Raw genomic sequence first — 57671 nt, 5'->3', positions numbered from 1 at the left:
GCAGATTTAAGCGGATGCAAGAAAATTGAAAAACTAGCAATTCAAGAAGCTATAGGTTACAGAAAAATGGACAAGTTTTTTAAATAGTCCTTCATAATAAATTTAAAGGTATGTTAAGTATGAGAGAGTTGTTTTTGGATGCTTTTAAGCATGAGAAATTAGAAAAACCACCGATATGGATAATGCGTCAAGCTGGTAGATATTTACCAGAATATCGTGCAGTAAGATCAAAGTTTGAGAACTTTATGGATATGTGTCGCAATGCAGATGCTTGTTGTGAGGTGGCACTACACCCGCTAGAAAGATATGATCTTGATGCTGCAATTGTATTTTCAGATATTTTAACTATTCCTGAAGCAATGGGTATGGATCTGAAATTTATCAAGGGTGTTGGTCCTGTATTTTCAGATCCTATTGAGTCAGAAAAGGATTTAAATAGGTTAAAGTCAGCAGAAGATAGTGTTGGTGATTTGGAGTATGTTTATAATGCGGTTAGAACTACGAAGGCTGCTATAAATGTACCCCTTATAGGCTTTACTGGAAGTCCATGGACACTTGCTGCATATATGGTTGAGGGATCTGGCTCAAAACAATTCAGTAAACTAAGAAAAATGATGTATGCAAATCCTCAATTGATGCACGCACTTCTTCAAAGGTTAGCTGACATAACAGTGATTTATCTACTTGAGCAAGTCAAAGCTGGTGCTAGTTCTTTAATGATTTTCGATACTTGGGGAGGAATTCTACCTTTAGAGCAGTATAAGGAATTTTCATTAAAGTATATGGAGTATATTGCTAAAAATGTTAAGCAGAAATCTAATGTTCCTGTGGTTTTCTTCACAAAGGGTGGCTCAAACTTTTTTGATGAGTTTAAAGATAAGTCATGTGATGGGGTCGGCGTTGATTGGAGTGTAACTCTAGATCAAGCACGCCATAGAATAGGTGTAGGTAAAGTTCTGCAAGGCAATTTTGATCCGGCATTTTTGTATGGCACATCTGATAGTATCAGAAGCACGGTTAAGAAAAGTATGGAGTTTATCCAGTCAGATAAGCTGAATAATTATATTGTAAATTTAGGTCATGGGATATATCCTGATATTGACCCTGACAATGTAAAAGTTATGATAGATGCTATAAGAGAGTTTAGTATTTAAAAAAGAGATTATTATAAGGCTTGACATCTACTGAAATGTTGTTATTATATATTCTCATAGACGCGGGGTGGAGCAGCTTGGTAGCTCGTCGGGCTCATAACCCGAAGGTCGTAGGTTCAAATCCTGCCCCCGCTACCAAAAGTTTTTATTTTATAAAGGCCCTTCAAGGGCCTTTTTGCTATCTAGAGGGTATGCAAAATCTAAGGGGTGAAAATGTTACTAGATGATTTGTATGAAATAGTAGAACCCATCACAGCTGATTTAGGCTATATTTTATGGGGAATAGAGGTTGTAGGTACTGGTAAGCTTACAATACGTATCTTTATTGATCATGAGAATGGTGTTTCAGTTGATGACTGTCAGGTTGTAAGTAAAGAGGTAAGTGCAATTTTTGATGTGGAAGATCCTATCTCAGATAAGTATGTTCTAGAAGTATCTTCTCCGGGTATGAATCGCCAAATTTTTAATATTATTCAAGCACAAGCTTTGATAGGATTTAATGTTAAGGCAGTTACTTTAACACCAGTTGAGTCTCAAACAAAATTTAAAGGTGTGCTTGAGAGAGTTGAAGGCAATGATGTTACTCTAAAGCTTGATGATGGTAAAGAAGTCAGTTTTGATTTTGATGAGCTTAAGAAGTTTAGAGTTTCGCCAGATTTTAGTTAGATAGAGGGATTAGGTATGAGCAAAGAATTATTGTTAGTATTAGAGACTGTAGCAAATGAAAAAGATATTTCAAAAGATCTTTTGTTCGAGGCTATGGAAGAAGCATTGGCTATTATAACTAAAAAAGAGCTTGATGAGCACATGAATATCGAAGTTAAAATCGATAGGGTTACAGGAGATTTCAAAGCAGATCGAGTTTGGCATATCGTCTCTGAAGATGAAGATTTGATTGATTATTCAAAAGAACTTTATGAAGACGTTGCACAAGAAAAGGGCTATGATGTTAAAGCTGGTGACGTAATACGTGAGTCTGTCGAGGTTAAAGAATATGGGCGTATTGCTGCTACTATGGCAAAACAGATTTTAATGAAAAAAATCAAAAATTTTGAAAGAGAGAAAACAGCTAAATTTTATCAAAGTAAAATTGGTGATATTGTTTACGGAGAGGTTAAAAGAGCAACCTATGAGATCCTTGTTATCGATCTTGGTAATAACGCTGAAGGTATCCTACCTAAAAAAGACTTGATTTCGAGAGAAAGATTCCGTGTTGGTGATAAGATTAGAGCATGTGTTGAGAATGTCGAGGTTGATGAGTTTGGCAAACCAAGCACAGTTATGCTTAGTCGTGCTAGCAATATGATGCTTAAGGCATTGTTTAAGCTTGAGGTTCCTGAAGTAGAAGAAGAGCTGATAAACGTAGTAAATGTTGTTCGTGAACCAGGTTTTAGATCAAAGGTAACAGTTAAAAGTAATGATCAGAGAATAGATCCATGTGGTGCTTGTGTTGGTGTTAGAGGATCTAGAATACACTCTATTATGAGTGAGCTAAATGGTGAAAAGGTAGATGTTATTCTATGGGATGAGGATATGGTTCAATATGCAATCAACTCTTTGTCACCAGTTGACTCTGAAGATATCTTGGAAGTAAATGTTGATGAAGAAACTAGCTCAATGGATATCGTAGTTAAGCAAGAAAGCCTATCAAAAGCTATTGGTAAGAATGGGGTTAATGTTAGATTGGCGAGCGCTCTTATTGGTTGGAAGATAAATGTTTTATCTGATACTGAGCAAGAAGAGAAACAAATGACGATAGTTGAAAAGTTTGTGGATGCATTGGATATTGATCATGACTTTGCACTAGTGTTAATCGAAGAAGGTATCGAAACATTGGAAGATTTAGCGTATCTTGATAGAGATGAGTTGCTAGAGATTGAAGGTTTTGATGAAGAGATAGTAGATGAACTTCAAGAGAGAGCAAAAGCTGTAATATTATCTCAGGCGTTGGGTGGTAAGAAGCCTGCTGAAGACTTGCTTAATATGCAAGGTATGGATGCGGAGCTGGCTAATAAGTTAGCTCAAAATAATGTAGTAACAATGGAAAATCTAGCAGAGCTATCTGTAGATGAGTTGCTTGATATTGTTGCTATTGATGAAAAACAAGCAACAGATTTGATAATGCAAGCAAGAGCCCCTTGGTTTGAATAGGAAGTACGAATCAAAATAGTACAAAGGAGAGGGAAATGGCAGAAATTACAGTTGGGCAGTTGGCACAACAAACAAATAAAGATGTAAGCACTTTGCTGAATCAGCTTAAATCTTTTGGTATTGAAAAGAATAGTGAAAAAGATACTTTAAGTCCAGAAGAGATGAAGACTCTTTTAGAGAAGATTAATAGTACAAAGAATTCAGTTGCTAGGAAGAAAGTGACTTCACTTAAGCTTGATGGTAAACATAAGATAAATGTATCAGTTAAGAAAAAGAGACGAGTTGCAAAGAAGGTAGAAGAACAACCTGCTATAAAAGTAGAGAAGTCTAATACTGAAGAGTCTAAGCCAATAGTTGATAGTAAAGAAAATCAAGTAGCTGATAGTGTGAATGCTCAAGAGCAACATGTTAATGCTGAACAGCAAAAGCAGGAAAAACCTGTCTCAAAACCTGTCTCAAAACCTGTCTCAAAACCTGTTGTCAAAGATAGTGGCTTTAAAATCACATCAATGCCTGAAGTTAAGGTACAAGAAGCTAAGTCTCAAGACGATGAAAAGTCTGCCGCTGCTAAACAAGCTAAGAAAAAAGCTACAAAGAAAGTTTTCTCTGAACCTGCTAATAGTAATACTAAGTACAAGAGGGAAGAGGAAGAGAGAAAATCAAAGGCTAAAAAAGCTGGTGGTAAAGGCTTCAAAAAGGCTAATCCAAGACAATTGTCACAGCTTGCAGGTGATATGGATTCATTTGATGAGTTCGGCAGTAAAAAAGGTAAACTAAAAGCTCCTAAAGTTAAAAAACAAGAGTTTACAAAACCTGTTGAAAATACAGTGAAGACAGTTGAAATACATGAAGGTATTACAGTTAGTGATTTAGCTAATAAAATGGCTGTAAAAGGTGCTGAAATTGTTAAAGTATTGTTTAATATGGGTGTGATGGCTACGATTAATCAGTCATTAGATCAGGAGACAGCTGTTCTGATTGTTGAAGAAATGGGTCATAAGTATACATTACATAATGAAAATGCTCTTGAAGAAGCCGTTACTACAGTTGATAGAAGTTTGCATAAAAAGATTTCTCGTGCACCAGTTGTGACTATTATGGGTCATGTGGATCACGGTAAGACCTCATTGTTGGACTATATACGTAAAGCAAGGGTTGTAGCAGGAGAAGCAGGTGGTATAACACAGCATATTGGTGCATACTCTGTTGAAACGAGTAAAGGATCGATTACATTCTTAGATACTCCGGGACATGAGGCATTTACATCAATGCGTGCTCGTGGTGCTAAAAGTACAGATATTGTGATTCTAGTTGTTGCCGCAGATGATGGGGTTATGCCTCAAACTGAAGAGGCTATTCAGCATGCTAAAGCAGCAGGTGTTCCAATTGTTGTAGCTGTAAATAAGATTGATAAACCAGAAGCTGATCCAGATAGGGTTATTGGTGAGTTAGCTCAGCGTAATGTGATTCCAGAATCTTGGGGGGGAGACGTTATGTTTGCTAATGTTTCCGCTAAAACTGGTGAGGGTGTTGCTGAACTATTAGATGCTGTATTATTACAATCAGAAGTTCTGGAATTAGAGGCGTTTGCTGAGGGCTTGGCTGAAGGTGTTGTTATTGAATCTCGCTTAGAGAAAGGGCGTGGTCCAGTCGCGACTGTACTGGTTCAAAATGGTAGTCTTAAGCAAGGCGATAATATTTTGTGTGGTACTGAGTACGGTAGAGTCAGAGCTATGCATGATGATCTAGGTAAGAAGATTAAAACAGCAGGTCCAGCTACTCCTGTAGAAATACTTGGTCTGTCTGGTGTTCCAGCAGCTGGTGATGATGTAGTCGTTATTGATAATGAGAAGAAGGCTAAAGAGCTTGCAGCACAAAGATCTCAAAGACAGAAAGAAGCTAAAATAGCTCAAGAGCAAGCACTTAAGTTGTCCAATATGTTTAGCAATATGGGCAAAGAAGGTGAACAACAAACTCTTAAAATTATTCTTAAAGGTGATGTGCAGGGTTCAGTTGAAGCAATTAGAGAGTCTTTACTTAAACTTTCGACAGATGAGGTTAAGGTTGATATTATCGCAAGTGGAATTGGAGCTATTACTTCTTCTGATGTGACACTAGCAGTTGCGTCTATGGCTGTGATTGTTGGTTTCAATGTGCGTGCTGATGGTGCTGCGAAAAAGCTTGCTGAAACAGATGGTGTAGAGCTTCGTTATTATAATATTATCTATGATTTGATAGATGATGTTAAAAAAGCAATGACTGGTCTTCTATCTCCAGAAATGAAAGAACAAATTATTGGTATTGCGGAAGTTAGGGAGGTCTATAGATCTTCTAAATTTGGTTCAATTGCTGGTTGTATGGTAGTTGAAGGTACTGTTAAACGTACAAATCCTATTCGTGTCTTGAGAGATAACGTGGTTATTTATGAAGGTAGCCTTGAGTCACTTAAGAGATTTAAGGATGATGCTAATGAAGTTAAAAAAGGTATGGAGTGCGGTATCGGTGTCAAGAATTATAATGACGTCCGTGAAGGTGACCAGATAGAAGTATTTGAAGTTATTGAGGTTGCTAAGGAGTTATAGTTATGGCTGCAGAAGGTAGAGTGCAACGAGTGGCGAGTGAGTTACAAAAAGTAATATCTTTACTATTGCGTACAAAAATTAAAGATCCCAAGCTTGCTACTGCAACTATTACAGAGATAGAGCTTTCTAAGGATTTATCTTATGCAAAGGTATACTATACCTGCTTAGACATTCAGGAAGCTCAATATATATCTAAAGCTTTTGATAAGTCAAAGGGTTTTTTTAGATCATCTATAGCTAAATCACTAAATCTTAGAATAGTTCCAAATCTTAAGTTTATTTATGATAAATCTCTTGATTACGGAATGGAGATGGAAGGAAAAATCCAACAAGCATTAGATGCTGATTCAAAGATAATTAAACAAGATGATAAGTCATTACAAGAAAACTATAAAGATAGTGTTACAGAAACTAAAGTTGAAAAATTAAGGTAGGTAGCTTATGAGCAAACTTACTATTATCCGTGGCTTTAATGATATTCTTCCTTCCGATAGCTTTAAGTGGCAATTTCTAGAGTCAAAAATAAAATCAATTCTTGGTAAATATAATTATGATGAAGTTAGACTACCTGTCTTAGAGAAAAGTGAGCTATTTCATAGAAGTGTCGGAGAAACTTCAGATATAGTTTCAAAAGAAACATATGATTTTGTAGATAGAAGTGGAGAAAGTCTAACGCTCAGACCTGAAGGTACGGCCGGTTGTGTGCGTATGGTAATTGAGAATAGTTTGGCTAATAGGGGGCAAACACAAAAGCTTTGGTATTCTGGGCCTATGTTTCGCTATGAGAGACCTCAAAAAGGTCGGTATAGACAATTTTATCAACTTGGTGTTGAAGCTTATGGTTATGATAATATTGCGATAGACTTAGAAATTCTTACTATTAGCTGGAACTTATTTAGAGAGCTGGGTATTTCTGGATGTGTAAAGTTGGAGTTAAATAGTCTGGGATCTAGTTCTGATAGACAAGAATATACTAAAGCACTGTTAGAGTATCTAAAACCATATCATGCTCAACTAGATGAAGATTCTATCAAGAGGTTGGATAAGAATCCTTTGAGAATACTCGACTCTAAGAATGAGCAAACTCAACAGATATTGCTGAATGCTCCTAAGCTTATTGATTTTATTGATGAAGATTCATTGGTGAGATTTGAGCAGACATGTGAGTATCTTGATAACTTAGGAGTTAACTATCGAGTTAATCAGAACCTAGTCAGAGGTCTAGATTATTATAGCGGATTGGTTTTTGAATGGACTACAGATCAGTTGGGTGCTCAAGCAGCAGTATGCGCTGGTGGTCGTTATGATAATTTAGTAGAAAACTTAGGCGGTCAAAAAACTGGTGCTATCGGCTTTGCTATTGGTCTAGAACGATTAATACTTTTACTTGAAAGTGAAGGTAAGCTTCCTCTAAATAATGATGCTTGCGATGTTTTTTTCGTGCTAGATAGTAGTCAGTTGCATAGATCGTTGCTGACGGTTGAGAGTATACGCCAAGAGTTACCTATGCTAAAGGTAGGTATGGATTTGAAATTCGGTAGCTTTAAGTCGCAGTTTAAGAAGGCAGATAAGTCTGGTGCTAAAATTGCTGTGATAATTGGTCAGGATGAACTGTTGCAACAAGCTGTTGGTGTGAAATATTTACAACAAGATAAGCCGCAAGAGCAAATTCATTTGAATGAATTAATAAATTTTCTAGAAAAAATAGTTATATGAAGTTACATAATATAAAAGGTTATGCTTGGATAGTTGTGGGTCTGAGCTCATTTTTACTGATTGATAAATACATAATGAATGTATCTCCTAGTCTTATAGCAAATGAGCTGATGACTAGTTTTTCGATAAATGCTACAGAAATGAGTGCTATGGTATCGCTATTTTTGTGGTCAGTAGTATTTTGTCAGTTTTTTGTAGCCGGCCCAATTATAGACAAGTTAGGGTTTAGAAAAGTCAGTTTTTTTTCACTGATTCTTTCTGCAATTGGACTAATATTATTTGTTCTTTCGGCAGATATTCATAGTTTTGCGCTTGGCTGTGTTTCTCGATTAATGATTGGAATAGGAGCATCTTTTGCTACTGTTGGTTATATTAAAGCAGCAGCAGTTTGGTTCGATCCACGTAAATTCGCCTTTGTTTGTAGTTTTTTGATGACTGCTGCAATGCTGGGAGCTTTGCTAGGACAAGTTCCACTTGTTTATCTTATTGAAATTACAGGGTCATGGCATAGGGCCTTAATTGGTTATGCATGCTTTAGTATAGTTATGGCTTTGCTATATCTTGCCTTGGTAAGAGACTATAACCCTGAAGCATCATTTGCTAATGATACTAGAGGGAATACAGGAACTCTCGCTGGTATAAAAAAGGTACTTATGAACAAGAATAATTGGTACCTTACACTATATACGGGATTAACATTTACAACGATAGATGTTTTTGGTGGTATTTGGGGTAATAACTACTTCAGGGAGTTATATGGAATTCCTGCTAAAGAAGCTTCATTTATTGTATCTATGATGTTTCTTGGACTTGCTATAGGCTCTCCTGTTATTGGTAAGCTTTCTGAGAAATTTGATAGTAGAGTTAAGATTATGGTCATTTTCCATATAATTGCAACAATTTGTTTGGCTTTGGTTTTACAATTTAAGCTCACTCCCGGAATTTCAGGAGCATTATTGTTTGTATTTGGATTTTGCCTGGGGGTATATATGCTAGCTTTTGCCATAGGTAATCGCATAAACCCAATAGTTGTGGCCGCTACTGTAGCTGCTTTAATTAACACAGGTGAGCCATTACTAGGTGCGTTATTCGATCCTCTTATAGGGCATCTACTTGATCTGACATGGACTGGTCAATATATAGATATTCATAATCAAATTACAAATGTTGCTACGGAAGGCGCTCATAGGTATTTTCATATAAGTGCTTATCATAATGCTTTTTTGATTTTGGTTTTTAGCATGTTTGTGTCTTTTTTCCTATTAGTTTTAGTTAAAGATAAAGAAGTCAAATAATGAAATTAGAGAACGCTTATCTCCAAAAAGTTCGAGAACTTAATCTAAAAGTGGATTCTTTGCAGCTTGAGGCTATAAAGAATTTGCAGGAAATAATGAATCAGATATCAGTAGATAAGAAAAAGAAGTTCGGTTTTCTCAAGAGGTCATTATATTCTCATATCAAAGGACTTTATATGTGGGGAGGTGTAGGTAGAGGTAAAACCTTCATCATGGATATTTTTTTTGATAATTTACCTATTAAGCAAAAAAGAAGACAGCACTTCTCTCATTTTATGAAGGAGATTCATTCAGAATTAAGGAAATATCAAGGTTATAAGAACCCCATATCGAAGGTTGCATATGATATGGCTAAGGATATGCGAATTATTTGTTTTGATGAGTTCTTTGTAGAAGATATTGCTGATGCTATGATTTTGGGAAGTGTTTTCACAGAATTGTTTAAGCTTGGTGTAATACTTGTAGCCACCTCGAATATTGAGCCTGAAAATTTATATAAGAGAGGTTTGCAAAGAGAGCTATTTTTACCAGCTATAGATATTCTTATTAAAAATGTTAATGTTTTGAATTTAGATTCAGGTGTTGATTATAGGTTTCGTTTGCCTACGGAATACTTAAATTACCTTTACCCATATAACGAGCAAAATCGTAAAAACTTTTTTGATAAGTTTTTCCTTAGAAATGAGCACTTTGATAAAGATCTAAGTATAGATGTTTTGGGTAGAAGAATTGCTGCGCTACTTATAAGCCATAAGGATATTTGTTTTGACTTTAAGGTTATTTGTGGTGATGGTAGAAGCTCTTATGATTATATTGATATTTGTAGTAAGTATGAACAAGTTTTTATTTATAATCTGACTGGTTTTGATCAGTATAATGAGGATATGGCGCGACGTTTTATTGCCCTTATTGATGAGTTTTATGATCAAAATAAAAAAGTTGTTATATTGGCGAATAATGATTTTACTCAGCTTTATAAAGGTGAGCGTTTAAGATTCGAGTTTCAAAGAACGATAAGTAGGCTGAACGATATGCAGAATAATAATTTTGGTATCTCAAATGAATAAGGTTCAGCTTATTAAAGTTGCTGAAGATATTGTAGAGCAAAGGATTGATAATTTTTTAATAGGTAGATATTCTCGCTTGCCAAAACCGCTTATTTACCGATGGATTCGCAAGGGTGAATTACGTGTAAATAAAAAAAGAGTTAAGCAGACAACTCGTGTAAGTGCGGGGGATATCGTTAGGATACCGCCATTCAATTTAGATGAAAAAGTAGAAAATATAAAGGTTCCTAGGTCACATTTAGATTTTTTAGAACAACGAATTTTATATGAGACAGATGATTATATTATTGTAAATAAACCATCTGGTATGGCTGTTCATGGTGGGTCCGGTGTCAATTCTGGCTTAGTAGAAAGGTTGAGACAGTTGCGCCCCAAAGCAAGACGTTTAGATTTGGTGCATAGACTCGATAAAGAAACTTCTGGTTGTGTACTGTTGGCTAAAAAACATAGCTCACTAGTATATTTCTTTGATATCTTCAAAGAACGTAAAGTGAAAAAAATTTATTATGCTTTAGTTCATGGCTATTGGGATAAAAAGATTTTAATGATTGACCTACCTTTGAGTCGTAGAGAGACAAAAGATGGTCAAAGAATAGTCAAAGTTGATAAACGAGAAGGTAAAAAAGCCCTTACAAGAATATTATCGGTGCAAAAAGTTGGCGATTATAGTCTTTTAGAGATTAAGTTGGAAACCGGCCGTACTCATCAGATCAGGGTTCATACTAAAGCTATGGGACATCCTATTGTAGCTGACAAAAAATATGGCTACATAGATAAAGATAAAAAACTACTAGCAAGGGGTGTGGATAAATTGTTACTTCATGCTGGAAAGCTAGAGTTTTATGATGAGAAACAACAGAAGCTTGTAACAGTCGAGGCTAAATTAGATTCAAGATTTGACATGTTGCTTAAGTAAGATACCTTTTAGTCTTTACTATCTTTTATTAATAATAGGACTATCAAGGATGCTGCCATACTTATCACAAGAGTTGTAAAAGCAAAATGGTATGAACTTAAATCAAAATATTTAATATCATCTGGACTTGTGTGTTGTGAAATAACCTCTCCTGCTTTGTTTAGGTATTTTCCAGTCCACGACCAGTCTAGGAAATAGCCAATTAAAGGGTCAAAGATAGCTCCTAATATTGGTTCCCCTGTATTGATGAATGCCGCTACTGTGGCTGTGATAACGATAGGGTTTATACGATTTCCTATTGCAAACGACAGCATGTATATGCCTAGGCATAAGCCAAATACGAAAAGTAGTATTGCTGATAGCGTTGCACTAGTTTTGGTTAGTAGTACAAAGCTTAAGGCGATAGACCCTATAATGTGAAAGAAAATCATGACCCCTTTTCGGCTATCAAGAATTTCAGATAGCTTTCCTATGATTGGAGATCCTATTGCCATACCTATGAATATCATTGATATGATACTAGCAGCTTCTTCACGAGATATGTGGTAGGCTTCTCTAAAATAAGCATTGCCCCAAAATCCAGCAAATGCATCAACAGCTGTAAAGCTTAGTCCTACATAAAAAGTTAAAAGCCAGTTATTTTTATTTTTGACAACTTCTTTTAGTGCATCTAATGTTTTTAATTGATTACTTGGTGAGCTAGCTTCAGGCTGTTTTGGGTTAAAGTCACGTACAACTATATAGTAAAGAACACCGATAAATAAACTAGCAACAGCGAATAGAAGCATAGCCATTTTCCAGTCGCCACATAGTGTTATTAGGTATGCTAGAGGTGCTTGTGCGCAGAGTGCGCCAATCATTGCTGCAGTTGCTAAAAAACTAGCAGCGAATGCAAATTTACGGGGTTCAAACCAAACGGAAACAGCTTTTAAGTAAGATATGGTGGCAAATGAAACTCCTAGCCCTGTAATAATTCTAGCAATATATGCCATGCTTAAGCTACCTAGATTTGAGGCTACAACAAAAAGTATGACCCCTATTGCAGAGATAGTTATTGATATTGGGCTTATTAGTCTAAATCCAAATTTGTCTATAATTGGGCCAGCAAGAAATAGCTGACAGATAATTATCGACCAAAAAAAAGCTGAGCCTAACGCCCCTGTTTGAGTGGCGTTGGTATGAAAGCTGGACATCATATCATCAGTAATTAGGCTTGGAAATACTTGCATAATATATTTGTCAAAGAGCAAGAAAGAACTAAGTACAATTATTATCCATGCATATCCGCGAATGTTGTGAATTTTTTGTTCCATACCGTGTCTATTTTAGGTAGTTTAAGGATATAATTTTAAGTTCCAGTAATATATAAATCAAGCCTAAAGCTTTTCTTTGTTAAATATATGCTTTTTTGATATCATAGCTTTAATATTTTTTATTAACAGTGATAGTTGAGTTGTGTTGTCAAATATTAGGATAAATGAGAAAAGATTTATTTTAATTCAGTTTTGTTTGGGTATCGTTGGATATCTTGTGATTTTGTCAATATATGGATATGTATACGCTAATTCTTTTGCGTTTGGTGCTGCAACAATGTTTTTAGCCAATTTTGTTTTTTTCTTCAGATTGTTTGTTGAAAAGCAGTTCAGTCCAGGAGTTGAGATAGTCATTTTTTATATGAGCGAGCTTCTAAAATTGGGCATTGTAGCATTGATTACAATACTGTTGGCAGTTTATGTCAAACCCAAATTATTTTCTTACATTTTTGGATTACTTTTGTTACAATTGGTCGTATGTTTTGTGCCTATCTTGTTTAGAAGGGTAAGATAAGCACGTTTTAGGGTTGTTAAATACAAAAAATATTTAAAAATTATTGGTGGATATGTAATGGCAAATACAGAGGCAGGTTCTCAAGTAGCTACTGAGTACGTTCAGCATCACTTACATCATTGGCAAATAAGCCTTGGCGAAGGTTCTTTCTGGCAGTTAAATGTCGACTCTTTGCTAGTTAGTGGGGTTTTGGGGGTTGTATTCATCTTAGCTATGTTTATGGCGGCAAGAAAAGCTAATGCAGGAGTTCCAGGAAGGTTTCAAAATATGATTGAAGCAGTATGGGAATGGATGGATGGTATGGTTGCTGAAAACTATCATCACAAAAGAGATTTTGTTACGCCACTGGCCTTAACAATCTTTATCTGGGTTGTTCTTATGAATTTGATGGATTTACTCCCTGTTGATCTTTTTGGTTGGATTATTAGCTTCTTCACAAGTAGTCATGATGTGTATTTTAGGGTGGTGCCTACAGCAGATCCTAACGTTACTTTTGCGATGTCTATCGCGGTATTTTTCTTGGTGGTTTTTTATAATCTTAAAGCTAAAGGATTTGGTTTGCTGAAAGAGATTTTAAGTTCTCCTTTCGGGATATGGTTATTCCCTTTAAATATATTCTTTAGGCTTGTAGATGAGATAGTTAAGCCAGTTTCGCTGTCGCTACGTTTATTTGGTAATATTTTTGCAGGAGAGTTAATATTTATCTTGATTGCACTGTTACCGTGGTGGTTCCAGTGGACGCTTGGTGGAATATGGGCTATTTTCCATATATTGATAGTTTTAATACAAGCATTTGTATTTATGATGCTAACTGTGGTTTACCTAAATATGGCGCAGGAAGCTCACTAAGTTTAAATCAACCTAAATAAAATTAAATAAAAACAGGAGAAATAAGAAATGGATATGTCTTTACAGGTTTTAGGTAACTTAAATGGTTTGACTGCTATAGCGGTTGCTTTACTAATCTCTTTACCAGCATTAGGTACTGCGATAGGTTTTGGTGTGTTGGGTGGTAAGTATCTAGAGGGCGTGGCTCGTCAGCCAGAGCTAGGTGGTATGCTACTTGGTCGTATGTTTATTGTTGCTGCTTTCGTAGATGCATTCGCTGCTATCTCAATCGCTATTGGTTTCTTAGTGTTGTATGCTAACCCATTAGCTATCCCTGGCTTAGCAGAAGCTGCTCAAAAAGTTGTTGGTGCATAGTAAAAGAATATAAAATCATAAATTTGTTATCTAAAGGATAAGTAGATGGATATTAATATAACTCTAATTGGGCAGATGATAACATTTGCAATCTTCGTTGGCTTTACAATGAAGTTTGTATGGCCTCCACTGCGCAAGGCTTTAGATGAGCGTAGAGAAAAGATTGCTGAAGGTTTGGCATCTGCTGATAGAGCATCTAGAGAGTTAGAAGTTGCCAAAAGACAGTCTGCTGAAGTATTGCGTGAAGCTAAAGCAAAAGCTACTGAAATAGTTGAGAATGCTTATGTTAGAGCTCATAAAGTAGATGAACAAGCTAAAGAAGAGGCTATTGCAGCAGCTGATAAAATCAAAAGCATGGCTATGGCTGAAATCGAGCAAGAAAAAATCAAAGCTAAAGAAGAACTTAAACATGAAGTTGTTAGCTTGGCTATGGCGGCTGCTAGTAAGATTATATCAGCAAATGTTGATGAGCAATCTAGTAAAAAGATTCTGAAAGACTTCGTAGAGAAAGTATAACTTTTGGGTATAAAAGGTAGGTACATGACAAATCTAAGTGTAATTGCTAAACCATATGCAAAGGCTGCGTTTGAGTTTGCAAATGAGTATAATCTTCTGCAAGAATGGTCAAAGCATCTTCAGTCTTTTTCTGAATTAGTACAAGATGATTCTGTCGCAGCTATTATTGCTAATCCTGAAATTTCTCAGGATGAGATTGTAAGCGCTGTAAAAGGCCAGTTAGATGTGAAGTTTTATAACTTTGTTGCACTAATAGCAGAAAATAAAAAGTTATCTATACTGCCTGAAATAGCATTCCAGTTTGAAACTATCAAAAACACACATAATAATATAAAAGTAGCAGATGTTACCTTGGCTTATAAAGCTGATAAGAGCACGCTTACTAAGCTAAAAGCTAAACTTGAAGAGAAGTTTAACTGCACTATTGAAATGAATGTGAGTGTTGACCCTGTTATAGTGGGTGGAACAGTAATTAAGGTTGGTGATACAGTAATAGATGATTCTGTATCAGGTCGTATAGAGACATTAAAAAGTATTTTGTTATCATAAATTATAGGAAGTGAGCTTATGCAATTAAGTCCATCAGAAATAAGTGGTTTAATAAAGAAAAGAATTGAAAAGTTTGACAATTCAGTTGAACTTAAATCAGAAGGTACTATTGTCAGTGTTGCTGATGGTATTGTTACTATTTATGGTTTGGATGATGTAACTGCTGGTGAGATGATTAAGCTACCAGGAGACGTATATGGTTTAGCGCTAAACCTAAATACTGACTCAGTTGGGGCTGTTGTCTTAGGTGAGTATGAACATATTAGAGAAGGCGATAAAGCATATTGTACAGGTAGAATATTAGAGGTGCCTGTTGGAGAAGCTCTTTTAGGTAGAGTGGTTGACGCTTTGGGTAACTCTATCGATGGTAAGGGTGAGATTGAAACTGATCACTCTTCACCAATTGAAAAAATTGCACCTGGTGTGATTTGGAGAAAATCAGTAGATCAGGCATTACAGACTGGCGTTAAGTCAATTGACTCGATGGTTCCAATCGGTAGAGGCCAAAGAGAGTTAATTATCGGTGATAGACAGATTGGTAAAACTGCCATTGCTATCGACGCGATTATCAACCAAAAAGGTACTGGTGTAAAGTGTATTTATGTGGCGATTGGCCAAAAAGCATCATCGATTGCAAATATTGTTAGACAGCTTGAGGAGCATGGGGCTATGGAGCATACAATTATTGTAGCTGCTACAGCTTCTGATTCTGCTGCATTGCAATATATTGCACCTTATGCTGGGTGTTCTATGGGTGAATACTTTAGAGATCGTGGTGAAGACGCTTTGGTTGTGTACGATGATTTGACTAAGCAGGCATGGGCCTATAGACAGATTTCTTTGCTTCTAAGAAGACCGCCTGGACGTGAGGCGTATCCTGGTGATGTGTTCTATCTTCACTCAAGGCTTCTAGAAAGAGCGGCTAGGGTAAATGAAGAGTATGTGGAAAAATTCACAAACGGTGAAGTAAAAGGTAAAACTGGTTCTTTAACTGCATTACCTATTATTGAAACACAAGCTGGTGATATTTCTGCATTTGTACCTACAAACGTAATTTCAATTACAGACGGTCAGATATTTTTAGAGACAGACTTATTTAACTCTGGATTAAGACCAGCAATCAACCCAGGTAACTCGGTATCTCGTGTTGGTGGTGCTGCGCAAACAAAGATTATTAAAAAGCTTGGTGGCGGTATCCGTTTAGCACTAGCTCAGTTTAGAGAATTAGAAGCATTCTCACAGTTTGCATCAGATCTTGATGAAGCAACTAGAGCACAGCTTAACAGAGGTCAAAGAGTAACTGAATTACTTAAACAGAAGCAATTTTCAACATTATCAATTGCATTGATGGCGCTATCTTTGTATGCGGCTGATAATGGTTATCTAGATAGTCTAGAAGTTTCTGAAGTGATTCCATTTGAATCTGCGCTACATGCTCTTGCAGAAAGTAATTATGCAGAAGTGGTTGCAGAAATTAATGAGACAGGCAAATATGATGCTGAGATAGCTGACAAGTTAAAAACAATTGTTGAAGATTGTAAAGCAAATCAAGCTTGGTAATAGGAGTATAGACTATGTCTAACGCTAGAGAAATAAAATCCAAGGTATCGAGTGTTAAAAATACACAAAAGATCACTGGTGCTATGGAATTAGTTGCGGCTAGTAAGATGAGAGGAGCTATTGTTAAGATGAACAATGTTCGCCCTTATGTTGAAAGTGCAAATACTATTATCAAAAATGTTACATCTGCAAGTATAGATTATCCGAACCCTTATCTATTCGATAGAGAAGTTAAGAGGGTTGGCTATATAGTTACATCTACTGATAGAGGCCTATGTGGTGGGCTTAATATTAACTTGTTTAAGCATGTTCTTAAAAATATCAAAAAGAATGTTGAAGATAGAGTTGAGATTGATGTCTGCGTAATTGGTTCAAAAGCAGCAAGCTTTTTTGCAAAGCTAAAAGATGTAAATGTAGTGGCTACAGCTCATTATAACGATAAAGATAAAGAAGGCAGTATTAGGGCTATTAGCGGAGCTGTTAAAGTGATGTTAGACAAGTTTACTGCTGGTGAGATAGATAGACTATATATGAGTAGTAACGAGTTTGTTAGTACAATTAAGCAAAAGCCAAGATTGCAGACGCTATTACCTATACAAGATATCTTCACAGAAGAAGAGCTAAAAGAAAACAAAAAAAATGCTTCTAAAGGTCATTGGGACTATATCTATGAGAGGGATATAGAAGAAGTATTAAATGCTCTGTGTATTAGGTATATCGAAGCTCAAGTTAGAGGCGCAATATTGGAAAATGCAGCATGTGAGCAAGCAGCTCGTATGATGGCTATGAAAAATGCAACTGATAATGCTAGTGATATTATTGATCAGTTAAAATTAGATTACAACAAGGTAAGACAAGCTATGATTACCCAAGAGCTTGCGGAAATTTGTTCAGGTGCGGCAGCAGTTTAGGAGAGGTAAATGAGTACAGGTAAAATTATTCAAGTAATTGGTGCTGTTATTGATGTAGAGTTTTCTCGAGATAACACTCCAAAAGTATATGATGCTTTAAATGTAAATGAAACAGGTTTAGTGCTAGAAGTACAACAACAGATTGGTGATGGCGTAGTACGTACTATCGCTATGGGTTCTAGTGATGGTTTAAGACGCGGAATGGTTGTGGAAAACACAAATGCTCCAATCTCTGTGCCAGTAGGTCAAGGTACTTTAGGTCGTATTATGAACGTATTAGGTGAGCCTATCGATGAGGCTGGACCTGTTCAATACACAGAGACAAGATCTATACACCAAGCTCCTCCTGCTTATGATGAGCTTGCACTAAGTACTGAAATATTAGAAACAGGTATCAAAGTAGTTGATCTTATTTGTCCATTTGCAAAAGGTGGTAAAGTAGGCCTCTTCGGTGGTGCTGGTGTTGGTAAGACAGTTACAATGATGGAGCTTATCAACAACATTGCTAAAGAGCATAGTGGATATTCTGTATTTGCTGGTGTTGGTGAAAGAACTCGTGAAGGTAACGACTTCTACTATGAAATGAAAGACTCTAATGTATTAGATAAAGTTGCCTTGGTATATGGTCAGATGAATGAGCCACCAGGAAACAGATTAAGAGTGGCTCTTAGTGGTCTAACAATTGCTGAAGGTTTCCGTGACGAGAAGCGCGATGTCTTGATGTTTATTGATAACATTTATAGATATACTCTTGCCGGCACAGAAGTATCAGCACTACTAGGACGTATGCCATCAGCAGTTGGTTACCAGCCAACACTTGCTGCTGAGATGGGTGCTTTACAAGAGCGTATTACATCTACTAAGACAGGTTCTATTACATCAGTTCAGGCTGTATATGTACCTGCAGATGACTTAACGGATCCATCACCAGCTACGACGTTCTCACACTTAGATGCGACTATTGTATTATCGCGTCAAATTGCAGAGTTAGGTATTTATCCAGCTGTAGATCCACTAGACTCAACTTCTAGACAGTTAGATCCACTAGTAGTTGGACAGGAGCATTATGAAACTGCTCGTGCTGTACAGAAAGTACTTCAAAGGTATAAAGAGCTGAAAGATATCATTGCTATTCTTGGTATGGATGAATTATCTGACGAAGATAAGAAAACAGTTGATAGAGCTCGTAAGATTCAAAGATTCTTATCCCAGCCATTCCATGTTGCTGAAGTATTTACTGGTAACCCTGGTAAGTTTGTGTCACTTAAAGATACTGTAGCGAGTTTTAAAGCTATAGTTAATGGTGAGTATGACCACTTACCTGAGCAAGCTTTCTATATGGTTGGTTCAATTCAAGAAGCAATTGAGAAGGCAAAAACTCTATAATAGGGTGTAGATATGACAAAAAAATACCTAAAAGTTGATGTTGTTAGTCCTCAAGGTTCAGTATTTAAAGGTGAGGCTGATATTGTAAGTCTTCGCGGATCTGCTGGAGAGATGGGTATAGCGTATGGACATACTGAACTTTTATCTACTCTCCCTGCGGGTGTTGTAAATATAAGAAAAGATGAACATACTGATGTGCTATATGTTTCAGGTGGCATTGTTGAAGTTACTCCTACTCGCGTTACAATTATGGTTGACGATATGGAAAGGGCTGAAAATTTAAATCAAGCAGAAGCAGAGAAAGCTAGGAAGCGAGCACAAGAAGCTCTTAAGAAGCCAGATGCTTCTAAGCTTGATATTGAAGCTGCGACAAAAAGGCTTCAAGAGGCTGATGCTCGTCTTAAGGCGCTTAATTCTTCTAAAGGATTATATTACTCAAAAGACGACTAAAAAGTTCTACTAGTTATCTAATTTTCTTCTACATCTTGTTCCATTTTAGTCAAGGTATTAAATCAGTTGTTTGATTTATATGATAATAAGTGTAATTAAAAAATGACTATTGTTAACATATTTATATAGAATTATTTATAATTATGTAATTAGTATTTATATTTATATAGTAATGAAAAGATTTTTTACTCTGGTTGTATTTTGCTTTTTGACTATACCTTTTTATGTAGCTGCAGAGTCTGTTGCAGGAACACAAAGAAATATTTCTAAAGCGAATCTGCTTCCAGATAGAATCATAGCAGGATTTTTGGATGTTAGAACGCCTGGCTCTACCTCTAGAGTCGATATTCAGAAGGTAAAGAGTGATGGGTATAATGTTGTTGTTATTGCTTATGGTGAGGTATATGGTACTGACATAGGTCTTTATACTTCTAGTCCCACATCGATACAGACTATCATAGATAAAGTTAGACAAGCTAAAAAATCTGGAATGAAAGTGTTACTAGCAGTGGGAGGTGTTCCAAATACATTTCATCCTGGCGTAAGTAAAACAGATATTGAGCCAAAAGTTTTTGGTAAAAAAATGACAGAAGCTCAAATTAACACTTTAGCAAATAATATTGTTAATTTTTTACATAAAAATAATATTGATGGAATTGTTTATAGTTTTAGAAAGTTTACTTCAGCAGATTTTATTAATCAGCTTTCTCTTGATATAAAGAAACTGGATTCAAAAATTGTAATTGTTGCAGAGCCTCAAGTAAATGACTATAAGCTAGTGACAACGGGTAAGAGTAATGACTATGACAAAGTCATCCAGAGTGGATATATAGATTATTTATTTATTCAAGAGTATGACTCATATCCTGAATATGAACCTGGCTTTATAGCTGGTAGCTATTCAAGAATTGTCAATGACCTGCATATCCCAATTCATACTAAAATTTTGATAGGTGAGCCAACAAATGCAGTTTCAGGAGGCACAAATACAGTATATCATCCTGAAGGAAATGCTACTTTGTCATTAACAACTGAGCAGGCTGTTAAACTCATGTTGCCCCAGTTTGAGAAGCTTAAGTTTAAACCAAGGTTCGCAGGCGTAACAGGCTGGTCTCTAAATACTGACTATGCCGCTGATTTATATGGAGATTCTGAGCATAGTTCAGGAGCATTTGCTAAGAGTCTTAGAGAGTGTATTTATAATAATGCTTGTGCACAAGTCGATAAAACAATAAAAGGTCCAGTTATCGCAGGAATTTTACCCTTATGGGCTAAAAGTAGCTCTTATGATACTGTTGGTAAGCAGATTAATACAACCCCTGTAGATATAGCTATGCCAAAAACTAAAGAGTATTGTGAGCAAAACCCCGAAGTATGTAAGTATAATGTGATAATAGCAGCATATGCAACATATATACACGGGAAAGGGTTTGAGCTTTCATTTGGTGAAAAAAATAGGAGCTCAGATAGATTGTATAGCCCAGAAGAGCTTAAAGAGTTTATTGGCTATATGGAGTCAAAAGGAAAGCATGTTATTGTTTCAATTGGCGGGGAATCTTCTCATATTGATTGGCAAGCTGTGAATTTTGATAATTTAGCTAGTGTTGTTAAAGAGTATGGTTTTGATGGTGTAAACTTCAATTTACCACATTCAGCTATTCCAAAGAATGACAAAACAGTTGAAATTGCAGCTATGAAAATAAGTAGCTTAATATCAAGTCTTAGGAAAAATAATAAGCAGTTTTGGTTAACTTTCTCACCTGAGTGGGAATATATTGTTGCGCCATTAGCAAAAAATGGTGAAGATAACTTGTATAGAGAAAGTGGTTATGTTGAGTTATTAGATGCTATTGGTATGGATAAAATAAATTACCTGTTTGTAAGTACTTTCTCAGGGAAGCCATCTGAGGGAATTATAGGGTTTGATAAAAATGTTAATAATGATTATGTTAAGATTTCACCAATTGATGGTTATGATAAGTTTATAGCTTCGCTTGCTTGGGCACTGACGACTCAAGATGGTTTTAAAGTAAATAAGCCTAAATATAGTAAGGTAGATAAACCTATTGTTATATCTCCCGAAAAGCTTGTTTTTGTTATTCCTGCTACACAGGGTGCTGTTCATGGAGGAAGGATATATGTGTTATCAGAATCTAAAATAAATCAAGCAGTCACGTTGATGAAAGAAAATAAGGCATCATTTGCAGGATTCGCTATTTGGAGTATGGATTTTGATGCAAGTAATATTAAATTAGAAGATTTGAGTGATGATTATAAACATAAGCCTTGGAGTACTACTAATATAATAGCCAGTATTAAATTGCCAGCAGTACTTTCGAATATTTATATGGATAGTCAGGCTGATAGTGTAAATAAACGCTCTATACAGCCACAAAAGTATATTGGAGATACACATATTATTAGGTATCCATATAACATCGGAACTTATGATGCTGATACTATAGTAAGTTTTGCGGGTAAGATGTATAAATGTAAGTCTATGCTAGAAATTAAGCTTTGTAATGATGATGCTTATATTCCTAATGGTTTATATGGCGATCTTGCATGGCAAGAGCTTAAGTCGAATAATACTAAAAAGTCTTCAAAAAACAAGAAATATAAATTAAAAGCAGGTGAGGTAGCTAATTATCCAAAGGGAATGGGAAGTTATAAGGTTGGGCAAATAGTGCTAGCTGAAGGAAGAGAGTTTGAATGTCAGAAAGAAAGATACTGTAATGACTTATCCTATAGTCCCATGAATAAGAAAGGATTTTTGGCATGGAGCAATATTACAAATGATATCACTCATGTTGCAGCAGATAGACAGGAGATTAAACCTAGTGGTGCTGAGTATATTTATCCATATAGTATTGAAGACTATAAGGGAGGCACCGTAGTTGCTGTAGGTAATGATTTATATAGATGTAATATCGGTCCTGAGTCAAGCTTGTGTACCATGAGTGCATATAAGCCAACGGGTAAATATGGCATAGATGCTTGGACAAAGATAAGTGATAGATGATTAGATTGATTCTATAAGCTCTTTCAATTCGCCAGATTCATTCATTTCCATGATTATATCGCATCCACCCACTAATTCACCTTTTACCCATAGTTGAGGAAAGGTTGGCCAGTCTGCATATTTTGGTAGAATAGCTCTGATGTCAGGATTTTCTAAGATATTGACAAAAGCGAATGGTTTTCCGCATGATCTAACAGCTGTGGCAGCATGAGCAGAGAAGCCACATTGAGGAAGGTTTGGAGAGCCTTTCATGTATAGTATAATGTCATTTTCTTTAAGTTGTTTTTCTATTCTATCAACAACTTTTTGCTCTTCAGGTGTATACATATTTATTTCCTTTTTATTTGATTAAACAACTAAGCTTAGAAATTTTATCTAAAAAATGATAGCATATTATACTAAACGGGTATAGTACTAAGATGCTATAATAATTAACTTCAATTAGTTCGAGGAGAATGATTAAATGAAATTTGAATTACCAAAACTACCTTATGCACTAGATGCACTAGAGCCTACTATTTCAAAAGAAACGATTGAGTATCACTACGGTAAGCATCATCAAACGTACGTGACAAACCTAAACAATTTGGTTGAAGGTACAGAACATGCTGGTAAAAATTTGGAAGAAATAGTAAAAACTTCTTCCGGTGGTATATTTAATAATGCTGCTCAAGTATATAATCACACATTTTACTGGAACTGTCTAACACCTAATAAGACTGAGGCATCTAGTCAATTGAAAGCAGCTATAATTGAGACTTTTGGGTCAATAGATGGTTTTAAAGAGCAGTTTTCAAAAGCTGCAGTGACTACATTTGGATCTGGTTGGGCATGGCTAGTTAAAAATACTGATGGTAAACTTGAAATTGTGACTACTAGTAATGCAGGTTGTCCTTTAACAGAGAGTAAAAAGCCATTACTAACATTTGATGTTTGGGAGCATGCATACTATATCGATTACCGCAATGCTAGACCTAAGTATGTTGAGTCTCTGTGGGATATTGTAAATTGGGAGTTTGTTTCTGAGCAGTTTTCAAAATAGGCTGTTATAGATGATTAAGAATAATCTACCACTTTTCTCTTTTATAGCAGGTGTGCTTTCTATAGTTCTTGTTTTGGTGGTAATTATATTATTCCCAAGTCTTCAGATAACTGCTATTACAAAAAATGTTGTGTTAGCGATTCTTTTGCTACCATGGATAGTTTTTATTATTTCTTTATTGTTTTTCAGAAAAGATAAGTGAGTTAACCTATTCAATATTTGCCATTAATTTGATTCTGTTTCTGAAGATGTAAATGATTGTAGATATTAGTATGCCGATTATGAAACTAGCAATGAAGAGTCCTTCCCAGTTATAGTGGCTTTGAACATATCCGGCAAATGGTCCTACAAGAACTCTTCCTAGTGAGTCAATCGAACTAAGTACGGCAAATTGGGTTGCTGAAAACTTTATATTTACAAGGCTCATTATCATTGCAACAAGTATTGCTGTGCCCATTGCTCCACAAAAGTATTCGACAGCAACAGAGCTTACCATTAAGTAGTAGTTCTTACCAACGATTGCGAGTAGTACGTACATTAGATTTGCTGACGCCATAATAATGCTAAAGAAAAGAAAACTTTTAAAAATTCCTATCTTGTTAGCGATTAATCCACCGGTAATAAGTCCTATTAGTGTGGCTGCTAATGAGAAGGCTTTGTATGAAACAGCTATCGTGGTTTTATCAAAGCCTAAGTCGGCGAAAAAGACCGTATTAAGTGAGAACGCAATCGCATCTGCAAGCTTATAACCAATTATTATTAACAGTATTATGATTGCTGTTTTAATTCCTTGTCGTTTAAAGAATTCGATAAAGGGTTCTGTAAAGGCTTCTTTAAAGTTTTTTGGAGCAATAGTTGATGCGGATTCTCTCAAGAATATGCAATATAGTGGGCAAATTATAAAAAATGCAAGTATTGTTACTAAAGCTAAGCTCCAACCATTAGATATAAGGTTCTGAGTTGAAACTATATCAATATTGGTAAATAAGGTACTTGTACCGTAGTATTCGGTAAGTTTGGGAGTGCATATTTTTATAGGTTCGGCACCTCCGCTATAGTAGTCAGCAAATATTAATACTAATGAGCCTGTAACAAGCATGGCGATGCGGTAACCCATTACTGCTATAGCGTTACCTAAAGCTTTCTCTCTTTCGTTTAGGACTTCTGTTTGGTATGCGTTGATAGCAATATCTTGTGTTGCAGATGTAAAGCATATCATAAAGCCAATGAATGCAATCAAAAGAGGTTGATTTGCAGGGGATAATTGGCTCATGAACGCGATTAGTATTATTAGAGTTACTTGTGTTGTAAGTATCCATCCTTTGCGCCTACCTATGTTTAAGATATTGATTTTATCAAGAAATGGGGCCCATAAATATTTGAAAGTATATGGTATAGCTATTAGTGTTAGGAAGCTTATATTTTGAATGTTGATGCCACTATCTCGATACCAAAGTAGTAAGGATGATGCTGTAAGCATCAAAGGCAATCCTGATGCATAGCCAAGGATTAGCATTGTAAGCATTTTAGGCTGTTTAAATGGTGCGACTAACTTTTCACCAAATGTTGGAGAGCTATTCATTATACATAAGGTAGAAATTTACTGATAAAGGAATCGTAGTTTAATTGGATAGAAAAGTAAATAAAATAAGAATGTAGTTTTGATTAAATTAAAGATCTCTACTAGTTGCACCAGTGTATAACTGTCTTGGACGCCCAATTTTTTGTGCAGGATCATTAACCATTTCGATCCATTGAGATATCCAGCCAGAAGTTCTTGCAAGAGCAAATATCGCTGTAAACATGCTTTCTGGGATACCCATAGCTTTTAAGATAATTCCTGAGTAGAAATCTACATTCGGGAAAAGTTTTCTATCGATAAAATAGCTATCTTGTAGGGCAATTTCTTCTAATTTTTTAGCTATGGCAAGAAGCGGGTTGTCACTGTTACCTAGCTTAGCTAGAATTTCTTCGCAGTTAGCTTTCATAGCTGTGGCTCTCGGATCAGTGTTTTTGTATACTCTATGCCCGAAGCCCATTAGCCTAAATGGATCATTTTTATCTTTCGCTTTCTCGATGAATTTGTCGATATTATCAACGCTACCAATTTTTGATAGCATCTTTAATACAGCTTCATTAGCACCGCCATGAGCAGGACCCCATAGAGCAGTAATACCAGCAATGATAGCAGCATAAGGAGAGTTACCAGTTGAACCAGAAAGTCTAACGGTTGATGTTGAAGCGTTTTGTTCATGATCAGCATGAAGCATGAAGATAGTATCCATAGCCTTAACATGTAGCTCGTCAGGTTTAAAGTTTTCATCTTCACCAAACATCATATAGATAAAGTTTTCTGCGTAGCCATACTCTTTCTTAGGTTCTAAGAACTTTTTGCCTTGGTTATGTCTGTAAGCCATTGCTGCAATAGTAGCAATTTTAGCAACAATATTTTTAGCAACATCGTCTTGAGCTTCTATTTGACCATTGTGTATATGCTCAGCAGCTAATACATTAACACCAGCAATTAACCCAGACATTGGGTGTGTATGCTGTGGCATAGACGATATAGCAGCTTTGACATGCTCACATACTGGCATTTTTGAAATGATTTCGCTTCTAAAATCGTTGATTTGAGTATCATTGCCAAGCTCTCCATATATTAAAGCATAGCAAAGACTTCTGTAGTTTGATTTTTGTGTCCATTCTTCTATTGGATAGCCCCTGTGAAGAAGAACACCTTTGCCACCGTCGATATATGTGATTGTAGACTCACACGCAGCAGTTGACATAAATCCAGGATCGTAAGTAAAGACACCATGCTTTACCAGAGATGATACATCGATGCAGTCATTACCAAGGCTAGGAGTGTAGACTGGTAATTCTATTTCAATATTTTTTTCTGCATACTTAAGAGTTGCATATTTACTCATTAATAGGCCTCCAAGTGAGTTGATCAAAAAATACAATGCAAGTGGTTTGCAATAAAAAGATACCTTTTAAAAATATGCTTATTAGGTATCGTTACAGGGGAATAATAAGCTAAAGATTTCTCTTTTGCAAATAAAAAAAATATAAGCCTAAAGTGTTCTCGCTATATGTGATAATGTTTTGTAGCTTGTGTTGTTGTAATTTAAACTAAATAAGGATTAAAAAACTGTTTAAGTATTTGAATTTGTTTTAGTAAAAATATATTATTTAAGGGTTGTGGTATGACATTGGTTTACATCCAATTTACTGATATACATATAAAAATTGCTTCGGAGGAATGTCGAGCATGAAAAGAATTACAAATGTTGATTTAATGTCAATTAAATCTTATAAGTTTCCTATCACCGCCATTAGTTCTATACTACACCGTATCTCTGGTGTGGTGTTGATTTTTGCAATCCCTTTGGCAGTGGTTGGTATGAACTATACTCTAGCGGGTCCTGATGGCTACCAGCAAACAGTTGCTATATTAACCAAAGGTTGGTGTAGCGTGTTTTTTTGGCTTTTTTTGTCATCTATTACATATCATGTTTACGCAGGTGTTAGACACATGATCATGGATTTGGGCTTTGGTGAAAGTATGAAGGTTGCTAAATTTACTTCGCTATTAGTTATTGTATTAGGTGTTTTATCGGCTATTTTATGGGGGTGCTACTTATGGCTGTAATTTCATTAACTTCATCGGGTATTAAAGACTTTTTTGTACAAAGAGTTACTGCAGTAATTATTGCGGCTTATTTTGGTTATCTTATCGTTGAGGCTTTATGTTTGTCCTACTCAGGAACTCTTAATTACGATAGCTGGAGAGGTTTGTTTACTGATGGTATGTTCTTCAGAGTTGCTACATTGATGGCTTATTTGGCAATGTTTTTTCATGCTTGGGTAGGTATTTGGATTATCTGTGGTGACTACATTAAGTGTGCTTGGGCATCAGCTCTTGTTATGCTGAGTTTTGTTTTAGTTTATGTATTCTGCTTTTTTTGGTTGTTTGCAGTTTTATTTTTTTACTAAGAGGTTATTTTTATGAGTATAGCTACGCAAGAATTTGACGCTATTGTAATAGGAGCAGGTGGTGCTGGTATGAGAGCATCTTTCCAGCTTTCGCAGTCAGGTTTTAAAACAGCTGTTGTTTCTAAAGTTTTCCCTACTAGATCGCACACGGTTGCGGCTCAGGGTGGTATCGCAGCAGCTTTGGGGAATATAGATTTTGATGATGATCTTCCTTCAGATGATTGGAAGTGGCACATGTATGATACTGTTAAGGGTTCTGATTATATTGGTGATCAGGACGCTATAGAGTATATGTGTGAGCATGCTCCACAATCAATTATTGAGCTAGAGCATATGGGTATGCCTTTCTCAAGACTCAAAAATGGTAAGATATATCAGCGAGCATTTGGTGGTATGTCAAGAAACTATGACCCAGCTAATCAAGCTGAGAGAACCTGTGCGGCAGCCGATAGAACAGGTCATGCTCTTTTACATACTTTATACCAAGGTAATTTGGCTCATAAAACAGATTTTTATACAGAGTGGTTTGCTGTTGATTTAGTTAAAGCTGATGATGGAAGTGTCGCAGGTGTCATAGCTTTAAGTATCGAAACAGGAGAAACTGTTTTCTTAAAGGCTAAGATCACAATTTTGGCTACTGGTGGAGCTGGACGTATATATGAGTCTAGTACTAACGCTTATATTAATACTGGCGATGGTATGGGTCTGGCACTAAGAGCTGACCTTCCTCTTCAGGATATGGAGTTTTGGCAGTTTCATCCAACTGGTATTGCAGGAGCTGGAGTTCTTGTTACTGAAGGATGCCGTGGCGAAGGTGGTGTGTTGCGTAATAAAGATGGTGAAAGATTCATGGAGAGATATGCTCCAAATGCTAAGGATCTTGCTTGTCGTGATGTTGTATCTCGTGCGTCGCAGCAAGAAATTATGGAGGGTCGAGGCGATACTTTCTCCGGTACAAGCTGTGTTTGGTTAGACTTAACACACTTGGGTGAAGATGTCATTGATGAAAGGCTTCCTACAGTTAGAGAATTGGGTAGAACTTTTGCTGGAATTGATCCTGTAGAAAAACCGATACCTGTTGTACCTACTTGTCATTATCAGATGGGAGGTATACCAACTAATAAGCATGGCCAAGTGATTACTCAAGTTGATGGTGAAGATAAAGTTATTGGCGGCTTATATGCTGTTGGAGAATGTGCTTCTGTATCAGTTCATGGTGCTAATAGGCTTGGTAGTAACTCATTGTTAGATTTGGTAGTATTTGGTAGAGCTGCGGGTATGCACGCTGAACAAAGCCTTAAAGAAGGTATGCCTATGAAAGAAGTTTCGCAAGAGAATGTTGAGAAAGCAACTGCTAGAATCACAAAGTGGGATACTTCTGAGCAGAGAGGTTGTCAAGAAAAGATCGCGGTACTTAGAAAAGAGTTGCAACAAACAATGCAGCAGTATTTTTCTGTGTTTAGACAGGAAAGCACAATGAAAGAAGGTCTCGATAAGCTATTTAAGATTAGAGAAAGGCTGGATAATGCAGTTCTTGAAGATAATTCTAGAGTTTTCAATATGATGAGAATAGAAGCGCTAGAGCTAGATAACCTAGTATTAACTGCGATAGCAACTGCGAAGTTGGCTCTTGAAAGAAAAGAGTCTAGAGGGGCGCACTCAAGAGTAGACTATCCTGATAGAGATGATAAAAACTGGATGAAGCATACGCTATATTTCTTAGATGGTGATAAAACATCACAGCGTGATGTGAATATGTCACCTACTAAGGTTAAAGCTTTCCAACCAGCAGAACGTAAGTATTAATTACGAGGATTTAGTGTAATGGACGTAAGATTTAAAATTTATAGATATAATCCAGAAGTAGATAAAAAGCCATATTATGATGAATATACTATTACGGTAGAAAATGAGGGTGTTAAAGTTTTAACAGCTCTTGAGCTCATTAAGGAGCAAGACCCTACATTAGCTATGAGAAGATCTTGTAGAGAAGGTGTTTGTGGTTCTGATGGTATGAATATTAATGGTAAAAATCGCTTGGCTTGTATTACTTCAGTTGGCGAGTTGAAGCAGCCAATCAAGGTTAATCCTTTGCCGGGTTTACCTGTGGTTAGAGATTTGATTGTTGATATGAAGCAGTTTTATAAAAACTATGAAAAAGTAAAACCATATCTTATTAATGATGAAGAGCCACCAGTTAAGGAAAGATTACAATCTCCTGAAGATAGAGCTAAGCTTGATGGTCTTTATGAGTGTATTTTATGTGCATGTTGTACTACTTCATGCCCATCATTCTGGTGGAATCCAGATAAGTTTATAGGTCCGTCAGGCTTATTGCAGGCATATAGGTTTATCGCAGACTCAAGAGATACAGCTACAGAGCAGAGATTAGATGATTTGAAAGATCCTTTTAGTCTCTTTAGATGTAGAACAATTATGAACTGTGTATCTGTGTGTCCTAAAGGTCTTAATCCTACAGAAGCAATTGGTAAGATTAGGTCAGCACTACTAAGTAAAAATGTGTAAAATTTAAAACCTGTTATTTAGGTATTTATATGAAAAAACAACAACCGGATTTTAGTCAATGGTTGGAAACAACCCAGCTCTTCGGAGGTAATCTAGAGTATCTTGAATCAATATATGATGACTATGTAATGGGCAACTATGAGGATATTGATCCAAAATGGTTGTCCTTTTTTGATTCTATAGCTAGCTCAACTGATACTGTACATCGTGATTTGGTAGATGAGTTTAAGTTTCTGGCTAAAAATAAAGCTACATCCACAGCTATCGTTAATGGCGAAGGAGATGTTGGGCTAAAGGCTAAGGCTCTTGTCAAAGCCTATCGTTCACATGGCTATAAATCAGCAAATATTGATCCATTAGGACTAATGAAATACCAGAGAGATTCTGATTTGGAATTGTCTGCTCATGGACTTTCTGAAAAAGACTTGTCTGAAAAGGTTAATCTTGGTGATTTTACTGATAATAAAGCTATTAGTCTGAAAGAAGTGGTAGAAAAAGCTAAATCAATTTATGAGTCTAGTGTCGGCTATGAGTATAGATACATAGGAAATAAAGAAGAAAAATTATGGCTTCAAGACAAGATTGAAAAAAACTTGTCTACGTCTCAATCAGATAAGAAATGGATTTTACAGCAGTTAGTCGCAGCTGAAGGGTTAGAGAAATATTTAGCTCTAAGGTATGTTGGTCAGAAGAGATTTGGCTTAGAGGGTGGTGAATCCCTAATCCCTTCACTTCAGCATGTTATTGAAAAAGCAGTTTCTAGACACTCAACAAGATTCATTCAGCTAGGTATGGCTCATAGAGGACGTTTAAATGTTCTTGTAAATGTGATGGGTAAAAATCCTAAGGATTTGTTTGAAGAGTTTGAAGGTAAGCAAAGTGAAAAAAGTTTATCTGGTGACGTTAAGTACCATATGGGATACTCGAATTATAGGTGTGTTGATGGTAAAGAGGCAAAAATTGCACTAGCATTTAACCCCTCACATCTTGAAACTGTTGACCCTGTGGTTGAAGGTGCAGCTAAAGCTATACAAGATAAGCTAGATGGTAATGTTCATAACAAGGTTTTACCTATATTGATACATGGTGATTCGGCTTTCTGTGGACAAGGTATTGTTATGGAAACTTTTGGTTTTTCACTCACAGAAGCATATGGAACTGGTGGTACGGTTCATCTTGTGGTTAACAACCAGGTTGGGTTTACAACTAGTAGTACATTTGGTGTAAATAGAAGTAGTAATTATTCTACTGATATTGCTAAGATGGTTGATGCACCAATATTTCATGTAAACTGTGATGATCCTGAGGCTGTTCTTAAGGTTGCTGATATAGCTCTTGAGTATCGTATGAAATTCAATAAGGATGTGGTTATTGATTTGGTTTGTTATCGTAGGAATGGACATAATGAAACTGATGAGCCATCAGGAACTCAGCCACAAATGTACGAGGTAATTAAGAAGCTTCCTACAACATTAAAGTTATATAGTGAAAAACTTATCAACGAAGGTGCTATTGATGCAGGCCTTCTTGCACAGTTGAATGCTAATTATCGTAGTAAGCTTGATAATGGTAAAGTTACGATAGATATTCTTGATAGAAAAACAGTGAAAGACAAACTTAATGTTTGTGATTGGCTTCCTTATATAGGTAAGCAAGAAACTAAATATAGCTATAACGCAATAGCAGAAGAAGGTCTTAAAGAGCTAGCATTAAGAATGAGTGAAGTGCCTGAAGAAGTTAAGGCGCAGATGCAAGTTAAAAAGGCATTAACAGATAGAGTGAAGATGGCAAACGGAGAGCTTCCTTTAAATTGGGGATTTGCAGAATCTCTTGCTTATGCAACACTACTTGATGAAGGTTATTCAGTAAGAATATCTGGAGAAGATAGTGGTAGGGGTACTTTCTCTCATCGACATGCTGTTGTTAAAAACATGAACACTAGTTCTCAGCTAAAAGAATATGTACCACTGAAGCATATTAATGAAAATGTTAGGTTTGATATTATTGATTCTACACTTTCAGAGTATGGAGTGTTAGGCTTTGAATATGGTTATAGTTGCTATAGTCCCGACTCTCTAGTAATTTGGGAGGCGCAGTTTGGTGACTTCGTAAATACTGCTCAGGTTGTAATAGATCAATTCTTAGTGGCAGCAGAAGAAAAATGGGGTATTTTGTCTGGCTTGACATTATTTTTGCCTCATGGTCAAGAAGGTGCTGGTGCTGAGCACTCTTCAGCGCGTTTAGAACGATTCTTGAGTTCATGTGCCAATAAAAATATGCAAGTGTGTACACCTACAACACCAGCACAAATTTATCATTTATTAAGACGTCAAGTGATTAGACCGCTTAGAAAGCCATTGATCGTAATGACACCTAAGAGTTTATTAAGAAATCCTATGGCTGTGTCTACACTAGAAGAGCTTTCAAAAGGTAAGTTTGAGCCTATTATAGATGATGCAAATGCTAGTGAAAATAAAGTTAAGAAATTAATACTTTGTAATGGTAAAGTTTATTATGATTTGATTGCTAAAAAGCAAGATACTCATAAGGATATTGCTGTAGTAAGACTCGAAGAGCTATATCCATTCCCACAAGAGGAATTAGCAAATATCTTTGCAAAATATAAGCAAGTTGACAAAGTTGTATGGTTGCAAGAAGAACCGCAGAATAAAGGAGCTTGGTACAATATTAGACACTTTATAGAGAAGCTTGTATCTAAAAACCAAGAGTTGCTGTGTGTAGCAAGGGAAAGATCATCTACTCCTGCAGTCGGTTACCACGCTTTGTATGTTAAGCAGCAAGAAGAAATTATTAATAGAGCTTTAGAAATATAAAATTTGAATTATTACTAGGAGTAAGAAATGGTTGAATTAAAAGTACCTATGTTTCCGGAGTCCGTTGCAGATGGCACATTAGCTCAATGGAATAAGAATGAAGGCGACTTTGTTGAAGAAGGTGATATTATCGCTGAAATTGAAACTGATAAAGTAGTTATGGAAGTTCCAGCGACAGCGAGCGGAGTCCTTAAAGGCATTAAAAAGCATGAAGGAGATACTGTGCTTTCTGAAGAATCTTTAGCAAGTATTGATACAGATGCTGTAGCTGCTGACTCTGCTCAAGAAGTGGTTGCTACTGAAGAAACAGCTCAGGCTGCACAATCATCAGGCAAGGAGATCGATGTTAAAGCGCCTGTTTTCCCAGAGTCTGTTGCAGATGGTACAGTTTCTGAGTGGCATAAGCAAGAAGGTGAAGCTGTTGCCGAAGGTGATATTTTAGCTGAGATAGAGACTGATAAAGTAGTTATGGAAGTTCCAGCGACATCAAATGGTGTATTGTCTAAAATATTGAAACCTGCTGGTGAAACAGTTCTTTCATCAGAATTAATTGCAAAAATTTCAGAAGGTGCAGCTGTTGCTACAGTAGCCAAAGAAGAAGTGAAATCTCAAGCTGATAGCACAGGTAATGATCCGCATCTAGTTCCTTCTGCGCGTAAGGCATTTAATTCAAGTGGATTAGAATCTGCCGCTAGTATCGAAGGTACTGGTAAAAAGGGACGTATAACATCTGAAGATGTTAAAAAGGCAGCATCTAGTAGTAAACCACAACAGCCAACTGTAGTTGCTAATCAAGGTCCAAGATATGAAAAAAGAGTTAAAATGACTCGTCTGCGTCAAACAATTGCAAACAGGTTAGTTGAAGTTCAACATACTAATGCGATTTTGACTACTTTTAATGAAGTGGATATGACAGCAGTTATGGAGCTTAGAAAAAAATATAAAGACATGTTTGCCAAAGAGCATGATACTAAGCTTGGATTTATGTCATTCTTTATAAAAGCTGCGACTGAAGCTCTTAAGAAGTTTCCGGATGTTAATGCTTCAATTGATGGTGATGAAATTGTTTATCATAACTTCTTTGATATCGGTATTGCTGTTGGTACAGATAGAGGTTTAGTAGTACCAGTTTTAAGAGATACTGACAGTAAATCCTTAGCGGAGCTAGAGGCTGATGTGCTTGATAAAGCAATTAAAGGTCGTGATGGCAAGTTAAGCTTAGAAGATATGCAAGGCGGTACGTTTACTATTACTAATGGTGGTACCTATGGATCTATGCTATCTACACCAATCATTAACTCACCACAGAGTGCAATCTTAGGTATGCATAACATTGTCGAAAGACCTATGGTAGTTAATGGTGAGATCAAAATACGTCCAATCATGTACTTGGCATTATCTTATGATCATAGAATTATTGATGGTGGAACATCTGTAAGATTTTTAAAGATGATCAAAGAATTGCTTGAAGATCCTAATAGAATTCTTTTACAAGTTTAATTATTCTATTCAAACTTATTCTAAAGGTATTATATTTCCATGAGTTTAGATTTTATAAAAGATAGAATTGTAGCCGTGCCTGATTTTCCAAAGCCGGGTATAATTTTTAGAGATATTACTCCATTGCTAGCGGATCATGAAGGTCTGAAGATAACTGCTTTGGCTATGGCTAAAGAACTTAAAGCAAAGGGTATAAACCCAACAATTATTGCAGGTACTGAAAGTAGAGGTTTTATTTTTGGGGTTGCACTTGCGGAAGTCTTAGGTTTAGGATTTGTGCCTGTTAGAAAGCCAGGCAAACTTCCTAGAGAAACTTATAGTGTAAGCTATGAGCTAGAGTATGGTAGTGATAGTTTAGAAATTCATAAAGATGCTTTTAAGCCGTCAGATAGTGTGCTAGTTGTTGATGATTTATTGGCAACTGGTGGTACGGCAAAAGCCACAGTGCAGCTTATCGAGAAAACTCAAGCAAATGTTGCAGGCCTTATATTTGTAATAGAGCTTGATGGCTTAAATGGTAGAAAAGTTCTTGAAGGGTATGATGTTTCGTCGTTGGTAAAATACTAAAGGAAGATTATGGCTAAGTATTTTGGTACAGATGGTATTCGTGGTGAGGTTGGTAATTCTGTCATACAGGCAGAGTTTATGCAAAAACTTGGGAATGCGGTTGGTACATTCATAATTGATAAAGGTTATCCTAAAATTGCTATTGTTGGGCAAGATACGCGTAGCTCTGGAAAGTTCTTAAAATTTGCCTTAGTCTCAGGTTTAAATGCAGCAGGGATTGATGTTATTGATTTAGGAGTGGTTCCTACGCCTGTTGTAGCATTCATAACAGTAAAGCATAAAGCAGCTGCTGGGTTTGTAATTACTGCATCACATAATAAATTTACTGATAACGGAGTTAAACTTTTTTCATCAGATGGTTTTAAGTTGGATGATGCGTTAGAAGAAGAGATTGAAGCCAAAATAGATTCAGACTTTATTTATCAACCAGAATATAGATTTGGTAGTTATAAAGTTGCTGATGGTTTTATGCGTGAGTATATCGAAAATCTATTTGATAGATTTGGCTCTTTAGTTAAGTATAAAGGAAAGGTTGTTATCGATTGCGCACACGGAGCTGCCTCAAAGCATTTTGAAGTTTTGCTTGATAGATTTGGTATTGATTACATTTCTATAGCATCTAATCCTGATGGGTTAAACATAAATGTTGATTGTGGAGCGACTTGTATTTCTAATATTCAAAAAGCTGTAAAAGAGCATAATGCTGATTTAGGAATATCATTAGATGGAGATGCTGATAGAATTATTATCGTTGATGAAAATGCTCAAGAGATTGATGGTGACGGAATACTAAATATTATCGCGCAGTATAGTGATATTTGCGGAGGTACCGCTGGTATAGTAGGTACACAGATGACAAATATGAGTTATGAAAATCACTATAAGTCAAATAACATATCATTTATTCGTTCTAAAGTTGGTGATAGATATGTTTTAGAAGATTTAGTTAAGCATGGTTATAAGATAGGTGGTGAGTCATCAGGTCATGTTATCAATCTAAACTTTGGAACTACAGGTGATGGTTTGTCCACAGCTATACAGTTACTAGCTATTTTTTCACAAAATGATAAACCAGTATCGGCATTTAAGCTAGATGGTGAGTTGATGCAACAAACAATGATCAATGTTCCACTGAATTTTAAAGTAACATCTGATCATTTAGCTAAGCTAGCTAGTGATGTTGCAGAAGTTGAAGAGCGTTTGAGTAATCGTGGACGTGTATTGTTAAGACCTTCAGGGACTGAGCCTGTTTTGAGAGTTATGGTCGAAGCAGACAATAAGAATTTAGCTACAAAAGAAGCAGAATATTTGGTTGAAAAAGTAAAACAAAAGTTGGTATAGATATGCAAAAATTAGTAATGGGCAATTGGAAGATGAATGGTAACTCTGCAAGCATAGAAGAGCTTTGTAGAGGTATTTCACAAGCGGAGTACAATAGTAACAAAGTCGCTGTAGCTGTGTTTCCATCAAGTGTATATATCAAAGAGGTGCTTGCACAACTTCCTAAAGAAATTGGAGTAGGTCTACAAAATATTACTTTTTATGATAATGGTGCATATACTGGAGAGCTATCAGCTGATATGCTTCATGACATTGGATGTAATTATCTACTTATAGGACATTCTGAAAGAAGATCTTTGTTTGGTGAGACTGATCAAGATGTTTTCAAAAAAGTTAATAAGATTATAGATACATCAGTTGTGCCAGTTGTTTGTATAGGTGAGTCGCTAGAAGATAGACAAGGTGGAAGGTTAGAAAGAGTATTATCAACACAATTAAGTCTAATACTAGAAAATTTGTCTATTGAGCAACTTGCTAAGGTTGTAATAGCGTATGAACCAGTTTGGGCTATAGGTACAGGAGTTGTAGCATCATTAGAACAGGTGCAAGAAACACATCAGTTTATTCGTTCGCTAGTGGCCAAAGTAGATGAAAATCTTGCTAAAAATATGAAAATAGTGTATGGTGGTAGCCTAAAAGCTGAAAATGCTAAAGATATATTAAGCCTACCAGATGTTGATGGTGGTTTGATTGGAGGAGCATCATTGAAAGCTTCTGAGTTTAACGAAATAATAAATCAAGCAAATAAAATATGTACGGAATAATTTTAACTATAGATATTATCGCTGCTATTGCTATTGTGGCACTTGTGTTGTTGCAACAAGGTAAAGGAGCTAATATGGGTGTTTCTTTCGGTGGTGGAGCATCTAATACTGTTTTTGGTAGTAAAGGTGCAGCTTCATTTCTATTTAAAATGACAGTGTTTTTTACAGCGGTATTTTTTGTATGTTGTCTTACTTTAGGATACCTAGGAAAGTCGCACACTACAATGACTAGTGTAAGTACTGCGAACACTGATAGCTCAATAGCCAGTCAGTATGACCAATATCAAAAAGAGGTTGCAAAAACTTCTACGATTAAAGAAGCAGCATCTAAGTAAAGTTTAATTGCACCGGTGGTGGAATTGGTAGACACGCCATCTTGAGGGGGTGGTGTCCGAAGGACGTGCGAGTTCAAATCTCGCTCGGTGCACCAAATATGATTTCTAACAAGTATCGAAAAATCTTTAAAATCAATATTCTTAGCTAGCTTGATAGTTTTATATAGCCCCAAATCATATCAATGAAGTTCTTGATAAAGTTTTGCTTATAAAAACGGAATTAGAGCAGGCATATTATTAGATTTAATTATCCTTAAATCTCCAAATCTAATATAGTGACTTTGTTAGAAATAATTTTTAAAATACCTGCATTGAGAGCTGTTTAAGTAAATATATCGATAGCATCTATAAAATATTTTTTATTATTGATAACATAGCTATAGTGTATTAGGTATATCTAATTAAATTAGCTATCTATGAGTAGACAAGTCAAAGAAGTTGTAGACAAAAATATAATAGAAGGTACAAGGTATTTTATATCATTAGTAGAGCTGGGATCTTATGCAGCGGTAAAGAGTTATTATTCGGTCGAAGTTAATACTATTAGAAATAAGTTAGAGCTGTTGGAAAGTTATCTAGGAGTTAAATTAATTCAATCAGGTAGCAATAAAGTCGAAATAACAAAATATGGTAAAAAATACTATGCATCGTGTCATAAGTTATATATAGATTTAGAGAATAGTATTCTTTCCAGTAAATATAAAGGTGTTGATAAATTAAAATATATAAGAATTTTTGGCACTAGAACATTTGTTAATTATATTTCTCCAGCTATCCATGAGGTAGACCCTAAGAATGAGTATACTTTTACATTTGATAGCTATCTTTTATCTCAAGCAAATAGTTATATTTATCAGTTGAATAACTATGATATAGCATTTATAGCGTTTAAAGATTTGGATAAAATAGATCAAGATCATTGGATGGTCTGTGCAACTATAGATTCAGTAAATTTGCCATCTAAGATTTATGTTAACCAAGAGCTATTAGATAAGTACGATTTAAAATCAAACCCTTTAAATGTTTTTGAACTTCCTTTCATTATGCGTAGAGATCAGCCTTCATTTAGCTTAAATATTACGGTAGATGGTAAATCTGTAAATCAACAGATTAAAAATATAAAGTATTTGGTTGAGGATGATGGCCATAAAGTATCTCTTATTGATAAAGGTTTAGGAGCAGGGGTTCTTTTGGATAACTATGCCAAAATATCAAATTCATCTATAATTAGTATAGACAGTATTACAACGGAAACTTTTTATGATATGCAGGCAGTAATAGTGTCAAAGCACCTTAGAAATAGAACAAAGATAATAGAGTTTCTTCGTAAACAAATGAATAATTATGTCAGTACTGTTTTAGGACAGTAGCTACTGCTTTATATGCCATTGATATTATAAGTTCGTAATGGTAATTTAAAGTCATCTTTCAAAAAAAATAAGTTAAAAAATGAGAAAAGTTCTAATAGCTTTTAAGATGATTTTATTGATAGTAATATCTACGTCAGTTATGTACGCAGATGATATTCCACCAACTAATTCTATACCTATGGATAAAGTTATTTCTAATATTTATGCCAAGGGATATGATGGAATTAACAAAATAGAATACGATGATGGAGCTTATAAAGCGAAAGTTATCAATAATGCCGGTAAAGAAGAATATATATACATAGATCCAAATACAGGTGAAGTTCCCTTGCCAAAAAAAGGCTCAAAAGAAATCAATATGAGCGAAGCTATAAGGGCGGTTCCTAGTGATAGGTGTAAAACTATTACTAGTGTTGAAAGTAAGAATGGTGTATATGAGATTGAATGTGTAGATAATAGCCAGCATGAAGTTAAGGCGTATGTTGATGCAATTAGTGGTAAGTTATCTCAGATTAGATATGATGATTAGATAAAAAGGTTAATACAATCATTTAGAAATAAATAACCTTTGTCTGTTGGCTCGATCTTGTTGTTAGAAAAACTTAGTAACCCTTTTTCTACCCCTTGCGATAATCTTTGGATAATTTCATTCTTAGATAAAAAAGTTTGTTGCTCAAAAGTGCTGATACCAAAGCCATTTTTTAATCTTAAAGCATTTAACATAAACTCATATATTAGTTCATTTTTACCAACAGTATTAAAATCTTTTATACAGTTATTTGCTTGTGAATATATTTTGGGATGTTTATGTTTCCAGGTTCTTTTAATCTCTTTGGTTTGAAGATTTGTAATCTTGCTATGAGCTCCAGCACCAATACCTATATAGTCGCCGAAATTCCAATAGTTTGAGTTATGAATAGATCTTAAATTATCTTTTGCATAAGCGGATATCTCATATTGATAGTACCCAGATTGTTGGAGTAGTTTTTTACCAGTTATTTCAATTTGCTCTAAAGTTTCTTCGTCTGGTAGTTTTGGAGGCTTTGCTGCAAAAAGAGTATTTGGTTCTATAGTTAGTTGGTACCAAGATATATGAGTTGGCTTCATTGTAATTGCTTGAGAAATGTCAAAAATACCATCCTCAAAGCTTTGATTGGGAAGCCCATGCATGATATCAATATTAAAATTCGAAATTGTTGAATTCTTAATCTCTTCAATAGTTGTATAAACATTGTCGCAATTATGGATTCTACCCAATGACTGCAGCTTTTCATTTTGAAAGCTTTGTACACCAACTGAGATACGGTTTATACCAATATTTGCATACTCTGAAATAGAGCCACGTTCGACAGTACCAGGATTCATTTCTAGAGTTATTTCACAATTGTGATTAAGCTTTGAATTATCTTTTATGTGTTGTAAAACTTTACCAAGATAATCCGCTTTGAAAAGTGAAGGTGTGCCACCCCCTATAAAAATACTTATAACTTCTCTATCTTGTAGATCAGCTAGATGAGTATCAAAGTCGGCAATTAGCTTTTTGTAATAATCTTGTGAAAGATATGTATCATCTTTGATTGCATGAGAGTTAAAATCACAGTAAGGGCATTTACGGACACACCAGGGAAAGTGTATGTATATTCCTATTTGCTTGTTTATATTAAACATCTTATGCCTTGAAGATGAGGAATTTACTAACAACAAAAGTATATACTGCGACTAACCCCATCGTTATAAACAGTGCAATTAGATATTGTATATGCAGAAGATGAAGTAATACGTAATATATGCCTTCATTGAGTGCTAAACCAATCATTACATTGATGAAAAACTGTGAGGCAGCCTTTTTATGTGATTGAGTTGTTGTGGAGAATGTCAAAAATCTATGTCCAAAATAGCTGACATTAAAAGCAATAAGAAATGCAAAGAAATTTGCAACCATAGGCTTGAAAATATCAAGTTCAACAAGCAACCATACAATAACAAAGTTAGTTATTGATGCTAATATACCTATAATTATGAAATAAGATAGTTGTTTTTTTAACATTAGTTTGTGGAGTTTTATAGTAGTTGTTTATATTATAACTATTAAAGAGAATTTTATAAGGGAAAGTTAGATGGAAATAATTAAATATCAATTGGGAATTACTGAGGGTTTACCATCATCTGCTTTATATATGATGTTTAGTATCAATAAAGATAATGATGTCAAGTTTGGATTGAAGGTGTTACAAAAGTTTGTCGATGGTAAGAGTGTGGTTGCTGGATTTGGTAAAGATCTTTTGCAAATGTTTGACCTTCCTGGTGATGATAATTTCAAAAGAGCTAAATTCAATAATGAAAGAATGTCTGATAATGATGGTTATGACTTGGTACTTTGGTTAAGAGGTGATGATCGAGGAGAGCTATTTCATAACGCATTAAACATCAGAAAAGCATTGCAAGATTTCTTTACTGTAGAAAAAATAGTTTCTAGCTATACCTATCATGGAAAGTATGATTTATCAGGATTTGAAGATGGTATTGAGAATCCTAAGGGTGAAGAGGTTGTTCCAGCATCGGTAATACCAGAAGGCAAGTTAGAGGGGTCGAGCTTTTGGGTTCTTCAGCAATGGTTACATGACTTTGATTGGTTAAATAGTGCAAGCCAATCAGCGAAAGAAGAGTGTATTGGTAGATCTTTGGATGATTCTCATCAATTTAAGGATTTGAAAGACTTCGCTCATGTTAAGAGATCTGCCAAAGAAAATTTTGATCCAGAAGCAGAGTTACTAAGAAGATCAATGCCTTGGTCAGATGATAATCTAAATGGAGGCTTCATGTTCTCTGCGTTTGCATTATCATTTAGATCATTCAATTTACAGATGGGCAATATGCTCGGTGGTAGTGATGGTATTGTTGATGGAGTATTTAAATTTTCAAAAATTATTGAGACAAGCTACTTATGGTGTCCACCTTTCAAAAAAGGCAAGCTTGATATTTCACTATTAAAGTGATGCAAAATAGCTGAAAGATTATATTTTATATACAAATAGTCATTAACAGGTTAAAATATACGCGTGTTATGCAAAAATTAATTAGTATCTACGGAGGTTAAAGCATGTCTGATATTAAAAATATCACTAAGCTACAGATAGAGGAAAAAGGAAAGAAATACTCTCTGTATAGCTTAAAGAAACTTTCTCAAGAGCTTGGTAAAGATGTAACTCGTCTTCCTTACTCTATCAGAGTATTACTTGAAAACCAACTAAGAAATATAGATGGCTACAAAGTAAAAGAAGATGATATGCATAAGGTTTTAGATTGGGACGCTAAAGCTAGCTCAAGACCTGAAATTCCACATATGCCAGCTAGAGTGGTGATGCAAGACTTTACAGGTGTACCAGCGGTTGTTGATTTAGCTGCTATGAGAAAGGCTATCAAAGACGCCGGTGGTGATGCTGATAAGATTAATCCTCTTGTAGATACAGCTATGGTAATTGACCACTCTGTACAAGTTGATTTCTATGGTACAAAAACAGCTCTAGCACAAAACGTGGCTAAAGAGTTTGAAAGAAATGGCGAAAGATATAGTCTACTTAAGTGGGCACAAAAGGCATTTGATGATTTCACTGTAGTACCACCTGGGATGGGTATTATTCACCAAGTTAACTTAGAGTACCTTGCAAAAGGAGCACTAGTTAAAAATATTGATGGTGAAGATGTAATTTATCCAGACACATTAGTAGGTACAGACTCTCATACTACCATGATCAATGGTGTTGGTGTAGTAGGCTGGGGTGTAGGTGGTATCGAAGCTGAGGCTGTAATGCTGGGTCAGCCGTACTACATGGTACTTCCAGATGTGGTTGGTGTTAAACTAACTGGTAAGTTAAAAACTGGTGTAACGGCAACTGACTTAGTACTTGAGATTACAGAAGCACTTAGAAAGCATGGTGTTGTAGGTAAGTTTGTTGAGTACTATGGAGAAGGCCTCGAGAGCTTATCTCTACCAGATAGAGCTACTATCGCTAACATGGCTCCAGAGTACGGTGCTACGATAGGTTTCTTCCCAGTTGATGAAGTAACATTAGACTTCTTTAACAATACAAACCGTAGTGAGCTTGTTGATGCAGCTCGTGATATGTATAAAGAGCAATTACTATTTAGAGAGAATCCATCAGAAGAGCCTGAATACTCTAGTATTGTAGAGATAAACTTATCTGATATTGAGTCTAACCTTGCTGGTCCTAAGCGTCCACAAGATAGAGTTGCTTTCCATGATATGAAAAAAGCATTTGCAGAGGCTCTGGTTCATGAGCAGGGTCTACATGGTTTTGGTTTGACAGAAGAGCAACTTAAGAAATCTGCAGAAGTAAAAGGTTTAGGTGAGAAAATAACTCATGGTTCTCTTGCTATTGCTGCAATTACTTCATGTACAAATACATCAAACCCATCACTACTTTTAGGTGCTGGTTTATTAGCTAAAAAAGCTAATGAGAAAGGTCTTAAAGTTAAGCCTTTTGTTAAAACATCTCTAGCACCTGGATCTCAAGTAGTAACTCAATATCTTGAGAAAGCTAACTTATTGCCAGAGCTAGAAAACTTAGGCTTCAACTTAGTAGGTTATGGTTGTACTACTTGTATTGGTAACTCAGGACCTTTAGATGAGCCTGTTGTTGATGCAATCAATGAGGCTGATCTTGTAGTATCTTCTGTAAGTTCAGGTAACCGTAATTTTGAAGGTCGTATTAACCCTCATGTTAAAGCAAACTATCTAGCATCTCCTATCCATGTGGTTGCTTATGCTCTAGCTGGTACTGTTGATTTTGATCCTGTTGAAGATGCAATTGGAACTGATGCGGAAGGTAATGCTGTATACTTGGCAGATATTTGGCCTACTACAGAAGAAATTGCTGCAATCCAATCAGATGTAATCAATTCTGCAATGTTTGAAAAAGCATATGCTACAGTTCTTGATGGTACAGAAGATTGGAAGAAACTTGATGCTCCTGAAGGTAAGCTTTATGAGTTTGACAGTTCTTCTACTTATATCCAATGCCCAAGCTTCTTTGAGAAGTTCGCAGAGGGTAATGATGACTTAGATATCAAAGGTGCTAGAACTCTACTTATGTTGGGTGACTCTGTAACTACAGACCATATTTCACCTGCTGGAGCTATTCCAGAAGAGTATCCTGCTGGACAATATTTGAAGTCTCACGGTGTAGAGAAAAAAGATTTCAACTCTTATGGTTCTCGTCGTGGTAACCATGAAGTTATGATGAGAGGTACATTTGCTAATATCCGTATTCGTAACTTACTTCTTGATGGCGTAGAAGGAGGATATACTAAGTATCATCTTGATGGCTCTCAACAGTATGTATTTGACGCTGCTATGAAGTATAAAGAGAAAGATATTCCTCTAGTTATTTTGGCTGGTAAAGAATATGGTACTGGCTCATCACGTGACTGGGCTGCAAAAGGTACTTTCCTATTAGGTGTTAAAGCAGTTATAGCTGAGAGCTATGAGAGAATTCATAGATCTAATCTTGTAGGTATGGGTGTGTTACCTCTTCAATATCTTGATGGTCAAAGTGCTAAGACTCTTGGTCTAGATGGTACTGAAATGTTCAATATCAAAAACTTGAATAATATTCAGCCTCGTCAAACTGTTGTTGTTGAAGCTGTACATCCTAAGACTGCTCATACTACAACGTTTGAAGCATTAGCTCGTTTAGATGCAGATGTTGATGTTGATTATCTGAAGAACGGCGGTATCTTGCAAACAGTTCTTAAAGATATGATGGATCAAAAAAAAAAATCTAGTTCAGTAAACACTGATAATAATTCTTGCTCTAAAGACTCTGAAGAGTCTTCTTGTCCATTTGCAAGAATAGCTAATTTCTTCAAAAAATTATTCAAATAATTTATCTCTAAAAATAATTTAATTCTTTGTTTTTTTTGTTTCTTAATAGTGATAAAGTTTTACTATAACTATTAATTTTATTTTTTATATATGATAAGAAAATTATTAACTCTGTGTGTGCAAAAAAAAGCGTCAGACTTACATTTATCATCTGGTTGTAAAGCTAAGTATAGAATTGATGGGGACTTGATTGATATCGAAACATCTCCTGTATTAAATGATAAGATGATCTCTCAAATGCTCTTGGAGATTATGACAGATGATCAGAAGGATGAGCTTGTAGAGACCTATGAATGTGATTTTTCAATTGATGATAAAGATAATGATGCAAGATTTAGGGTTAATGCATTTTTTCATAATCGTGGGTATGGTGCTGTATTTCGTCGTTTAGAGAATACTATCCCCACTCTAGATCAGTTCGGGGCTCCTAAGATTCTGAAAACAGTTCAAGCTAAAAAGGGTGGTTTGATACTTGTTACCGGACCTACAGGTTCTGGTAAAAGTAGTACATTAGCAGCTTTAGTAAACGAGATAAACCAAAAAGAAGATTCTCATATCCTAACGATTGAAGACCCTGTTGAATTTGTACATACAAGCCAAAGAGCTTTAGTTAACCAACGTGAGGTCAAAAGAGATACAAGAAGCTTTAATGCGGCTTTGAAATCAGCACTAAGGGAAGATCCTGATTGTATTCTTGTTGGGGAGATGCGTGATTTAGAAACTATACGTTTGGCTCTTGAGGCAGCTGAAACTGGTCACTTGGTACTAGGGACATTACATACAATGTCAGCAATCAAAACAGTGGATAGGGTAATATCGGTATTTCCACCAGCTGAGCAGGAATTAGTCCGTAATATGTTAGCAGAATCTTTACAGATTGTAATATCTCAGCGTCTTCTTAAGCGTAAAGGTGGTGGGCGTGTTGCTGGGTATGAGGTTCTTATTTCTAATACTGGTATCAGAAATATGATAAAAGAGAATAAGCTTTCTCAAATATACACAGCTCTTCAGACTGGTACGGCAAAAGGTATGGCAACTATGGAGCAAAGTATAGAAAACCTTCTTAAAGCGGGAACAATAACTCCTGAAGAGGCAGCTAAGTATATAATAATAAGATAGGGTATGTTTCGATAATATTTGATTCTGTTTTTGATATTATAATAAATTTTTAATCTGATTGGCCAATATTGAAGCACTTGTAAATGCAGATTCAACACGCCCCTTTATACACCAGTCACCACATGCGGATATATTTTGGTTTGTATCAATAAAGTAACCAGGTGTATTTTGTTTACCTATATTTGCATAACGCCAGGCATGTAGTGTTCTATAATCTGGCTGATTTAGATTTATAGCTAATATCTCTTTGACTCTTTCAAAAATTGTTTCTAGGATTTGTTCACGATCGTAATCAATATATTGATTAGCCCATTTATTTGCAGAGTGTATAATTAAGCAGCTAGGGGTATTACGATCTGGTTTTGAGCTGTTGAGAGATATCCAACTAATTATCTCGTCATGTACTAGAGCAGCATCAAAATTCAGATTAATCTCTTTATTATAACCAAGCATTAGTGAAAAGCAGCTATCCATTTTTATCGAGCTAATTTGGTTATAGAAAGAAGTGTTTTGAGGTAGTAAATCTTTAAGTTGGTCTGATGGGATTGCAAAAATAATCCAGTCAAAATATCCTAAAAATTGGTTGTTATCATCCTTAACAATCCAAAGTCTATCTTCTTTGGTGATAGAGCTAACACGTGTGTTCAGAGATATATCTAGATCTTGAGCTAAGTATTGCGCTACGGCATTCATTTTAGGAGAGCCAACATAATGTTTATATTCATTACCCCAAGGTTTTTGATTTATTATCTCAGAGTTTTTGATTTCAACAAAATTTGCTTGCCAGTTTTTGATTATGCCTTGATCTATCATTGGTTTAAGGAACTCTTTAAACTCAAGGGATTTAGCAGTGAAGTATTGAGCTCCATGATCAAAGTAGTAAGGGTCAGCATATCTAGTTGACATTCTGCCACTAACTCCACGAGATTTCTCAAAAATAGTTATTTGTGTCAAATCTTTTAGAATATTTGCAGCGGTTAATCCAGCAAGACCAGCACCTATTATTGCCACTTTCATACAAGACTCCAAGAAACTGCTAGTGAAATAACAACACATAGTGTTATTGGTAGTCTTATACATTTGAAATATTTTGAACTGATAAGGTTTAACTTAAAGAAGTAGTAATCGACTTTAAGTAATACTAGAAATTCTGCTATAAGTAATAATATAAAATCTTTGGGATCTAAGTTTAGATATCCAAACCAAATAATTATTGCATTTAAATTACTAGTAAGCTGTATAAATATTTTTGTAGAGCTGGGTTCTAAATTAATTTGTCTGCCCCAATGGGTTCCAGCCATAAATGATGCAATAACCACTCCATATAGTGAGATAGCTTTAATTATATTGCCAAATATTAAAAAGTCGTTATAGCCAAGTATTAGACAGAGTGAGAAGAAAACAAAAGGTATTAAGCCAAAATATGCGAGATAAATATCTAGATTTTTATAGCTTTTCAAATTAGTTCTCCTAGTAACTTAGTTTTTCTTTGGTTTTTCCTCTGAAGATATAATAAGCATAGCTGGTGTATAGCAATAGTAATGGGATCATAATTACAGCTGGAATTAGCGTAAATAGTAATGTGGTATCACTAGCTTGTGCTTGAGTGTATGTAATGTGATAAGGGATAATATATGGAAATATTAGTGCCAACATACTTGTATATGTAAAGACAAATATTGCTACAGCTGACCAATATGGTAAAGCATGATTTTTAGCATCTATCACTTTGATAAGAACTAAGAAACTTATAATGGTAAGTACAAAAAGTGCACCAAGAACAGTCATTTTATAGAAGCTATCTAAAGGTAGTTTGGTATATATAGGAGTAATTGCTCCAATAATTAACATTAATATCGCAAGTACTATACTACATGATTTAGCTAGTCTTTTAGCTTTATCAAAAAGCTCTCCTTCAGTCTTAAGTATAAGGCGAGTTGCACCAAGTAAACTATAACCAAATACCAAAGCAATACCAGTAAGTATGGAAAAGCCAGCACCATAAAAAGTACTATGTGGGAAACCTACTATCAATTCGCCAACTATGTAGCCTTGCAGAAAAGTTGCCGTTAATGAAGATATGAAGAAAAGCTTATCCCAGTTTTTGATACCTTTATGAGATTTTAGTCTAAACTCAAAGCAAATACCTCTGAAGAGTATCATAACTACTAAAAGTATCGCGGATAAGTAAATCTTAGGGAATATGTAGGCAAATGCGATAGGAAACATCCCATAAAAGCACGCTAAAGCAAAAACTAGCCATGTTTGGTTACCATCCCAAGTTGGTAGTAATATACTCACTGCAATATCTTTTTGATGATCATCAAAAAATGGAAATAGTGACCCCATGCCTAGAGCAAATCCATCTAATACAATATACAGTAGTAGAGCAAAAGCAATTATAAATAACCAAATTAATCCTAAGTCCATAATTATTCCTCCTCGCCTGTAGTCTTCTCAACTGATTGGAAGTATGAGTAAGGCATTCTTTCTTCTCCACCAGTACTTGGACCACCATTTATAATTCTAAATAAGTATCTGAAGTAGAAGAACCCAAATATAATGAAGTAAACAATGATTATTGCTGCTAATGAGCTAAACACTTGCCAGAAGTTAATATCACTGACGGAATACTCAGTCCTTAGTATGTTATATACAGTCCAAGGTTGTCTACCAAATTCTGCTGTGAACCATCCTGTGATGATAGCAACAAAACCAAGTGGTGTAGTTAGTGTACAGAGTCTTAGGAACCATTTTGAAGTTTGTAGTTTTTTTCTCGCTAAGAGTATAGTTCCTACAACACCCATAAGTATCATTAGTGTACCAATACCTACCATTATTCTAAAGCTATAAAATACGACAGCAACCACTGGTCTATCTTTTTCCGGAACAGATTTAAGACCTATTAATTCTCCGTCCAACTCATGAGTGTTTATTAGAGAAGCAAGCTTAGGAATCTCTATAGCGAATAAGTTCTTTTCTTGTGATTCGCTTGGGTATGCAAATATTACAAAAGGAGCGCCTTTCTGAGTATCCCAAACACCTTCCATTGCCGCTGTTTTAAGTGGCTGATGTTCATGTACTTCTCTACCTACATCGTCACCCACACCAAGTTGACCTATACTTAAAATTAGAATGGAAACTATCGAAAATTTGATGCATGTTTTTGCAAAGGTGTGATGTTTATCCTTGATAATGTAATATGCACTAACACCTAGTATAACCATTAGAGTACTCAAGTATGCAGCCATAAGCATATGGATATACCTTGGAATCACAGAAGGGTTAAAGATTACATGATACCAGCTGTATACTTCAAACTTACCATTGATATAGTTCACACCATCAGGTGTTTGCATCCATGAGTTAGCTGATAATATCCAAAAGGCTGATAATGTCACACCAACAAATATTGTGAAGTTAGCCAAAAAATGAACATATTTGTTTATTCTACCCCAACCGAAAATCATAATACCTAATGCTCCAGCCTCTATGAAGAAAGCTGTAAGGACTTCATATGTGAACAGAGAGCCAAGTACAGGACCAACTTTTTCGGCAAAGCCTGCCCAGTTAGCACCAAATTGGAACTCCATAACAATTCCAGACACAACGCCCATACCAAACGTAAGAGCAAATATCTTTGTCCAGAATTTCACTATAGCGAGGTATTTATCATTTTTGGTAATTAGCCATAAAGCCTCGAAGATCATCAAAAATGTTGATAACCCAATACTGAAGGCTGGAAACAAAATATGAAAACTTACCGTAAAGGCAAACTGTATTCTTGATAGTATTTCGACCCAGTACATAGAAAGAACCTCTATTTTTTCGTTGTTATTAAAACCAACCTATTTATAGATTAGGCTAGTAACTTTTATTATGATTTTCAGCTGGGAGGCTACTATAAATAGAATCTCACAATAGTTTACTATTCTCAAGTAACCACAAACTAGATTAATAAATTGTAATGTTACTTAGTCAAATTTTACAAATATAATAGTAGTATAAGTTAAGATTTTAGGAGATCTTATGAAAATACTAGTAGCAGGCGGATCAGGATTTGTAGGTAGGGAGTTATCAAAATATTTAAGTCCTAAGTATAGATTGACATTACTCACTAGATCGCAAAAATCTAAAATTGGATACTATGATGATTTATTAACTTGGTCTGAACTTGATGAGGTTAAGATATCCGATTTTGATATTGTCATAAATTTATGTGGTTATAACATTGGTCAGAAGCGTTGGAGTAACTCTGTTAAGAATAAGATTATATCTAGTCGTATAGAACCAACTACTAGGTTGGTTGAACTAATAGGTAATAAAAATATTTGGCTAATTAATGCTAGTGCTATTGGCTATTATAATTTTTCTGATATTCCTCAGGATGAAGAAAAGCATGATAGAAAGTTTGATAACTTAACTTTCGGTCAGCAAGTTGTTGATAGTTGGGAGAAATGTTTAGTGGATTCTCCGCTAGCTAGGTACACAATCATGCGTTTTGGGGTTGTTATCGGTAACGGTGGTGTTCTTGAAAAAATGATTATGCCTGCTAAATTTGGCTTTTTGACAATGTTTGGTAATGGACATAATTATATGACTTGGATAAGTGTCTTTGACTTATCGAGAGCGGTTGAGTTTATTATAGACAACAAGTTGGACAAGAAAGAAGTATATAATCTGACATCGCCCGAAGCTAGCCAGCATAGGCACTTAATAGAGCTTTTGGGTAAATATCTAGCCAAAAAACGTATAATTAAGATTCCAAGTGCAATGATTAAGCTAATGTTTGGACAGATGGGGGAGGAGCTTTTGTTATCTAGCCAAAACATAAAACCAACTAAATTACAAAGAGAGGGTTTTGAGTTTGAGGATCCTGAGATTTCAAAGGCTCTAGAAAGATATATTTAGTCTTCTTGTTTATGCTCAATAGGAATTTTGACAGTAACAGTGATACCATTCCCATCAGTATTGTTTTGTGCAAATATCTTACCGTCATGGAGCCTTACGATTTCTGAAACTATTGCCAGTCCAAGTCCGCTTCCTTCTTCACCGGTTCCTGTCTCCCTATAGAATCTATCAAAAATACGTTCGATATTTTCAGGAGGGACACCTATACCATTATCTTTAATTTCAACAACGATATTATCATCCTTTTGGAAAGAGTGTATCTCAACGAGTCCACCATCTGGAGTATATTTTATAGCATTTGATATTAGGTTCTTAAACATTATTCCTAATAGGTATTCGTTACTATAGCAATATAAATTTTCTTGTGATGGATAGAAGGCAATTTCTATATTTTTCTCGATAGCTTTAATAGCATTATCAGCAATGAATGTTTCAAGTACAGTATTGATCATAAGTTTTTTACCAAATGTGATTTGCTCATTCGGCTGGATTCTACTTAATGTTAATAACTGGTCAATAATGTGAGAGTATCTATTGGTGGAGTTTTTGATTCGTTCGAGTTTTTGTTTAATCTCATTTATGTCATCAGATGCAAGCGCAATCTCAACCAAAGTTTTTACTCCTGCTATAGGAGTCTTAAGTTCGTGTGCAGCATCGCCTGAGAATCGCTTTTCCCTCTCTAATGTTGCATGAAACTTTTCTATTAATGAATTAATCTGTTCAACGATAGATTTTATCTCAAAGGGAATAATATCCTCATTAAGTTTCTCATTTCTACGAGGATTAATTTTTGCTACACGCTTATTTATTCTTTCTAGAGGATAAAGAGCAGTTTTTAGTATGTAATAGATAAATCCAATAAGGATTATATATATTGATGCTAAAAGTATTGCAAACTTAAAAATTATTTGTCGAGATAGTTTATCTTTATCAGAATTATTTACGAATACTGTTACTACATCTCCACCGTCTGTCTTTAGAGTATATGTATACCAGTGTTTATGAATACCATCAGTATCTGTATAAATCCATTCAAACCCTGTAGTAGATGTAATTCCATCATAATTCTTATGAAATGATGGCAAGTTTGATGTTTTTAATAGTAGCTTTTTGTGTTTTCTATCATATACGATAAAGCCAACGCTTTCATTATAATTCTTAATATTCAAAAAAGAAGAGGATATTTTGTTAACAATCATATCGGTAGTATTTTCATCATCTTCTAATGGGTATATTTTTAGAACAGTTTCAATAACTTGCGCTGCGGTTTTTAATTGATAGTTAAAAAGAGAGTTGTTTTGGTGCTTAACCTGATAAAAGCTAAAAATAGAGATAACAAGCATAAAAATAGCAAAAAAGCTTGCAAAAGAAACAACTAGAAAGCTTAAGATGGAGCTTTCTTTTTTATTCTTAAAAAACATACCGATACAGGATTAAATATTTAGTAAAAATAATTATAATCAATTTTGAATTTTATTATTAGTTTTATAATTGCTATAATCGAATATTATCATAAATAATAATTATATAATTTTGTTAGATAGCATGAATAAAGTAGTTGAGCCTTTCTACGTAAAATACTATGAAGCGGCTACTCTATACTTCTATACCCAGGAAGATTTAAAGTTTGACTTAGTCATTACATGCCCTCATGCAGAATTAGGTAAAGATTTTGTTGAGTTTGATTTTCCTGCTATTGGACAGCTTGTCAAACTTAGTAAAGAAGAGTTTGATGATTTTTTATCAATAGAATATGATTTCGGTACACATTCGCTCTCTCATGCAATAGCTCAGAGGCTCTATTTAGAATATGGGTTATACACACTTATTGCAGAGCCTTCTTTCCCTCGCTCCATATTAGATGCGGGAAGATTATATCCAAACTGTATAAGAGATATCATCGACTATAATCAGCATATAGAACTTAAACAAGAGCTTATGAAGTTATTTGATAAGTATATGCAGAAATTATGTCATATTGTTGCTGTTGCCAAAACTTATAATGCAGTTGCCATAGATTTACATACCATGTCTACTTACTCTCCAAATGTTGTACAAGAAAGATATTCAGAAGCTATTATAGAAACTCCTGATACGTTGAGAAAATATATTGAGCTGTATAGAAATGCTCATAAAGAGGGTGAAAAAAGAGTTACTGAACTCTTTACGGGAGATGCTCGTAACGGGATATTTGCCTCCAAAGATTTGATTGAATCTCTATCTCATGAACTTAAACAGATTGATATTGATATAGAGTATGATAAACCGTATATCCTAGCGGAACATTTGGTGGCTCACTATCTTGTGTGCGAGCTTGAGGCAGTTTGTATTGATATACCGAAAGACTTGCTGTCTAAAACAACAACTGCGGATGAACATTATGATATAGCTAATTTAGAAGTTGATCCGGATAAGTTAGCATCAATGGCTGACGCATTTGCTAAAGCTGTAGCGTATAAGCGGCAGAAACAACTAATAGGAGCTTAAAATATGGCAATAAAAAAGACAAATGCTGTCTCTGAAAGAATATGGGGTAAAAAAGCTATTCATGTGCCTAATACAACAGATATATATGGTGCAGATCTTGTTAGCTCTTTTGTAAATAAATATGTTACACGTACTTTGTGCTTACTTGCCAAAGATCACAAAATTATCCTGCCAAAAAAGACACAGAGTGAAGTTGAAGAAATTGTTAGTTATTTTAATAGGATTGGTCTTACGTATATAACCATGGATAACTTTATATTTTTAGACAAGCTGATGGAGCACTCTAGGCTGTCTACAATAGTTATGAATTATGCTGATCAAATTCCTGAGTTTAGTAATCCTGAGTATACTCATATTGTGCCATTTACAGCTGCTACAGCAATCGAACTAATCGGAATCAAACACAATAAAAACTATGGGCTATCAGAAGCATTATCACAGTTTTTAAATGATAAGTCATTCCTTAGGCAAATGTTGTATGATAAGGGTGTGTTAGTTCCGAGTGTTAATATTATATCGACAATTAGTGATGAAGATTATGTTAAAAAAGCTCTACAGATTTATCGTGACTATGAGAATAAAGGTATTTATGAGTGTGCTGTAATTATGCCTCGAGCTTGTTCTGGATACGGTATTCATAGGTTTGAGAGCGAAAAGGAATTAAGAGATATTCTAAAGCTTATGCATAGGGTTGAGGTATTTATGATTGACCCTTGGCTTGATAATTTAGGTTCACCTGCCTTTCAAGTAAGTATTGGTGATAAAAAAGAAGACGATGTCTGTCTTGGTTTAAGTGATCAAATGCTTGATGGTCAGACACACTTAGGCAATAAGTATAAGTCTAAATTTAGTGAAGAGCCTGCAGTAATAGAAATTTGTGATCAAATGACAGAAATTCTTCGTGACATGGGTGTTAGAGGTGTCGTGGGTGTTGATCTTCTTATCCGTGAGATTAATGGTAAGATTGTACCTTACGTACTTGAAGTTAATGCACGACAAACAGGCGCTATTTATGCAGGCTTTTTAGCGCACGAATTGCGCAATGGTGAGCATAAGCCTTGGGTGGGCCATAATAATGTGTTAGTCCCTAAAGGATCAACTATAGATGACTATTATCAGTATCTTAAAGATAATGGAGTTGATTATACATATGGTGACACTGAGGGCGTAATTATAACATGTATAGGCAATCTTGATCTAAATAACAAAGTTATGATTTTAGTACTTGCAGATACAGATGATCGACTTGAAGAGATTCTTAATATAGCTACTTCTTTTGAATAAATATCTTTATTATCTTGATATCTAATCTATAATTTAATTAATATTAGCTAAATTAGGTGTAAGTTTTGAACAAAATACCAATAGGTGTCAGTAGTTGTCTAGTAGGAAATAATGTTCGATATAATGGCGGCAATTGCCATAAATCATACATAACTGGTACGTATGCTGAATATTTTGATTACAAAATAGTTTGTCCGGAAGTTGCTGCTGGTCTTGGAGTTCCTAGGCCTACTTTATTTCTAGTTGAAGATATTCAGACAAATGTTTTGTCAGTTAAAACCAATAAAACTCATGATGATGTAACAGATAAGATTCAGAAAGCTGTCGCTATGCTTATATCGAAACTTGATACTGTATATGGTTTTATATTAAAGGCGAAATCTCCAAGCTGTGGTGTTAATACAGCGAGAGTTTTTGATGAGAATCATGGCTATACAGGTGAAAAAGCAGATGGTTTGTTTGTAAGAGCATTAAAAGAATATGACCCTCTTTTGCCTATAGAAGATGATGGTAAGCTTACTGATAAAACATTACGTGATCATTTTCTGCGTAAAGTTTTTTGCTACCATAGTCTTAGAACAGAGTTTATGCGGTGTTCTAATATTACTGAAATGATGGAATATCACTCAAAGCATAAAATTTTATTACGAATGCACAACAATAAGACTAAGAAAATTCTTGGGAATATGTTGTCAGAAGCTGGTAATAAGGTAGATGTCGAAGCTATAAAGCATAAATACATCGAGCTTTTTATGCAAGCAATAGCTAAGCCTGCTAAGAGAGGGGCTCATTATATGGCACTTCAAAATGTTCTCAGAGAAATAAATAAAAAAGTTTCAAAAGCTCAGAGACAATATCTACAAGAGCTACTTAATAAGTATCGTGATTGTAAAATATCTTGGGAAGTTCCTGTCAGTATAATTAGAATGTATCTTATTGAGCTGGATTTGCCGTATTTAGAGAAGCAGAGTTATTTAAATCCTTATCCAGAGAATTTAAATTATATATAAAGCTAAAATATCTGATTAGTGATCAAGATCCGCATCTACTTCTTTGGGAATTATCATAGCGATAGGAAGGCAAATTAATAGAAATACTATTACCATATCAAGAGCGTTTTGGTAACTAGAGATAGTATAGATGGTGGTTGAATTATCTATTAGTGAGCCAAAATGAGTAAGTATATACCCTACAAGTGGCAATAATATAATTGGAATAAAGTTGTTTATCATATTCACACCAGCTGTGGCAGAGCCCGCAGTTCCTTTAGGTGAGATTATCTTGGCTATACCAAAAGTGACAGCTTGAGGTCCAGCTGCGGCACCAAGCAAGAAGTATAGTAAGGTGAATAGCGATAAATTAACGGGAACATATAAAATAATAGCTAAAATTACAGCAAGTGATATTATGCTCAAAATTAACATACGACGATATCTGTTTGTTAATGAGGCAATAATTGCTGCAATTGTGAAGCCTACTGCAGCACCAATAAATAAAACACCATTTATATGTGATGCAGTTTCTTGGCTAAGGCCAAATTTAGCTTGGATTAAGCCAACCCCCCAAAGCGAGCCTAGGACATTAATAGGTATAAATAGTACTGCACCAATAATGCTTGCTGACCAAAATCTTATATTACAAAAGATTTTTAAAACTTTAATGATAGTTTCTTTGAAGTTGGCTTCACTTAGATGAGTGAACTTCTGAACATGTTTTGGATTATCACGAATAAATAAAACTATTAGTAGTAATATTCCGACACCAATATATGTAAATACAGCATTACCTTCTTTCCAACCTAATTCAGAAACTAAGCTAGATAGCATTGTGTCAGTAACTAGACCACCCAGTATTCCTACAACAGTTGCAAATCCTATAAATGTTGAAAAAAGTCTTTCAGGTAGCCACATAGCGGCCATTTTAGCGGCGCCAATAAATCCAAAAGCAGAGCCTATACCCATAAAGATTCTACCAATATAGGCGATTTCATAATTATCTGTAGCAGAAAATAAATAGTTACCAAGAACACAAAATGCTGTAGCAACACTGATTACTACTTTACGATTATATTTATCTAGTATTACACCAGCCGGAATTTGCATTATTGTATACGATATAAAATATGCCGAAGATAACATTCCAAGTTGAGTATGACTAATACCAAAGTCACGAATTAAATTATCTCCCATTACACCAGGAGCAGCCCTGATAAAGAAGTCGTAACTATAATTAAGAGTAGCGATTAAGCATATTACCCACGCTAAAGTCGCCAATAGCTTGGTCTGAGGAAGGTGAGAATTATTCATTCATTAAGATATATTAAATTAGAGTAATTTTCATTTTAGCAAAAAAAAAATAAATTTACTAATAACAAAAGGCTCTATAAATACTTATTCTTCAAGATTATCGATGATTTTTTGTTGCTCTGAATCGGTTTTTACAGCACTTGATTTATCACTAGCAATATACATATATACCACAGGTAAAACAAATAGTGAGAAGATCGCTCCTATCACAAGTCCGCTAGATATGACCACACCTATACAGTTTCTACTAATAGCACCAGCTCCTGATGATGTTACCAGAGGTATGACGCCAACCACCATTGCTGAAACTGTCATCAATATAGGTCTTAGACGTTGTGATGATGATGTTACAATTGCATCATACTTATTCATTCTTTCATGCTTTTGTAAGTGATTCGCAAATTCAACAACCATGATACCCTGTTTGGATATTAGACCAATCAAGGTTACAAGACCTAGTTGAGTATAGATATTTAGTGATGCCCATCCAGCACCCATATATTGACCGATATATAAAGGTATTAGTGCTCCAGATATCGCCATTGGTATAGTAACTAAGATTACCAAAGAATCTCTAAAGCTCTCAAATTGAGCAGATAGAGCTAAAAAGATAAGTACAATTGCAAATGCAAAAGCTACCATCATAGTACTACCGTTTTCAATATATTGGCGAGCAGAACCAGAGAAGTTAAATGAGAATCCTTCCGGCAATTCACTTCTAACTACACTTTTAACATAATCAATAGCTTGACCTTGAGTTATTCCCGGAGCCATAACAGCAGAAATCGTTGATGAATTTAATTGCTGGAAAGTGTTTAAGGTAAGAGGTTGGCCCTCTGTTTTAAAGGATACTAATGCCGACAGAGGCAATTCTGAGTTGAACAAGTCACTAACCTCATCCGAACGAATGTATATGTTACCTAATTGTTCTTGAGTTAACATTTCATTACGAGCTAATTGGGGAATTACTTGGAAGCTGTATCCTTTTAGGAAGAAATAGTTAATATATCCTCCTGCATAAGAGTAACCTAATGTTTTAGCAATATCTGACATAGTGATGCCTAATATACCAGCTT

General features: G+C 35.3%; 54 protein-coding genes and 2 tRNA genes (2 of these 56 cut by a window edge). 43 read left to right on the top strand and 13 right to left on the bottom strand.

Annotated features, from left to right (window positions below):
* The 11 genes from F3D57_RS00840 to F3D57_RS00790 all read left to right on the top strand — a co-directional run.
* On the top strand, nt 1-87 hold the 3' portion of the coding sequence (locus tag F3D57_RS00840) for a YifB family Mg chelatase-like AAA ATPase (protein ID WP_150464871.1). Its footprint begins 1422 nt before the window's first position; only the last 87 of its 1509 coding nucleotides appear in the window; its start codon lies beyond the left edge, outside the window; the stop codon is at nt 85-87.
* A gap of 32 nt (nt 88-119) precedes the next feature.
* On the top strand, nt 120-1154 hold the full coding sequence (gene hemE / locus F3D57_RS00835) for a uroporphyrinogen decarboxylase (protein WP_150464870.1): 1035 nt from the start codon (nt 120-122) through the stop codon (nt 1152-1154).
* Nucleotides 1155-1215: 61 nt separating this feature from the next.
* Nucleotides 1216-1292 (top strand) — tRNA-Met (locus tag F3D57_RS00830).
* A 75-nt stretch (nt 1293-1367) separates the two neighbouring features.
* Nucleotides 1368-1820: a ribosome maturation factor RimP gene (gene rimP, locus F3D57_RS00825; protein WP_013922318.1), complete on the top strand. Its 453-nt coding sequence runs from the start codon at nt 1368-1370 to the stop codon at nt 1818-1820.
* 15 nt (nt 1821-1835) lie between these two features.
* The gene (gene nusA / locus F3D57_RS00820) at nt 1836-3305 is read left to right on the top strand and encodes a transcription termination factor NusA (protein ID WP_150464869.1); all 1470 of its coding nucleotides are present in this window, start codon (nt 1836-1838) and stop codon (nt 3303-3305) included.
* Between the two features lie 35 nt (nt 3306-3340).
* Entirely contained in the window at nt 3341-5887 is a 2547-nt protein-coding gene (gene infB / locus F3D57_RS00815) for a translation initiation factor IF-2 (RefSeq protein ID WP_150464868.1), read from the top strand.
* Between the two features lie 2 nt (nt 5888-5889).
* On the top strand, nt 5890-6321 hold the full coding sequence (rbfA, locus tag F3D57_RS00810) for a 30S ribosome-binding factor RbfA (RefSeq protein WP_149368871.1): 432 nt from the start codon (nt 5890-5892) through the stop codon (nt 6319-6321).
* A 7-nt stretch (nt 6322-6328) separates the two neighbouring features.
* The gene (gene hisS / locus F3D57_RS00805; protein ID WP_150464867.1) at nt 6329-7603 is read left to right on the top strand and encodes a histidine--tRNA ligase; all 1275 of its coding nucleotides are present in this window, start codon (nt 6329-6331) and stop codon (nt 7601-7603) included.
* Nucleotides 7600-8898 (top strand): MFS transporter, encoded by a 1299-nt coding sequence (locus F3D57_RS00800; RefSeq protein WP_146420909.1) that lies wholly within the window; start codon nt 7600-7602, stop codon nt 8896-8898. Before hisS ends, F3D57_RS00800 begins: the two co-directional genes overlap by 4 nt.
* Nucleotides 8898-9965, top strand: a complete 1068-nt coding sequence (zapE, locus tag F3D57_RS00795; RefSeq protein WP_150464866.1) for a cell division protein ZapE — start codon at nt 8898-8900, stop codon at nt 9963-9965. The genes F3D57_RS00800 and zapE overlap by 1 nt, the downstream gene beginning before the upstream one ends.
* Nucleotides 9958-10881 carry an RluA family pseudouridine synthase gene (locus tag F3D57_RS00790; RefSeq protein ID WP_013922325.1) on the top strand — a complete coding sequence of 308 codons (924 nt, stop codon included), beginning with the start codon at nt 9958-9960 and terminating at the stop codon, nt 10879-10881. The genes zapE and F3D57_RS00790 overlap by 8 nt, the downstream gene beginning before the upstream one ends.
* An 8-nt stretch (nt 10882-10889) precedes the next feature.
* On the opposite strand, the gene F3D57_RS00785 is transcribed toward F3D57_RS00790, so the two are convergent.
* The gene (locus F3D57_RS00785; RefSeq protein WP_013922326.1) at nt 10890-12194 is read right to left on the bottom strand and encodes an MFS transporter; all 1305 of its coding nucleotides are present in this window, start codon (nt 12192-12194) and stop codon (nt 10890-10892) included.
* Nucleotides 12195-12336: 142 nt separating this feature from the next.
* Here F3D57_RS00785 and F3D57_RS10465 point away from each other — a divergent pair, with 142 nt between their 5' ends.
* The 10 genes from F3D57_RS10465 to F3D57_RS00735 all read left to right on the top strand — a co-directional run bounded on the left by F3D57_RS10465 (nt 12337) and on the right by F3D57_RS00735 (nt 22305).
* Nucleotides 12337-12708, top strand: coding sequence for an ATP synthase subunit I (locus F3D57_RS10465; RefSeq protein WP_146420905.1), 372 nt, complete (start codon nt 12337-12339; stop codon nt 12706-12708).
* Nucleotides 12709-12765: 57 nt separating this feature from the next.
* On the top strand, nt 12766-13557 hold the full coding sequence (atpB, locus tag F3D57_RS00775; RefSeq protein ID WP_150464865.1) for a F0F1 ATP synthase subunit A: 792 nt from the start codon (nt 12766-12768) through the stop codon (nt 13555-13557).
* 48 nt (nt 13558-13605) lie between these two features.
* The gene (locus tag F3D57_RS00770) at nt 13606-13911 is read left to right on the top strand and encodes a F0F1 ATP synthase subunit B (protein WP_013922329.1); all 306 of its coding nucleotides are present in this window, start codon (nt 13606-13608) and stop codon (nt 13909-13911) included.
* 45 nt (nt 13912-13956) lie between these two features.
* Nucleotides 13957-14427 (top strand): F0F1 ATP synthase subunit B, encoded by a 471-nt coding sequence (locus F3D57_RS00765; protein ID WP_013922330.1) that lies wholly within the window; start codon nt 13957-13959, stop codon nt 14425-14427.
* Nucleotides 14428-14451: 24 nt separating this feature from the next.
* Complete coding sequence (locus F3D57_RS00760; RefSeq protein ID WP_150464864.1) at nt 14452-14976, top strand: F0F1 ATP synthase subunit delta; 525 nt, start codon at nt 14452-14454, stop codon at nt 14974-14976.
* Between the two features lie 18 nt (nt 14977-14994).
* On the top strand, nt 14995-16536 hold the full coding sequence (gene atpA / locus F3D57_RS00755; RefSeq protein WP_150464863.1) for a F0F1 ATP synthase subunit alpha: 1542 nt from the start codon (nt 14995-14997) through the stop codon (nt 16534-16536).
* Between the two features lie 14 nt (nt 16537-16550).
* Nucleotides 16551-17447, top strand: a complete 897-nt coding sequence (locus tag F3D57_RS00750) for a F0F1 ATP synthase subunit gamma (RefSeq protein ID WP_013922333.1) — start codon at nt 16551-16553, stop codon at nt 17445-17447.
* A gap of 9 nt (nt 17448-17456) precedes the next feature.
* Nucleotides 17457-18833 carry a F0F1 ATP synthase subunit beta gene (gene atpD, locus F3D57_RS00745; protein WP_146420902.1) on the top strand — a complete coding sequence of 459 codons (1377 nt, stop codon included), beginning with the start codon at nt 17457-17459 and terminating at the stop codon, nt 18831-18833.
* 12 nt (nt 18834-18845) lie between these two features.
* Nucleotides 18846-19283: a F0F1 ATP synthase subunit epsilon gene (locus F3D57_RS00740; RefSeq protein WP_013922335.1), complete on the top strand. Its 438-nt coding sequence runs from the start codon at nt 18846-18848 to the stop codon at nt 19281-19283.
* A 172-nt stretch (nt 19284-19455) separates the two neighbouring features.
* Nucleotides 19456-22305 carry a glycosyl hydrolase family 18 protein gene (locus F3D57_RS00735; protein ID WP_150464862.1) on the top strand — a complete coding sequence of 950 codons (2850 nt, stop codon included), beginning with the start codon at nt 19456-19458 and terminating at the stop codon, nt 22303-22305.
* Here F3D57_RS00735 and grxD read toward each other — a convergent pair whose 3' ends face one another.
* Nucleotides 22306-22632: a Grx4 family monothiol glutaredoxin gene (gene grxD, locus F3D57_RS00730; RefSeq protein WP_013922337.1), complete on the bottom strand. Its 327-nt coding sequence runs from the start codon at nt 22630-22632 to the stop codon at nt 22306-22308. It lies immediately after the preceding gene.
* Nucleotides 22633-22768: 136 nt separating this feature from the next.
* On the opposite strand from grxD, the gene F3D57_RS00725 reads away from it, so the two are divergent.
* On the top strand, nt 22769-23347 hold the full coding sequence (locus tag F3D57_RS00725) for a superoxide dismutase (RefSeq protein WP_150464861.1): 579 nt from the start codon (nt 22769-22771) through the stop codon (nt 23345-23347).
* Between the two features lie 10 nt (nt 23348-23357).
* The gene (locus F3D57_RS00720; protein WP_013922339.1) at nt 23358-23549 is read left to right on the top strand and encodes a hypothetical protein; all 192 of its coding nucleotides are present in this window, start codon (nt 23358-23360) and stop codon (nt 23547-23549) included.
* A gap of 6 nt (nt 23550-23555) precedes the next feature.
* Here the strand turns inward: F3D57_RS00720 and F3D57_RS00715 are convergent, their stop codons facing one another.
* Nucleotides 23556-24929, bottom strand: coding sequence for an AmpG family muropeptide MFS transporter (locus F3D57_RS00715; RefSeq protein ID WP_150464860.1), 1374 nt, complete (start codon nt 24927-24929; stop codon nt 23556-23558).
* Between the two features lie 88 nt (nt 24930-25017).
* A complete protein-coding gene (locus F3D57_RS00710) occupies nt 25018-26277 on the bottom strand; it encodes a citrate synthase (RefSeq protein ID WP_013922341.1) in 1260 nt (419 codons plus the stop codon).
* 344 nt (nt 26278-26621) lie between these two features.
* Here F3D57_RS00710 and sdhC point away from each other — a divergent pair, with 344 nt between their 5' ends.
* The 13 genes from sdhC to F3D57_RS00645 all read left to right on the top strand — a co-directional run bounded on the left by sdhC (nt 26622) and on the right by F3D57_RS00645 (nt 39112).
* Nucleotides 26622-27002: a succinate dehydrogenase, cytochrome b556 subunit gene (sdhC, locus tag F3D57_RS00705; RefSeq protein WP_146420898.1), complete on the top strand. Its 381-nt coding sequence runs from the start codon at nt 26622-26624 to the stop codon at nt 27000-27002.
* Entirely contained in the window at nt 26978-27346 is a 369-nt protein-coding gene (gene sdhD, locus F3D57_RS00700) for a succinate dehydrogenase, hydrophobic membrane anchor protein (protein WP_146420897.1), read from the top strand. Before sdhC ends, sdhD begins: the two co-directional genes overlap by 25 nt.
* Before the next feature lie 12 nt (nt 27347-27358).
* Nucleotides 27359-29152, top strand: a complete 1794-nt coding sequence (sdhA, locus tag F3D57_RS00695; protein WP_149368862.1) for a succinate dehydrogenase flavoprotein subunit — start codon at nt 27359-27361, stop codon at nt 29150-29152.
* An 18-nt stretch (nt 29153-29170) separates the two neighbouring features.
* Nucleotides 29171-29872 (top strand): succinate dehydrogenase iron-sulfur subunit, encoded by a 702-nt coding sequence (locus F3D57_RS00690; RefSeq protein WP_013922345.1) that lies wholly within the window; start codon nt 29171-29173, stop codon nt 29870-29872.
* 29 nt (nt 29873-29901) lie between these two features.
* A complete protein-coding gene (locus tag F3D57_RS00685; protein ID WP_146420894.1) occupies nt 29902-32706 on the top strand; it encodes a 2-oxoglutarate dehydrogenase E1 component in 2805 nt (934 codons plus the stop codon).
* 27 nt (nt 32707-32733) lie between these two features.
* Nucleotides 32734-34206, top strand: coding sequence for a 2-oxoglutarate dehydrogenase complex dihydrolipoyllysine-residue succinyltransferase (gene odhB / locus F3D57_RS00680; RefSeq protein ID WP_150464859.1), 1473 nt, complete (start codon nt 32734-32736; stop codon nt 34204-34206).
* A 39-nt stretch (nt 34207-34245) separates the two neighbouring features.
* The gene (locus tag F3D57_RS00675) at nt 34246-34773 is read left to right on the top strand and encodes an adenine phosphoribosyltransferase (RefSeq protein WP_150464858.1); all 528 of its coding nucleotides are present in this window, start codon (nt 34246-34248) and stop codon (nt 34771-34773) included.
* 9 nt (nt 34774-34782) lie between these two features.
* The gene (gene glmM / locus F3D57_RS00670) at nt 34783-36114 is read left to right on the top strand and encodes a phosphoglucosamine mutase (RefSeq protein ID WP_149368858.1); all 1332 of its coding nucleotides are present in this window, start codon (nt 34783-34785) and stop codon (nt 36112-36114) included.
* Between the two features lie 2 nt (nt 36115-36116).
* On the top strand, nt 36117-36878 hold the full coding sequence (gene tpiA, locus F3D57_RS00665; protein ID WP_150464857.1) for a triose-phosphate isomerase: 762 nt from the start codon (nt 36117-36119) through the stop codon (nt 36876-36878).
* Nucleotides 36866-37213 (top strand): preprotein translocase subunit SecG, encoded by a 348-nt coding sequence (secG, locus tag F3D57_RS00660; protein WP_150464856.1) that lies wholly within the window; start codon nt 36866-36868, stop codon nt 37211-37213. The genes tpiA and secG overlap by 13 nt, the downstream gene beginning before the upstream one ends.
* Nucleotides 37214-37222: 9 nt before the next feature.
* Nucleotides 37223-37308, top strand: a tRNA-Leu gene (locus tag F3D57_RS00655).
* A gap of 321 nt (nt 37309-37629) precedes the next feature.
* Nucleotides 37630-38583 carry a LysR family transcriptional regulator gene (locus F3D57_RS00650; protein ID WP_150464855.1) on the top strand — a complete coding sequence of 318 codons (954 nt, stop codon included), beginning with the start codon at nt 37630-37632 and terminating at the stop codon, nt 38581-38583.
* A gap of 79 nt (nt 38584-38662) precedes the next feature.
* Complete coding sequence (locus F3D57_RS00645) at nt 38663-39112, top strand: PepSY domain-containing protein (protein ID WP_150464854.1); 450 nt, start codon at nt 38663-38665, stop codon at nt 39110-39112.
* On the opposite strand, the gene hemW is transcribed toward F3D57_RS00645, so the two are convergent.
* Both hemW and F3D57_RS00635 read right to left on the bottom strand, forming a co-directional pair.
* A complete protein-coding gene (gene hemW, locus F3D57_RS00640) occupies nt 39109-40251 on the bottom strand; it encodes a radical SAM family heme chaperone HemW (RefSeq protein ID WP_150464853.1) in 1143 nt (380 codons plus the stop codon). The genes F3D57_RS00645 and hemW overlap by 4 nt on opposite strands.
* A 1-nt stretch (nt 40252) precedes the next feature.
* A complete protein-coding gene (locus F3D57_RS00635) occupies nt 40253-40630 on the bottom strand; it encodes a GtrA family protein (protein ID WP_150464852.1) in 378 nt (125 codons plus the stop codon).
* Nucleotides 40631-40700: 70 nt separating this feature from the next.
* Between F3D57_RS00635 and F3D57_RS00630 the strand changes: the two genes are divergently transcribed.
* The 3 genes from F3D57_RS00630 to F3D57_RS00620 all read left to right on the top strand — a co-directional run bounded on the left by F3D57_RS00630 (nt 40701) and on the right by F3D57_RS00620 (nt 45607).
* Nucleotides 40701-41579: a Dyp-type peroxidase gene (locus F3D57_RS00630; protein ID WP_150464851.1), complete on the top strand. Its 879-nt coding sequence runs from the start codon at nt 40701-40703 to the stop codon at nt 41577-41579.
* Between the two features lie 104 nt (nt 41580-41683).
* Nucleotides 41684-44488 (top strand): aconitate hydratase AcnA, encoded by a 2805-nt coding sequence (acnA, locus tag F3D57_RS00625; protein ID WP_146420884.1) that lies wholly within the window; start codon nt 41684-41686, stop codon nt 44486-44488.
* A gap of 90 nt (nt 44489-44578) precedes the next feature.
* Complete coding sequence (locus F3D57_RS00620; protein ID WP_146420883.1) at nt 44579-45607, top strand: type IV pilus twitching motility protein PilT; 1029 nt, start codon at nt 44579-44581, stop codon at nt 45605-45607.
* A gap of 36 nt (nt 45608-45643) precedes the next feature.
* Here F3D57_RS00620 and F3D57_RS00615 read toward each other — a convergent pair whose 3' ends face one another.
* The 4 genes from F3D57_RS00615 to F3D57_RS00600 are packed head-to-tail and all read right to left on the bottom strand — an operon-like array spanning nt 45644 to nt 49416.
* Nucleotides 45644-46624, bottom strand: a complete 981-nt coding sequence (locus F3D57_RS00615) for an NAD(P)/FAD-dependent oxidoreductase (protein ID WP_150464850.1) — start codon at nt 46622-46624, stop codon at nt 45644-45646.
* A complete protein-coding gene (locus F3D57_RS00610; protein ID WP_150464849.1) occupies nt 46621-47067 on the bottom strand; it encodes a DUF3429 domain-containing protein in 447 nt (148 codons plus the stop codon). Before F3D57_RS00610 ends, F3D57_RS00615 begins: the two co-directional genes overlap by 4 nt.
* Nucleotides 47068-47077: 10 nt before the next feature.
* Complete coding sequence (locus F3D57_RS00605; protein ID WP_004287013.1) at nt 47078-48037, bottom strand: cytochrome d ubiquinol oxidase subunit II; 960 nt, start codon at nt 48035-48037, stop codon at nt 47078-47080.
* A gap of 2 nt (nt 48038-48039) precedes the next feature.
* Nucleotides 48040-49416, bottom strand: coding sequence for a cytochrome ubiquinol oxidase subunit I (locus F3D57_RS00600; protein WP_146420879.1), 1377 nt, complete (start codon nt 49414-49416; stop codon nt 48040-48042).
* 220 nt (nt 49417-49636) lie between these two features.
* On the opposite strand from F3D57_RS00600, the gene F3D57_RS00595 reads away from it, so the two are divergent.
* Nucleotides 49637-50518, top strand: a complete 882-nt coding sequence (locus F3D57_RS00595) for a TIGR01777 family oxidoreductase (RefSeq protein WP_150464848.1) — start codon at nt 49637-49639, stop codon at nt 50516-50518.
* On the opposite strand, the gene F3D57_RS00590 is transcribed toward F3D57_RS00595, so the two are convergent.
* Nucleotides 50515-51939: a sensor histidine kinase gene (locus tag F3D57_RS00590; RefSeq protein WP_150464158.1), complete on the bottom strand. Its 1425-nt coding sequence runs from the start codon at nt 51937-51939 to the stop codon at nt 50515-50517. The genes F3D57_RS00595 and F3D57_RS00590 overlap by 4 nt on opposite strands.
* A gap of 112 nt (nt 51940-52051) precedes the next feature.
* Here F3D57_RS00590 and F3D57_RS00585 point away from each other — a divergent pair, with 112 nt between their 5' ends.
* The 3 genes from F3D57_RS00585 (at nt 52052) to F3D57_RS00570 (ending at nt 55299) form a co-directional block, all read left to right on the top strand.
* Nucleotides 52052-53005: a hypothetical protein gene (locus F3D57_RS00585; protein ID WP_150464847.1), complete on the top strand. Its 954-nt coding sequence runs from the start codon at nt 52052-52054 to the stop codon at nt 53003-53005.
* Between the two features lie 3 nt (nt 53006-53008).
* The gene (locus F3D57_RS00575) at nt 53009-54289 is read left to right on the top strand and encodes an ATP-grasp domain-containing protein (RefSeq protein WP_191092322.1); all 1281 of its coding nucleotides are present in this window, start codon (nt 53009-53011) and stop codon (nt 54287-54289) included.
* A 65-nt stretch (nt 54290-54354) separates the two neighbouring features.
* On the top strand, nt 54355-55299 hold the full coding sequence (locus F3D57_RS00570; protein ID WP_150464845.1) for a YbgA family protein: 945 nt from the start codon (nt 54355-54357) through the stop codon (nt 55297-55299).
* A gap of 15 nt (nt 55300-55314) precedes the next feature.
* On the opposite strand, the gene F3D57_RS00565 is transcribed toward F3D57_RS00570, so the two are convergent.
* Together F3D57_RS00565 and F3D57_RS00560 are read right to left on the bottom strand one after the other, a co-directional pair.
* Entirely contained in the window at nt 55315-56595 is a 1281-nt protein-coding gene (locus F3D57_RS00565; RefSeq protein ID WP_041263619.1) for an MFS transporter, read from the bottom strand.
* Between the two features lie 84 nt (nt 56596-56679).
* On the bottom strand, nt 56680-57671 hold the 3' portion of the coding sequence (locus F3D57_RS00560) for an efflux RND transporter permease subunit (protein ID WP_150464844.1). Its footprint extends 2125 nt past the window's final position; 992 of the gene's 3117 nt are visible here — the last part of the coding sequence; its start codon lies beyond the right edge, outside the window — the gene reads right to left on this strand; it ends in the stop codon at nt 56680-56682.

This window comes from Francisella sp. SYW-2 (genome assembly GCF_008711475.1).
GTDB lineage: Bacteria > Pseudomonadota > Gammaproteobacteria > Francisellales > Francisellaceae > Francisella > Francisella salimarina.
Note: the sequence above shows the minus strand (reverse complement) of the source record. Positions and strands in the feature narration are given on the sequence as shown.

Bases quoted from the DNA above. Each gene is read 5' to 3' on its own strand.
- rimP (WP_013922318.1), top strand. From the start codon at position 1,368: ATGTTACTAGATGATTTGTATGAAATAGTAGAACCCATCACAGCTGAT.
- F3D57_RS00690 (WP_013922345.1), top strand. From the start codon at position 29,171: ATGGACGTAAGATTTAAAATTTATAGATATAATCCAGAAGTAGATAAA.
- F3D57_RS00600 (WP_146420879.1), bottom strand. From the start codon at position 49,416: ATGTACTGGGTCGAAATACTATCAAGAATACAGTTTGCCTTTACGGTA.
- odhB (WP_150464859.1), top strand. From the start codon at position 32,734: ATGGTTGAATTAAAAGTACCTATGTTTCCGGAGTCCGTTGCAGATGGC.
- glmM (WP_149368858.1), top strand. From the start codon at position 34,783: ATGGCTAAGTATTTTGGTACAGATGGTATTCGTGGTGAGGTTGGTAAT.
- F3D57_RS00710 (WP_013922341.1), bottom strand. From the start codon at position 26,277: ATGAGTAAATATGCAACTCTTAAGTATGCAGAAAAAAATATTGAAATA.
- F3D57_RS00685 (WP_146420894.1), top strand. From the start codon at position 29,902: ATGAAAAAACAACAACCGGATTTTAGTCAATGGTTGGAAACAACCCAG.
- F3D57_RS00735 (WP_150464862.1), top strand. From the start codon at position 19,456: ATGAAAAGATTTTTTACTCTGGTTGTATTTTGCTTTTTGACTATACCT.
- grxD (WP_013922337.1), bottom strand. From the start codon at position 22,632: ATGTATACACCTGAAGAGCAAAAAGTTGTTGATAGAATAGAAAAACAA.
- F3D57_RS00785 (WP_013922326.1), bottom strand. From the start codon at position 12,194: ATGGAACAAAAAATTCACAACATTCGCGGATATGCATGGATAATAATT.
- F3D57_RS00595 (WP_150464848.1), top strand. From the start codon at position 49,637: ATGAAAATACTAGTAGCAGGCGGATCAGGATTTGTAGGTAGGGAGTTA.
- F3D57_RS00740 (WP_013922335.1), top strand. From the start codon at position 18,846: ATGACAAAAAAATACCTAAAAGTTGATGTTGTTAGTCCTCAAGGTTCA.
- infB (WP_150464868.1), top strand. From the start codon at position 3,341: ATGGCAGAAATTACAGTTGGGCAGTTGGCACAACAAACAAATAAAGAT.
- F3D57_RS00760 (WP_150464864.1), top strand. From the start codon at position 14,452: ATGACAAATCTAAGTGTAATTGCTAAACCATATGCAAAGGCTGCGTTT.
- secG (WP_150464856.1), top strand. From the start codon at position 36,866: ATGTACGGAATAATTTTAACTATAGATATTATCGCTGCTATTGCTATT.
- F3D57_RS00590 (WP_150464158.1), bottom strand. From the start codon at position 51,939: ATGTTTTTTAAGAATAAAAAAGAAAGCTCCATCTTAAGCTTTCTAGTT.
- F3D57_RS00630 (WP_150464851.1), top strand. From the start codon at position 40,701: ATGGAAATAATTAAATATCAATTGGGAATTACTGAGGGTTTACCATCA.
- F3D57_RS00790 (WP_013922325.1), top strand. From the start codon at position 9,958: ATGAATAAGGTTCAGCTTATTAAAGTTGCTGAAGATATTGTAGAGCAA.
- tpiA (WP_150464857.1), top strand. From the start codon at position 36,117: ATGCAAAAATTAGTAATGGGCAATTGGAAGATGAATGGTAACTCTGCA.
- F3D57_RS00650 (WP_150464855.1), top strand. From the start codon at position 37,630: ATGAGTAGACAAGTCAAAGAAGTTGTAGACAAAAATATAATAGAAGGT.
- F3D57_RS00720 (WP_013922339.1), top strand. From the start codon at position 23,358: ATGATTAAGAATAATCTACCACTTTTCTCTTTTATAGCAGGTGTGCTT.
- F3D57_RS00750 (WP_013922333.1), top strand. From the start codon at position 16,551: ATGTCTAACGCTAGAGAAATAAAATCCAAGGTATCGAGTGTTAAAAAT.
- acnA (WP_146420884.1), top strand. From the start codon at position 41,684: ATGTCTGATATTAAAAATATCACTAAGCTACAGATAGAGGAAAAAGGA.
- atpD (WP_146420902.1), top strand. From the start codon at position 17,457: ATGAGTACAGGTAAAATTATTCAAGTAATTGGTGCTGTTATTGATGTA.
- rbfA (WP_149368871.1), top strand. From the start codon at position 5,890: ATGGCTGCAGAAGGTAGAGTGCAACGAGTGGCGAGTGAGTTACAAAAA.
- sdhA (WP_149368862.1), top strand. From the start codon at position 27,359: ATGAGTATAGCTACGCAAGAATTTGACGCTATTGTAATAGGAGCAGGT.
- F3D57_RS00635 (WP_150464852.1), bottom strand. From the start codon at position 40,630: ATGTTAAAAAAACAACTATCTTATTTCATAATTATAGGTATATTAGCA.
- F3D57_RS00770 (WP_013922329.1), top strand. From the start codon at position 13,606: ATGGATATGTCTTTACAGGTTTTAGGTAACTTAAATGGTTTGACTGCT.
- F3D57_RS00715 (WP_150464860.1), bottom strand. From the start codon at position 24,929: ATGAATAGCTCTCCAACATTTGGTGAAAAGTTAGTCGCACCATTTAAA.
- F3D57_RS00725 (WP_150464861.1), top strand. From the start codon at position 22,769: ATGAAATTTGAATTACCAAAACTACCTTATGCACTAGATGCACTAGAG.
- atpA (WP_150464863.1), top strand. From the start codon at position 14,995: ATGCAATTAAGTCCATCAGAAATAAGTGGTTTAATAAAGAAAAGAATT.
- F3D57_RS00645 (WP_150464854.1), top strand. From the start codon at position 38,663: ATGAGAAAAGTTCTAATAGCTTTTAAGATGATTTTATTGATAGTAATA.
- sdhD (WP_146420897.1), top strand. From the start codon at position 26,978: ATGGGGGTGCTACTTATGGCTGTAATTTCATTAACTTCATCGGGTATT.
- F3D57_RS00565 (WP_041263619.1), bottom strand. From the start codon at position 56,595: ATGAATAATTCTCACCTTCCTCAGACCAAGCTATTGGCGACTTTAGCG.
- F3D57_RS00605 (WP_004287013.1), bottom strand. From the start codon at position 48,037: ATGGACTTAGGATTAATTTGGTTATTTATAATTGCTTTTGCTCTACTA.
- hisS (WP_150464867.1), top strand. From the start codon at position 6,329: ATGAGCAAACTTACTATTATCCGTGGCTTTAATGATATTCTTCCTTCC.
- sdhC (WP_146420898.1), top strand. From the start codon at position 26,622: ATGAAAAGAATTACAAATGTTGATTTAATGTCAATTAAATCTTATAAG.
- nusA (WP_150464869.1), top strand. From the start codon at position 1,836: ATGAGCAAAGAATTATTGTTAGTATTAGAGACTGTAGCAAATGAAAAA.
- F3D57_RS00800 (WP_146420909.1), top strand. From the start codon at position 7,600: ATGAAGTTACATAATATAAAAGGTTATGCTTGGATAGTTGTGGGTCTG.
- zapE (WP_150464866.1), top strand. From the start codon at position 8,898: ATGAAATTAGAGAACGCTTATCTCCAAAAAGTTCGAGAACTTAATCTA.
- hemE (WP_150464870.1), top strand. From the start codon at position 120: ATGAGAGAGTTGTTTTTGGATGCTTTTAAGCATGAGAAATTAGAAAAA.
- F3D57_RS00765 (WP_013922330.1), top strand. From the start codon at position 13,957: ATGGATATTAATATAACTCTAATTGGGCAGATGATAACATTTGCAATC.
- hemW (WP_150464853.1), bottom strand. From the start codon at position 40,251: ATGTTTAATATAAACAAGCAAATAGGAATATACATACACTTTCCCTGG.
- F3D57_RS00575 (WP_191092322.1), top strand. From the start codon at position 53,009: ATGGCAATAAAAAAGACAAATGCTGTCTCTGAAAGAATATGGGGTAAA.
- atpB (WP_150464865.1), top strand. From the start codon at position 12,766: ATGGCAAATACAGAGGCAGGTTCTCAAGTAGCTACTGAGTACGTTCAG.
- F3D57_RS00675 (WP_150464858.1), top strand. From the start codon at position 34,246: ATGAGTTTAGATTTTATAAAAGATAGAATTGTAGCCGTGCCTGATTTT.
- F3D57_RS00620 (WP_146420883.1), top strand. From the start codon at position 44,579: ATGATAAGAAAATTATTAACTCTGTGTGTGCAAAAAAAAGCGTCAGAC.
- F3D57_RS00615 (WP_150464850.1), bottom strand. From the start codon at position 46,624: ATGAAAGTGGCAATAATAGGTGCTGGTCTTGCTGGATTAACCGCTGCA.